Origin of the sequence: Streptomyces sp. NBC_00483 (genome assembly GCF_036013745.1) — a bacterium.
Lineage (GTDB): Bacteria > Actinomycetota > Actinomycetes > Streptomycetales > Streptomycetaceae > Streptomyces.
In genome coordinates, this window is sequence record NZ_CP107880.1 from 1,939,832 (window position 1) to 1,996,447 (window position 56,616).

A 56,616-nucleotide genomic window follows, 5' to 3' on the forward strand; every position below is an offset into this window, starting at 1 on the left:
GCCGTACTCGCGAGCGCCGCAGGACCGCCTTCGGGCAGTTGTCGATCTCCCAGATAGGCCACGTCTACGAAGGGCTCCTGGAGTACGAGGGACGCCGCGCGGCGGATGCGGTCGTCGGCCTGATCGGCAAGCCCGGCCGGGAGATCCAGGTGGAGCTTGCCGAGTTGGAACGCCTCGCCGCCGAAGCGGCACGGCAACCGGATGCGCCGGTCCGGCTGGCCGCGGCGCTCGCGGACCGGTACAGGAAGTCGGGTCTGGGTACCGCGAAGGTGGTCGAGCGCGCACTCCGCCCGCTAGGGACCACCGAACGCGAGGAGGGCGTAAGGAAGTTACTGGCCGCGACCAACGGAGATGCCGAACTCGCCGATCGCCTCCTTCCCTTCCACGGCATCATCCGCCGCGACCTGCGAGGGCTCCCCCTCGTCGTGCCGCCCGGCGGCCTGTACGTCGGCCGCTCGTCGACACGCAGGGCCACGGGCGCCCACTACACCCCCGAGCGGCTCGCCGCGAAGGTGGCACGGGGCGCGCTGGAGCCCTTGGTCCACTCCCCCGGGCCGCTGGAGACCGCGGACCGCAGAGCTTGGGTCGTCAAGCCCAGCAGCGAGATCCTCCGACTCAAGATCGCGGATATCGCCTGCGGGTCCGGGGCGTTCCTCGTCGCGTCGTGCCGGTACCTGGCGGAGAAGCTGGTGGAGTCCCGCGCGCGTGATCAGCGGAGCCGCCTCCTTCGGGAAGCGAAAGACACCGATGCCGATGCCGATGCCGATGCCGATGCCGATGCCGATGCCGACCGTACGATGCTCCGGGCACGCCGCGAGGTCGCCGAACGTTGCCTGTACGGGGTGGACATCAACCCGCTCGCCGTCGAACTCGCCAAGTTCGCGCTGTGGTTGGAGACCGTCGAGCCGGGCATGCCGTTCACGTTCCTCGACGACCGCCTGCTCGACGGCGACTCCCTCGTAGGACTCGCGTCGTACGCACAGCTTGAGGCCATGCACCTGCTTCCGGGGCGCCGCCGAGTGCACGACCGCTCCCCGGTCGACTTCACCGCGACCGTCCCCCAACTCACCGGATTCGGCGGCGATGTGGAGCGTGCCGCGAGGCTGCGCGCGAGCATCGTGGACATCCCGGGTACGTCCCTCGCCGCGCTGGAGGAGAAGCGGCGGGTCCTCAGCGAGGCCGAGGAAGCGGTGGCGCTCCAGGAACGCGTCGCCGGACTTCTGGTCACCTCCTCACTGGACCGGGCCGCGCGCGGCGAGTCCGGGTTCGACGATGCCGCCGTCTCGGCCGCCGACCATGTACGCCGGTGGGGCGAATCCGATCCGGCGGGACGCGCCAAGATCGAACGGCAGATGGACGAGGCCGCCCACCGCGGCACACGCAGTGCGCTCGGCACCGACGGCGACGCATGGAAGCCCTTCCATTGGCCCTACCGCTTCCCGGAGGTGTTTCAGCAGGGCGGCTTCGACGCCGTCGTCGGCAACCCGCCGTTCCTCGGCGGCCAGAAGCTGACCGGATCCCTGGGCAAGCCGTTCCGCGACTACTACGTCACCGGGATCGGACGATCCGCGCGCGGCAGCGCGGACCTGGTGGCGTACTTCCTGCTGCGGGCTCATGACCTGCTGAACGAGGGTGGCCAGACGGGGATAATCGCGACGAACACCCTGGCGCAGGGGGAAACCCGGGAGGTCGGGATCGATCGACTGGTGGCGGACGGGGTGGAGTTGCGGCAGGCGGTGAAGAGCGCGCCGTGGCCGTCGCGGAGCGCGGTGCTTGAGTACTGCGCGGTGTGGACCAGCCGGGCGGCGATGCGACCGGGAGGGCTACGTGTCGCGGACGGGGTGGAGGTCGCCGGCATCACGTCGTCGTTGGATGCGGTGTCGCGGGTGACGGGGGCGGCGCACCGGCTGGCGGAGAACCGGGGGATCGCCTTCCAGGGTTCCATCGTCCTCGGACTCGGTTTCACCATGGAGCCGGAGGCAGCACAGGCGCTGATCGCCCGTGACGAGCGGTACCGGCAGGTGCTGTTCCCTTACCTGAACGGACAGGACCTCAACTCGCGCCCGGACGGATCGGCAAGCCGGTGGGTGATCAACTTCCACGACTGGAGCGAGGAGCGCGCCAAGAGGTTCCCCGAGGCCTACGAGCAAGTCGTCCGCGACGTCAAACCGGATCGACTCAAGGTCAAGTTCAGCAAGAGAGCGCGCGAGCGATGGTGGCAGTACGAGCGGAGTCGCCCTGAGCTGTACGCCGCCCTCGAGAACACGGACCGGATGATCGTATTGACGCGGCATAGTAAGTCAGTGATGCCGCTGTCCGTTCGAACTGGTCAGGTTGCGAGCGAAGCGACGGTCGTGTTCGCCTCTGCTGACTCAGCGATGCTGGCGGTGCTGAGCAGCTCTCCGCACTACTGGTGGGCCATCAACCGGGCCTCGACGATGAAGGGCGACCTGCGCTACACGCCCTCGGACGTCTTCGAGACCCTCCCCCGCCCTCAACTCACCCTGCCTCTCCGCGAAGCGGGCACCCGCCTCGACACCCACCGCCGCACCATCATGCCCGCCCGCGGCGGCCTCACCGCCACCTACAACCTCGTCCACGACGAGAAGTGCACCGACCCCGACATCACCAAACTCCGCACCATCCACCGCACCATCGACGAAGAAGTCGCCCGCGCCTACGAATGGCACGACCTCCTCGACCAGCCCGGCGGCCTCGACCACGGCTTCCACGACACCCGCCAAGGCCCCCGCTACACCATCGGCCCGGCCATCCGGCAGGAGATCCTCGACCGCCTCCTCGAAGAGAACCAGCGGCGCCATGCGAGGGAGACCGGCTCACGAAACGTCGCGTCGGGCCAACTGTCCTTCGAAGAGGAACCACGGCCGACAGGGGCTCCGCGAGCGACTACGACAAGGCGTCCAATGTCTGTACCGTCGCAGTCATCCCCGGCCAACTCACCGAACGGCGCCGTGCGATGAGTTCGGCGCATCAGGTGAACGGGTCGTACGGCTCGGGCCAGCCGAAGATCTCACCGAATACCGTGCAGGCCGTGTCCATGCACTCCTGCGCGGTGGGCAGGTACCCGGTTTGGTGGGCGAGTTGATCCTCCCAGTCCATGACGGGCGGGGTCCGGAAATGATGGCGCCCGGGAGTGATTCCGGTGATGTCCCGCACCAGCCTCGGGACGTCGTCCGTCACCTTGTCCAGTCGGGCGAGGGCCGCCAGATCGAAGAGATCACGAGGTGCACGACGGTCGGCATAGGCCGCGATCTTCATGCCGGCGAAGGCATCGAGAGTGGGGACACGGAGTCGGACAGGCCCGGGGACATCGCCGTAACGCAGGTCGATCTCGCGGACTTCGGTCGGCCAACGGTTCCAGTCCGCGTGGGTGCTGCCGGTGTCGATCAGCTGGATACGCAGACGGAGTCCGTCCTCGGTGACCAACTGGGCGGCGTCGACGGATCCGACGTCGGCGAACGCGGGCTCCCAGCGACTGCGCGGGAACTCGCGACGGAGGCGGCGTGGCAGGGCCTTGTCCAGAACCCCGGCGACCATCCTACGATCACCGGTCAGGAGGTCGATGTCCTCGGAGAGGCGGCCGCCGGCCTCCGCCGTGGTCAGGTGGGTGCGGGCCAGCGCTGTGCCGCCGAAGAAGACGAGGGGAACGTCCAGTTCGGCCAGTGCGTGCAGGACATGACTGATGAGGTGGTCACGCCGGATCTGGTTCTCTGCCGCGCCGTAGTCGGCGGCTACGCGGGCCAGTTCGTGCCGGGAAAGCATGCCCGGTCAGCCTCCTTCGGCGTCGACGAGAGCGCGGGCACGACGCAGCGCGGCCGCCTTGCGCTGCCCCCGGCCCAACTCCTCAAGCAGTTCGGTGTCGGTGCGTGGCCACAGAGCGCGAAGGGCTTCGGTGACGGCGCCCTGTGACAGGCCGCCGAGAGTGGGCCGGGCCGCCAGGTCGAGGACGGTCTGCTCGGGGGTGGTGATCCATCCCTGTGTGAGTTCGGTGTCGGCACGTTCGAGGTCAAGGGTGTCCAGGGTGCGGCGCACGAAGAGGATGCGGCCGTAGTCGGTGTCGAGCGGCGGCCGCTGCTTGGGAATGGCTACGACCGTCACGGCGACGGCCCGGGGAATGGCACCGAGCACGCGGGCCGCGCCCACACCCATCAGCGCCGCACCGCCCTCCCCGTAGTCGCACTGGGCGATTCCGAGCGCGAGCGAATGGAGGTCAGGCCGCCAGGCCGGCGATCCGAGATGACGATCGGGCACCAGCGCGTAGTAACCCTGAGCGAGCTTGCGGGCGGCCCCATTGCGAACCAGCCGGGCGAATTCCGGTCGGGGCTGGGCGTAGATCCCGGCAGCGTCCTGGGGCCGGATCACGCGATTGTTCCGACGAGCGAGCTCGGCGGGAACGGCCACCGCACTGCGAGCCATCGCTATCACCTCCGTTGGGCTAGAGCCAACGCCCATAATACTCATGACACTGACGATACTGCCCGCTCGGCGATCCTTTGCGGAGTACGCACCCGACCCGGCACCCGCACACTCACGCAGCGCGCCCCGAGCTGCGCTCCGGCCCGCCCACTCCCCGGAGCAGCCCGAGCGCCTCGTCCACCTCGCGTTGCTTCCGCCCAGTCAGCCCCGCTGCCGCCACCGCCCCACCAGGCCCATCGGGCAGCTCTCCGGCCTCGGCCTCCACCCACGCGATCGCGACATCGAACCCGACAAACAGGTCTGCGACGTGAGCGGGGCCCTGGTCCTGGACAGCGAGGGCTTGGCCAAAGCCGTGCAACGCGACCGCGAGGTGCACGAATGGCTGACCGCCGCCCGCAATACGGACCTCCCGGTGATCACCTCGGCCGCGGTTCTGGTCGAGGTGATCCACCCGAGGATCAACACTCCCGCGCTGGAATGGACCCTGTCCCGGGTACGCGTCGAGCCGGTGACCCAAGCCATCGGCCGGTCCGCCGCCACCCTGCTGCGGACGGCAGGGCTCCACGGCCACAAGTACGCCATCGATGCCATGGTGTGCGCCACGGCTCTCGCACAGTCCGGCCGCATCACGATCCTGACCTCCGACGTCGAAGACATCACCCTGCTGACCGCCGAGCACCCTCGCGTAACCGCCCAGAAGGTCTGAGCCGCCCCCGCAACGGCTCAGGACGCGGCCTGCAGGTCTAGTTCCGCCCATACTGTCTTGCCGATCGGGTCACGGTCGGTGACGCCCCAACGCGCGGCGACGTGTTCGACGAGGAGGAGGTTGCGGCCGGAGGCGGCCTCGGGAGGCGCGACCGGGAGAGGGCGCGCAGGTCGCTTCTCGGCGCGGGCATCGGACAGCTCGATACGGAGTACGGGGGCGGAACCGTCACTGAGCGCGAGGGCGAGTTTGAAGTCTCGACCGGGGAGCGCGGCGTGCCGTACGGCGTTGGCCGCCAGCTCGGCGACGACGAGGGCGACCGCGTCCGAGACGTCGCCGTACGGGTGCCCCCACGCGTCGAGCTGCTGCGTCGCGAAAGGTCGGGCGAGGCGGGCGCCACGGCGGGTCGACGTGAAGGTGGCGGTGAAGTCGCGGGTGGGGATGGCCGGTTGGGGCTGGGCTGCCGGGTTGGCAATCTGCTGATTCATGTCACGCAGAGTGGCCAGTCGTCCGTACGGTGAACAGTAACCGGGTTGGTACAGCGTGTAGTTGTCGGCTGGTCGCCGTGTTTTGTACGGGCTGTCGGCCGCGACCCGGATGCGGGGCAGGGGCAGGGGCAGGGGCAGGGTACGTCCGGAGGTGGCGGTGACATGGCGGAGTCGGGTACGGAGGCGGAGACCGAGTCGGCGAGTCGGGACTGGGACGAGGGGATGTCCGGGGTCCTGGAGATGGTGGGGCGACAGGTACGGCGCTGGCGCGAGCGGGCGGCGCTGTCGCAGGCGGAGCTGGGGGCGGCGATCAGATACACCGAGCACCAGGTGTCGGCGGTCGAGCGGGGGCGGCGCATCCCGAAGGCGGCCTTCCCGGAGAAGGCGGACGAGGCGGTGGGTGCGGGCGGGATACTGGCGGCGCTCGCGGAGGAACTGGTCGAGGTCCGGTACCCGAAGAAGGTCCGGGACCTGAAGCGACTGGAGTCTGACGCCGCCGAGATGGGCACGTACGCGAACCACGTGATCCATGGCCTGCTCCAGACCGAGGACTACATCCGCGCGCTGCACCGGATGCGGCAGCCCCCGCTGGACGAGGAGATCATCGAGCAGTACGTGGCGACCGGCTGTCCTGACAGGATGTCTTCGAGCGGCGGCCCGCTCCGATCCTCACGTTCGTCCAGGAGGAGGTGACGCTGCGACACCCGCTCGGTGGCAGGATGGCGATGCGAGTGCAGCTCGAACGACTGTTGGAGGTCGGACAGTTGCGGAACGTCAAGATCCAGGTGATGCCGCCGGAGCACGAAGAACATCCGGGGCTGGGTGGCGGGTTCAAGCTGATCGACCCCCACCACGGGGCGAAGGTCGGCCACGTCGAGGCGCAGCAGTTCAGTCGCGTGATCTCGGAACGAGAAGAGGTGCGCCGCCTGGAAGCGCAATATGGCAGCATCCGGGCGCACGCTCTGACGCCACGGAAGTCGATGGCGTTCATCGAGAGGGTTCTGGGCGAGACATGAGGATCAAGCCCTCTACCGGCGAAGTCACCGATGGCCTTGCGTGGTTCAAGAGCAGCTACAGCAGCAACGAAGGCTCGGAATGCGTGGAGGTCGCGGACGACACCGGTACGGTCCATGTCCACGGCTCCAAGCGGAAGTTAGGGGCGCGACTGACGTTCGGGGCGAACGAGTGGGCGACGTTCGTTACGCATGTCAGGGGCCAGGAGGGACTGACGAGCACGGGACGTACAACGTGGGCGTGGCCTCTCACCGGGGCCGCGCCCACGTTGCCGTGTCAGAAGAGACTCGGAGGCTCTCCCTCAGGCGAAGCCGCCTTCTTCTTCGCCGCCCCACCCTTCCCCTTCTTGTCGTGCAGCCCGGCTTCGACCTCGACCTTGTAGCGCCGCTGGTTCTCTTCGAGGAGGCGGTCGAGGATCTCCTGCCGGACGACGGGGCCGACGGTGTAGCGGGGGCCCTGGCGGGTGTCGTGGAAGCCGTGGTCGAGGCCGCCGGGCTGGTCGAGGAGGTCGTGCCAGCCGTAGGCGCGGGCGACTTCCTCGTCGATGGTGCGGTGGATGGTGCGGAGTTCGATGATGTCGGGGTCGGTGCACTTCTCGTCGTGGACGAGGTTGTAGGTGGCGGTGAGGCCGCCGCGGGCCGGCATCACGCCGCGGCGATATCCATCCAACCGATCGCCCAGTTCACGCATGACAGCCGATCGCTTGGGCCGCGGGAAAGGAACAAACGCCGTCGAAGGAGTGAACCTGATGTCACCCTTCAAGGAGGCACTCCATTGCGCTGTCCATAGGTACTGCATGGCACTCGAGTGCAATGCGAGATCTGCCGAATCATCCGTCGCAAAGACAACGAGCATTTGCGAGATGACTTGCCCAGTCTTCACAAATAGAGGCATCTGGGTAGAACTATTCAGCGTGATCGCAAGCACGCGATCCATGCCGTCGATCTTGCGATACAGCTCCACTGCCGGCCGAGTGAACCGCCACCAGACCTCGCGCCGCTGCCGATCCTTATTCTGAGCCCGCTCCGGCTTCACGAGCCTAAGCACCTGCTCGTATGTTTCCGGATACCCCTTCGCTCGCTCTTCGGTCCAGTCGTGGAAATCGATCACCCACCGGCCAGCAGAACTATCCGGACGAGAGTTCAGGTCCTGCCCATTGATGTACGGGAACAGCACATCTTGATACCGAACATCTCGCGCGATCATCTCCTGGGCCTCCTCCGCCTCAAGATGAAACCCCGCACCGTGAACGTAGGAACCAATAAATGCAATCCCCTCGTTCTCTGCCAAGCGATTCGCTACCCCACTCGCGCGCGATTCCGCATCAAGCGACGAAGTAATCCCACTTGCCGGTACTCCATCAGCCAGGCGTACCGCACCTGCTTCGAGATTGGCTTCACTCGTCCATACAGCACAATATTCCAGCACAGCGCTTCGCGAGGGCCAGGGCGCACTCTTCACCGACCGCCTAACGGTCACCCCGTCCGCAACTAGCTGGTCGAGGCCAACTTCACGAGTATTCGCCTGCGCCAAGGTATTTGTCGCGACAATGCCAGCCTGACCTTGCTGATTCAGTAGCTGATGGGCCCGCAGCAGGAAGTACGCAACCAGATCAGCGCTTCCACGATGCCCTCTCCCCAACCGTTCTACCAAATACTCTCGATACGGTCCCCCCATCGCCCCCGTGAGCTTCTGGCCACCCAGGAACGGCGGATTCCCCACCACCGCGTCGAACCCGCCCCGCTCCTCCCACACCTCCGGGAAGACCAACGGCAAATGCACCGGCTCCCGGTCGAACGCACCCTCCGGCTGCCCCGTCGCCAGCCACTGCCCCGCCAGCCGCTCCGCCTTGCGCAGCTCGGCCGCCGCCAGCTCGGCCTCATCCCCCGCGTCGACCACCGCATGCGCAGCCGTAACCCCCGCGAACGACAGCTGGTCCTGCTCCCGCTCACCCCGCCCGGCCCCCGCAAGCGCCGCCCCCACCACAAGGTCCGCGAACACCCCCGCCTGTCGCGTCTTCTCGCGCACCGAGCCCAGAATGGTCCGCTTCCGCTCCAGTTCCGCGAGCCCTACACCCGGAATCCCGGCCAACTTCCGCCGCTCCTCGGCGACTTCACGCACCACTCTCCGCACACCGCCCGTGAAGTCGATGCCATCCCCGTGGATCCGCCGCCCCCGCGCCGGGTCCAGGTGCATGGCCTCGACCTGCTCCACGGACGTGATTCCGAGCAGCGCGTCCCCCGCCACCAAGCGGTCGTCCAGGAACGTGAACGGCCGCTGCGGGTCCATCGAGACCAGCCACAGCGACAGCTTGGCCATCTCGACGGCCATGGGGTTGATGTCGACGCCGTACAGGCAGTGTTCGATGATCTGCCGTCGTGCCTCGACCATCACCGGGTCCGCCTCCGCCTCGACCGCCGAGGCGGACAGGGAGCCGGCCGACTCCAGGTAGGTCTTCGCCCGTACGTCCCCCTCCCGGCTCCACGCCTCGACCAGCGCGCCCGCGAGATAGCGGCAGGCGGCGACAAGGAACGCCGCCGAGCCCATCGCGATGTCCGCGACCTTCAGTTTCAGCAGCTCTGACGACGGCTTCGGACACCACTGCTTACGTTCCGACGTCGTCAGCGGGCCGTGCTCCTGCTCGTACACCAGTGGTTCGAGCGCGCCGTCCGCGACTTCCTGCGCCAGGGACTTCGGGGTGTAGTGGGTGCCCGTGTTCTTCCGCAGGGCGGACTCGGTGACGTACAGGGCGCCCGCGCGGATGACGACCGGCAGGCCACGCAGGTCGGACCGGATGATGCCGTGAAAAGACAGCAGCCGCTCCGCGAGATCGAGGTCGCCGCCCGTCGCGGCGAGCAGCTTGCGGCGGGCCTCCCCTCGTACCGACTCGTCCATCGGCGCGAGCGCCTTCGCGAGCTTGCCCGCCGTGCCGATGCCGGTGGTCTTGTTGAACTCCTCCGCCAGCGCCCCGGCCAGTCCGGCCACGTCCGTACTCCTGGCCGCCTTCGCCTCCAGGTCCGTGAGCAGGACCTCGGCCTCCAGGCCCGGCTTGCCAATCAGGCCGACGACGGTGTCCTCGGCCCGTCGGCCCTGATAGGAGAGCAGGCCCTCGTAGACGTAACCGATCTGCTCGACGTCCAGCGTCCGGAACGTCAGACGCCTGCGCTCCCGCCGCTTGCCCGTGCCGATCCAGACGTGCTGCACGGACTGGAGCATGTGGAGCACCGTGCGGTCGTCGATGGGAAGCGGGTCCGTCGGGTCGCCCTCCCCACTCCCCCGCCCCTCCAGCCATGGGTACGTGTCGGGATCGAAGATCGAGCCGTCGTAGGCGTGCAAGGAGAGGGACGGGTGGTCCACTCCCCCGTACACAGCGTTGAAGAGGGCGATGAGGCGGTGCCAGCCGGAGCGGGTCTGCTCCAGGTCCTCCTCGGTGGTCTCGCGGGCGCGCTGTTCCAGGTCCGCGCAGAGGCGGCCGGCCGAATAGGCCTGTAGGTACAGCTCGTTGTCGCTGGGGAGCAGGCCGCGTTCCTCGGCGAAGAGGAGGAAGACGACGCGCATCATGATGGCGACCGCGCCCCGGTAGACGTCCTGCGCGGGCACGTCGGCGAGGCCGCGGCCGCCCTTGGCGCGCTCCGTGACATCCGCCCGGCCGATGGCCTCGACGAGGAGCTCCACTGCTTGGCGCACCTGTACGCCGAGGGCGTCGGTGACGTCCTCCTGGTTGTCCAGGGACTCGCGCAGGAGCGGCAGGAGCATCTCGTCGTCGGCGACGGCGAAGAAGCGGCGGCGGGAGAGGAGCGAGAGGAAAGCGCGGACGACGATGCGTTCGGCCTGCTCGGTCCAGGCCACGGTGTCGAAGACCGCGGAGGTGGTGACGCCGCCGCGCGGCGCCCAGACCAGGGCCCACCAGCGGCCGTCGGTGACCAGGCCGAGTTCCGTGCCGTGGTGGCGGCAGAGGTGGGCCATGCGGTCGATGGGCGTGGCCGACCAAGGCGAGTCGGGGACGCGGCGGGCGGGGTGCTGACCAGCCGGGACGGTGAGGCCGAGGATCGCGCAGTCGGCGGCCAGGACGGAGCCATCCTCACCGGCGCCTTCCAGCGCCACCGAGTCCGGGTCGAGCAGTGCGAACGTCGGCGCGACGCGGTCGTCGTGCTCGGGCACATCCACGGCGAGGGCGTCCGTCAGGGCCGCGCCCTCCGTCAACGCGTCACCCCAGCCGAGGAGTTCGTCGAGGACGAAGCGGATCCAGGACTGCTGTCCTGCGGCCGGGGCGGACTGCCACACGCCGTGCTCGTACCGCAGTCGGACGCGTACCGGCTTGTCGACGGAGTCCAGCTGCGGCCAGGTCTTCAGGAGGACCGGCAGGGTCAGGAAGGGGCCGGAGACGTCGACCAGACTGAGCCAGTCGAGGTGCTGCTGCCTGCCGTCGGGAGTCGGCGCCCCGCTGCGGGGACGGCCCCGGAACGTACGGGGCGTGGACTGGGTGGTGCTCACTGCACGGCCTCCCGGCGGGGAACGACGAAGACGACGGCGACGGGGAAGAGCAGGGGCTGCGGGGTGGCGTAGCGGGCGGCGATCGCCGCGGTCTCGCGCTGCTTCTCGCTCTCCAGGGCCTCCAGCCGCTGCTCCCAGTTCTCGCGGTCACGGCGCTGCTGCTCGGCCTCGTCGAAGGCCAGCTCCAACTGGCCGTCCCCTTGCGGAGCTTGACCGAGGGCGGCGCGCAGCGATGCGCGGAACCGGTCGATGTTGGCGGCGATCCGTTCGGATTCGGCGCGGCGGCGGTTTTCCAGGCGGCTCTCCAGGGCGGTCAGGCGGTTGCGGGCCCGCCATTCCAGAGAGGAGACCAGGCCTTCGCCGAGTTGCGGCCAGGCTTCGGCGAGACGTTCCTGGACGAGTGGGGAGGCCTGGGCGGAGTCGGCGAGCGCGCTGTCGAGGAGGTCGCGGACCGTGGTGGTGCGCTCCAGGCGGGCGAAGCGGGCCGCGCTGTCGTTCGCTTCGCGCCGGATCCAGCCGCCTGCCTGGAGGACCTCCTCGTGCAGGCGTACGCCGTCCGCGCCGACCAGGACGAAGCGGGCGAAGGCGCCGACGAAGGCGGTCTCCAGCTCGGGGTGGTCGCTGACCACGGCGGTGACGCGGGCCAGGCCGGTCTGGTCCTGGTTCCAGACGGCGGCGCGCAAGAGCCGCGTGGACATGGAGACCAAGGGGTGGCCGAGGTGGGCGAGGACGACGTCGTCGCGGCCCTTCACGTTCTGCGCGTCGAAGGTGACGGGCCGCTGGATCTCGGGGCGCAGCTTGTCGGCGAGACCGTGTGCGGCGCGCTCCCAAGAGCCGGTGAGGGTGGGCACGCGGTAGAAGCCCGGGGCGAATTCACGTTCGTCGACGGTCGGGGTGATGGCCTGCTGGCGGGCGAGCGGGAGGGCAGTGGAGACGACGCGGGCGATCTTGGGCGGGGTGATGCCGAGGGTGGAGACGGTCGCGTCGACCTGTTCTTTCAGCTTCATGGCCTGCGCCTGGACGTCGCGTTCGGCGGCGACGTTGCCGCCGCGGCGGGCCTTGCGGTCGGCGTACAGCTCGGCTCGTTCCACGTCGAAGTCGGCGGAGAGATCGCCGGTCATGCGGCGCTGGACGGCCTCGGCGAGGACGGCGTTGACCTTGCCGAGGTCCTCCTCCATGCGGGCGACCTTCTTGGCGACGCGGGCGAGGAACTCCAGGTCCGCGTCGTAGGTGTCGGCGGTCTTCTCGTAACCGCTGCCGATGAAATGGACGACTTCGGGGGCGGTGGTCTGGCCGTAACGGTCGATGCGGCCGATGCGCTGTTCCAGCTTGTTGGGGTTGAAAGGAATGTCGTAGTTGACCAGGCGGTGGCAGTGCCGCTGGAGGTCGATGCCCTCGCTGGCGGCGTCGGTGGCGAGCAGGATACGGACCGGGTTCTCGGAAGGTTCGGCCTGGAACGCGAGACGGAGGTGCTCGCGTTCCTCGGCCTTCAGGCCGCCGTGCAGGAGGGCGACGCGGTCGCCGCCGAGACCTTGGTCGCGCAGGAGGTTCTGGAGCCAGATCTGGGTGTCGCGGTACTCGGTGAAGATCACGACGCGTTCGTTGGTCCAGAGCTCGCCGTCTGGGATGCAGACGGCCTTGACGTAGGAGATCAGTTCGCCGGCTTTGGAGTCGGCCTGGGCCTGGTGGCGCAGCGCCCATTCCTGCATCTGCTCCAGGAGGGCCGCCTCGTCGCCGTCCGTGCCGGGCTGGAGGGTGGTGGCACGGGCGATCGCGTCGTCCTCGGCCTCCGTGAGGGGCTCGTCGTCGAAGTCCGCGTAGTCCTCGAAGAAGGTCTCCTGCCAGTCCTCGATCTCCTCGGCGGCCTGCTGCTTCTTCGTCCGCAGGGTGTCGAGGTAGACAGCGATGGTGCGGGCGAAGGCGTCCGGGGAGGAGAACAGGCGCTTCTTGAGGAGCAGGGTGACCAGGTCGGCCGCTTTCCTTCCGCCCTTGTGGCGGGTGGCGAGCTTGGCGCGGCGCAGGTGCGCGTACTCCTTGAGCAGGCCGTGGATGCGGCGCTCGTCCTCGGTGTAGTCGACGGGAAGGGCGAGGGTGCTGCGCTCCAGGAAGCGGCGGGTGCCGTCCGGTTCGCGGATGTCGGTCTTCAGGCGGCGGACGACGGTGTCCTTGACTGCCTCCGGGTCCGGTTCGACGCCGCGGGCGAACCGCTGGCTGTCGATGATCTCCAACAGGGCGGTGTACGACTCCTGGTAGCCGTTGTGCGGGGTGGCGGAGAGGAAGAGCCGGTGCTCGAAGTGCGGGGCGAGGCGGCGGATCAGCTTGGTCTGCTGGGAGTCGACGGGGTAGAGCTGCTTGGGCGCGGAGGGCGCCACATGGTGGGCCTCGTCGAGGATGAGCAGGTCGAAGGCGCGCTTGGCCGGGGTCGCGGCGGGCTCGGCCTCCTCCTGGGGCAGCACCTCGGCGAGCAGCCGCTGCGCCTTGGGGCCGCGCAGCCAGGGGAGGCTGACGATGGCCCGCGGATAGATGTTGAACGGGTTGGCGGCGCTGCCGTGACTGCGGCGGACCTCGGCACAGCGCTCGGAGTCGATCACGGTGAAGTCGAGACCGAACTTCTCCTCCATCTCGTCCCGCCACTTCACGGTGAGACCGGCGGGGCACACGATCATGATCTTGTGGGCGCGGTTGCGGAGGATCATTTCCAGGGCGACCAGACCGGCCTCGATGGTCTTGCCGAGGCCGACGTCGTCCGCGAGCAGCAGGTTCACACGAGGCGCGGCCACGGCTCGGGAGACCGGCTCCAGCTGGTACGGCTCGACGGCGACGCCGGAGCGGAACGGGGCCTGGAGGGTGCGTACGTCCGCCGAGGTCACAGCGGACCAGCGGACCGCGTCCAGGAACGCGGCGAGGCGCTCAGGCGGATCGAAACCGGTACGGGTGACATCGGGGAGCGATCCGGCAGGGAGCCTGCGACGCCCCGGCTCGACCTCCCAGATGACGGAGAGGGTGTCGTTGTAGCGGCCGTCCTCGACGCTGTTGAGCGTGACGAGGGTGACCGGTGCCCCCGAGCCCGGGTGCCGCGCCTCGCCCGGTTTGACGTTAGCGACCACCCAGCGCTGGCCGCGCACCTCCACGAGGTCGCTGATTCGCGGTACGGCCGTGGGGTCCTGGGCGTCCCCGCGGCGTCGCGCGGACCGCTGGGCCACTCCCGCCAGCTCGGTGTTCGGCGTTGTCGGCGTCGTCATCGGCCTGTCGCACTCCCTCGTAACCGCTGTGCCGTTCCGGCCCGGGCGAATCCCGTGAAACAGAGCAATTCAAACACGCACCGGATACGTGCCGAATATGGTGCACACACCTCCGGGCATTGCCTGCGCGGCCCGGCCGGATCATTGTTCAGAGCACATCGAAGAAGGTGAGTCCGCTCAGCTCGTGGTAGGTGCCACGCAGGGTGAGATCTCCCTCGATCCTGAGGTCGCGAACGTCCCGATGGGCGTCGGTGGCCCGGTTGTACTCGTGTTCCTCGAGGCGTACGTGGATCTGGCGCTGCTGACCCACCAGGTCCCCGTTCTCCTTCATCAGCCGGCCCACTACGGTGACGTCGCCGGGGCCGAAATCGGCCTCCCGCTTCAGCCTGGTCGGCCTGCCGACGATGACCACTCCGCGCTCCGGCTCGTTGCGGCGCAGGTCCTGGGCACCGGCCAGCAGGACCGGGGCCAGGTGCCGGGGAAAGTCCGTGCGGGCACTGTCAAAAGGCACCGGCCACCGCGGCGACCAGGCGAAACCGACGGAGAAGCCGTGGCCATGCGCCTGCGCGTCCCGGCCGTCGTGTCCGCCCAGGCCGGCCAGCGCCTCGCACAGGTCGGCGGAGACACCCCGGCCGACGCCCTCGGCGAAAGAGACCGAGTCGTCCGTCAGGTCCGCTTCCTCGGCCGCGTCGCGGGCAGCGGCGACCGCTTCGAACAGGGTCCGGGAGACCTTGCGGGCGAACGGTTCCGGCGCGACATCGAGCTCGGGACGGTCCTCGAAGAGCGAGCCGTCCGAGCCCGGCTCGGGCAGCGGAACCTGCACGCTGAGGATGTAGCTGCCGGGTGAGGTCGGCCCGAACCGCGCACCGGCCACGAAGTCCTTGGCGCGCTGCGGCTTGCGTCTCGGGTGCACGAGACGGCGCTCGTCAGCAACCGTGGTGCAGGCAGCGGCCATCAGCAGGTCCCTGGCGCTGGTCATCGCCAGGACACCGTCCTGGACCGGAATAGTGCCCGAGGGCGTCTTGGGCTGCGTCCGGATGTACTGCACGTCGAGCCCGGTCAACGCCAGGTCCTGGTGCACGGCGGTCTCTGGCCGTCCTTCCAGGGCGGCAAGCGCCCGGATCAGATCCGCCATCCGGTCGGTGTAGTCGGCCAGCTCGCGGTCGAGTGGAAGCAGCACCCGGCGACGCTGTCCGGACCACTCCAGCTCGTAACGGCGGCTGTAGCGGACCCGGCCGCCCGGGCTCCAACCCCTGCTTCGCAGATAGCCCGCCACATCGTCAGGCCGCAGCCGTGCAAGGTCGTGCTCCGGCACTCCCCCAGCAGTCATGACGCAGGCACCTCCTCGCACGCCCGGTCGAAGAACTCGTGCAGAACTTCGATGGTGAGGAGATTGTCGCGCGGCACAGTGACAGTCACGGTTTTCTGGCCCTGCTGGACCGGCAGCAGGTGGTTCTCGAGAGACAGCCAGTACGCGGAGTGATGCAGAGTCAGCGCCTGCTGGGCGACCTCGATGTATTCGCGCGGATGCTCCGGCACCATGACCATCACGAGATAGCAGGGGACCTGCCGGCGTCCGCGCAGCCGCTTGAACTGGTCGATCGGGAGAGCGATCGAGAAACCGGTGCCGCAGGTAGCGAATTCACCAACCCGCCGCGACTTGACCTGCAACGCGATCTGCACATCCAGCTCCGGGTCCTCGTGGTCCCGGCCGAGGATGAGGTCCTTGCCGATGTCCGGATACGGGACGGCCACCTGAAATCCGGCGGCCGCGGCGATCGCGGACACGAACGTCTCCCCGTACCAGCCCTGGTGGTTATTGAGCTCCATGCGCCCCCGCGCTCCGGTCGCAGGCCACTCTCCACGCGCCTATGCCCGGGGTGACGTACCGATCACTGTTCGCGCAGGCTACCCACGCCCTGATCGTTTCAAAAGACGGATTCCAGCCAGCGGTCACCCGCCCCCGTCAGAACATCGCGTGCCCGCTCCCGCCCCCGTCACCGTCGTCCAGCGGGCGCCTCGCCTCAGCCAGCGCGACGACGTGGACGAACCACTCCAGTACGGTGCGGATCTCCTCCCCATGGTCCGCGAAGACCTCCAGGGGGAAGGAGGGGCGCAGATCCAGTTTCGCCTCGGCGAGATCGATGCCGTCGATCTTGTTGAGGCGGGTCATCAGTTCGCGGCGCAGCGGTTCGTCGTCGAAGGGAGGACGGCGCTTCAGGTGCTGGAAGACCACCTCGACCACGCCGGTCACGGGGTAGAGCGTGACCGGCCACAGGACGCGCGGGCGCGGATCGTCGTCCACCTGGATCGCGGGATAGCAGCTGGTCTCGCTCGCCTTGCCGTAGTCGCGGTATCCGCCGAGTTCCTCCCAGGCGGACAGCGCGGCCCGTACGCCGTCGGCGGTCGACGGCGTCTGGTTGTCGCGCAGTTGAGCCTCGAAGCGGGCATCGGCCGACAGCTGTGCATGATCCGGGGAGGGGGTGGGAACGGCGAAGTCCTCGGGGTCCCTTCCGAGGAGGGCCGCCAGTTCCGTGGCGGTCAGCCGCTGGGATCGGCGGGCACGGCCGGCATCGTCGAAGGAGATGCCTTCAGCCTCCAGGAGAGCGCGCGGATCGCCCTGGTCGTGCCCGTCGGCCCAGCGGAATCCTTCGGCGACCCGACCGTCGGCGGTCAGCACCCGGTGGGCCCCGTACACCCCCGCTTTCGACACCAGGTAGTTGCCGACAGGCATGGCGTGCGTACCGACGAGGGCAGCGAGCTCTCCGTACGTCGTCCAGGTGCCAGTGGGCATGGCCCGCAGGGCCGCGCGCAGCTCCGTCCAGACCGGCGACTGGGCGTCGGCGGGGGCCAGGTCCTCGATCGGCCCGGGCCACAACTCCAGGGCGCGTTCCGTCAGTTCTTCGGCGCGGGTGAGGATCTCGGCCCGTCCCCAGCGGGCCTGCGCGGCGATCTGCTGGTTCATCCGCAGGGCACTGGCGTCGAGGATCTCCTGCTTGCGGCGGAAGGGGTGGTTGGACAGGCGGGCGTTGTCGGCCGACAGGGTGAGGTTGCCGAGAGTGTGAACGAGTCCGGCGTGCAGTTCGCCGGGGCTCTGCGCGTCATCGGTCTCCTCGGCGAGGAGGTCGAACCATTCCTGGGCGGGATTCTGCGGCAGGACGTGCTCCACGGTGAGCCGCGCCCTGGCGTAGTCGACCGGCTCGCTGGCCTCGTAGCTCTCCTCCAGCCTGCGAAGCACTTGGAAACGCTGACCGCCGCGGCCCGCCTTGTAGAAGGCGCGGGTACGGATCGCCTCGCGGACGGTCTCGTCCCGGGGCCAGAGGCGGGGCCCGGCCGGATGGCGCGACAGGTGCCGCCGTACGGCTTCGGCCGACGGAAGGTTGTTGTCCAGTTCCTTGGGGAGCTCCATGAAGACCCGGTTGTTGCCCGTCGTGGACAGGCCGGCGAACAGGCGGCGCACCAGATAACTCTCCGCGTACGCGAGGGCCTGGGCCGCGTCGGCGGCGGATGCCTGCCCGGAGTCCACGCGGTCCAGGAGGTGAAGGGCCAGCGGATAGTGGGTCAGGCCGCCCCACCGGTCGAGCCTCTCCAGCGCCAGCCGGAGGCCGGGGTCCTGCTCGCGTGCGGGTTCCAGGATCCGCATCAGCCGCTCTGCGCGCTCCGCCAGCGCGGCCACTTCCTGCTCCAGAGCGGCCTCGCCCCCTCGCAGGGCCTCCAAGCGCTTCTTCTGGTCGCGGTAGGTCTCACTCTGCTTGGCCCGGCTGTTGCCGCTGACCACCAGGTCCAGCCAGACAAGGAGTTCGAGATTGTCCGGCCCGAGCAGCTCCTGCATGGGCAACCAGCGGCTGCGGTAGACGGCCTCCCCACGGGTCGGCAGACACATGAAGATGTAATTGCGCAGGAGGTCGCTCTGACTGAGTCCGACGCCGGTGTTGTTGATCGACTCGAAGATCCGGTAGACATTGTCGCCCTCCGCCGCAGTGATCGCGACGATGGACAGCTGCCCGCCCAGTACGGTCTCCACCGCCGCGGTCCACTGCTCTCCACCGCTCTCGGCGCCCTCGGCCAGCGCACCGAGGAAGAAGCGGTAGGCGGCCCCGATATTGCCCGGGCCGCCCGCGCGCGGAGTGCTCTCGACGCAGGCGGTGAAGGCGTCCCGGTCGGCCTGGGTCGGCAGCAGCCGGTAGTGGTCGTCGCCCTCGCGGTAGGTGTTGACCAGCAGAAGGTCGTTGATACGGGCGGCCTTCCTGTCCGCGCCGAGCTCCCGGTAGTGGTCGCGCAGGGCGGTGAAGGCGAGCATCAGGGTGGTGAGCCGTTGCTGCCCGTCGACGACCAGCCAGCGCTGCATCGTCCCAGCGGCGACGCCGGTCGGGGCGAGCACCACCGAACCCAGGAAGTGCCCGGCCACCGGACGCTCCGCAAGGCGCTCCTCGACCAGCTCCAGGACGTCCTCCCAGAGCTGCCTCAGTTCTTCCTGCTGCCAGCTGTAAGTACGCTGGTACAGCGGCACCTGGAACTGCATCTCGCCCTGGACGAGCTTGCTGAACGTGGTCTCCTGAGCGTGCACGCGCGTACCCCTCCGACAAGGTGTGGCAAGACTGCCTCGTCATTCTCCCCCATCCGGGTACGGTGATCAGGAGAACCGACAGGCCGCACGTGCGGAGGCACTCATGGCGACGCTGGGCATCCACAAGGACTTCCTGATGGAGTTCGCCCGGCTGGAGAAACCCGTACAGAAGCGGGTCCAGGAGGTCTTCGACAAGTTCGAGGAGCACCGGCACGCGGGCCTGCACCTGGAGAAGCTGGAGAATCCGCGCGACCCTCGGATCCGGACCATCCGCGTCAACAAATTCATGCGCGGTGTCGTCCTCGCCCCCGAGTCCGGCGACAGCTTCCTCCTGCTCAAGGTCATGCCGCACGATGACGCGATCGCCTGGGCTCTCAAGCACCGGGCTACGGTCAACTCGGCGACCCAGGGCATCGAACTGCGCAACGACGTGGCCCTGGAGCGCGCGACCGCGGGGGTACGGCAACTCGCCGAGGAAGGCGACCGTCGCTTGTTCGGGAAGGTCGGCGACAAGGACCTCGTTCGGCTCGGCGTCGACGCCGACCTACTGCCGCTGGTCCGGCACCTCGCCGACGAGGCCCATCTCGACGCGCTACGGAAGATCCTCCCCGAGCAGCAGTACGACGTACTGGCCGGACTCGCCGCCGGGATGACTCCGGAGGACGTCTGGCGCGAGGTGGTGGCGGTCCAGTTGGAGCACGCCTCACCTTCGGCGTCCCAAGAGGCCAACGTCGTACCGGGCAGCGACCTGTCCCCGTCGCCCACCGACCCGGACGACCTGTCGGCCGCGATGGCCCGTTCCCGGGGCCGGATCGCTCTGGTCACCGGCCCCGACGAGTTGATGGACATCCTGGAGCGGCCGTTCGACGCCTGGCGCGTCTTCCTGCACCCCAGCCAGCACCGGGTCGCCTACCGTCCCTCGTACAAGGGTCCTGCGCGCGTCGTGGGCGGTCCCGGCACGGGCAAGACCGTCGTCGCCCTGCACCGTGCCCTGCACCTGGCACAGCGGCTGCCCGCCGATGCCCCGGACGAGTCCATCCTTCTGACCACGTACACCCGGGACCTCGCCACCGATCTCCGGCGCAGCCTCGAACTCCTCATCCCTGACCCCGCGTTGCGCGCGCGGATCAGAGTGGCGAACGTGGACGCATTGGCCCACCAGCTCGTGCGGGAAGACCGCAACGCCCCTCTCAACCTGGTCACCGACCAAAAAGAGATCATCGCGCGCTGGGCCCGGATCGCCCGCCGGACCGGTGTCGACTTCACCGATGTCTTCCTCGATCAGGAGTGGCGGCAGGTAGTACTGGCCCAGGACCTGCGGACGCCCGAGTCCTATCTGAAGGCGTCACGCACCGGCCGTGGGGCCGCACTCGGGCCGCTCAAGCGGGCCCAGACCTGGCGCGCGGTCGAGGCCTTCACGAAGGAACTGGTGCTGGCGCAGGAGTGGACGTTCCTTCAGGTCTGTTCGGAAGCCGCCCGGCTGCTCGACGCGCAGGGAGGCGAACGCCCGTATCGCCATGTGGTGATCGACGAGGCGCAGGATCTCCACCCGGCCCAATGGAGGCTGTTGCGGGCGCTGGTAGCCCCCGGACCGGACGACCTGTTCATCGCCGGTGACACGTACCAGCGGATCTACGGCAACAGAGTCTCGCTACGCAGTCTCGGCATCCCGGTGACCGGCCGTTCCACCCGGCTACGCATCAACTACCGCACCACGCAGGAGATCTTGGCCTGGTCGACGGCGTTGCTCAGCGGTGAATCGGTCGATGACATGGACGAGGGAACCGAGTCACTGAACGGCTACCGGTCCGCCTTTCACGGCGCAGCGCCCCGGACTTCAGGAGCCGAGGACAAACTGGAGGAGCTCGCCGGACTAGTGGACCAGGTCCGCGACTGGACGCACAGTGGTGTCGCCCCGCAGGAGATCGGCATCGCGGTGCGCTACACCCAGCTCGGCAAGGAGATCAGGCAGGCGCTCGAGCAATCGGGCATGCCAGCCGTGGTGCTCGGCGGCAGGTCGGCGACGGGTGACGGAATCCGGATCGGCACGATGCACCGCATGAAAGGGCTGGAGTTCCGCTGTGTCGCGGTAGCCGGGGTCAAGGACGGCACGGTTCCGCTGCGCAACGCCGTGACGGCCGAGGCAACCGACGCCCAGCAGCACCGCGAGGACCTGCTCGGCGAACTGAGCCTGTTGTTCGTGGCCTGCACCCGGGCTCGGGAGGCGCTGCGGGTGTCATGGCACGGGGCGCCGAGCCCATTCCTTGCCGCGGTGCGCGCGAAATAGTCGCCCCGGACAAACCAGACATCATCATCGGATGCCCGACGTGGCCCGGTCCCCCTCCACGTGCAGTCTTCTGCGCTTGCTCTTACTTGGGAAGCAGGAGCAACCGCAGTACCACCTGGCACCGCCTCCTGACGGAACGTCGGGCCACCTGCGGACCCGACGCGTTTGGCGTGGCCGGACTACATCCCGAGAGTCCCCCGGCCCCTCTCACCCAAGAAACGACAACCGCACCTGCCGCCGCGGATTATCCCTGTTGGTGTCCACCAAACACACCGACTGCCACGTCCCCAGCTCCAACCCACCCCCCACCACCGGCAACGTCGCATGCGGCGGCACGATCGCCGGGAGGACGTGGTCGCGGCCGTGGCCCGGGGAGCCGTGGCTGTGCTGCCAGCGGTCGTCCGCGGGGAGGAGGGTGTGGAGGGCGGCGAGGAGGTCGTCGTCGCTGCCGGCGCCCGTTTCGATGATGGCGATGCCTGCCGTGGCGTGCGGGACGAAGAGGTTGAGGAGGCCGTCGCGGCCGTGGGCGACCTCGCGCAAGAAGGACTCGCAGTCGCGGGTGAGGTCGGCGATGCGCTCGGTGGAGCCTGTGGTGATGTCCAGGACTCGGGTCGTGAAGACGTCTGACATAGGGACATTGTCGCCCGGATGAACTGCGGAGCGCCTGCTCGGGCGACCGGCTGCCGGTACGCATGGTCCACCCGCTGAGACGATATTGACCGTACGTCGACAGCTGGATACGTTCTGCCGCATGTTGCGTTCAGCCATGCTCACCACGCGCGGTCACATCGACCTGCTGCGGGTGGCCTCTGCCGCGTGTCGCCGCGGCTGCTGACGCCTTTTCTCGCTTCTTCTGCGCTTCTTCACTCTTCTGCGCTCACCCTCTTCTCGTTGCCGCTTCGGTGTTCGGCCGTGACGGCGCGCCGCTGACGCGCGCCCGCTGACGCCGAGGCGTGCCCTCGCCTGCCATGGAGTGCCATGAGCACCAGTCATGCCCCGCCCGTTTCGTCCGCCCGGTCGCCCGAGGAGGAACCCGGGCAGGCCGCCGACAAGGCGTCCGAAGGCCAAGCAGTTGGCCAGTCGCCCGAGCTCGTTCCCCTTGTCCCTTCCTCCACCCGACGCACCCGCGTTCCCCGTTGGCTGCGCCGTACCAGTGGGCCGTTGCTGCTTCTCGTACTGTGGCAAGTCCTCACGTCTGTAGGGGTGTTGACGCCCGAGGTGTTGGCGTCGCCGGGCACCATCGCGCGGGTCGGTGCGGGTCTCGTGTCCGACGGGTCACTGCCCGCGGCCATGGGTGTCTCGCTGCAGCGCGTCGCCGTCGGGCTGCTGTGTGGTGTCGTCGTCGGGACCGGGCTCGCGCTGGTGTCGGGCCTCTTCCGGGTCGGCGAGGATCTCGTCGACGCGAGTGTGCAGATGCTGCGGACCGTGCCGTTCGTCGGGCTGATTCCGCTGTTCATCATCTGGTTCGGCATCGGTGAGGCGCCGAAGGTAGCCATCATCACCCTTGGTGTGTCCTTTCCGCTGTACCTGAATGTGTACGCCGGGATTCGTGGTGTCGACTCCCAACTCATCGAGGCCGGGGAGTCGTTGGGGCTGAGCCGATGGAAGCTCGTGCGTCATGTCGTGCTGCCGGGCGCGCTGCCTGGCGCCATGACCGGGTTGCGGTACTCGCTCGGCATCTCGTGGCTGGCGCTCGTCTTCGCCGAGCAGATCAACGCCGACGCCGGCATCGGATTCCTGATGGTGCAGGCGCGGGACTTCCTGCGCACCGACGTCATCGTCGTCTGCCTGATCGTCTACGCGTTCCTCGGCCTGCTCGCCGACTTCGTCGTCCGTTCCCTCGAAAGGCTGCTGCTGCAATGGCGACCGACGTTCACCGGCCGGTGACCCCTTCCCCCAAGACCACCATCGGTGCCGGTTCCGCCGTGCGCGTCGAAGGTCTCTCCCGTTCCTTTGACGGGCGCGCCGTCATCGATGACCTTCAACTCGACGTAAAGCCAGGGGAGTTCGTCGCCCTGCTCGGGCGCAGCGGGTGCGGCAAGTCCACGCTGCTGCGCATCCTCGCCGGGCTCGACCGCGACATCGAAGGCACCGTACTCGTACCTCGGCGCAAGGCCGTCGCGTTCCAGGCGCCGCGGCTCATGCCGTGGAAGCGGGTGTGGCGCAACGTCCTGCTCGGCCTGCCGGGCAAGCCAGAACGCGGCGTCGCCGAGCGGGCGTTGGACGAGGTGGGGCTCGAGCACCGTACGGACGCCTGGCCCAAGACCCTCTCCGGTGGCGAGGCCCAGCGTGCCTCGCTCGCCCGTGCCCTCGTGCGCGAGCCCGATCTGCTGCTGCTCGACGAGCCGTTCGGCGCGCTCGACGCGCTGACCCGGATCAAGGCCCAGCGCCTGGTCGGCGAGTTGTGGCAACGGCGGGGCTGTGCCGTGCTGTTGGTGACCCACGATGTCGAGGAGGCGGTACTGCTCGCCGATCGGGTGCTGGTCATGGACGACGGTGTCATCGCCCACGAGACCCGCGTCGATCTGGAGCGGCCGCGCGATCTCACCGATCCGCGCTTCGCCGAACTGCGCGCCGAGCTGCTGAACCGGCTGGGTGTGGACGAGTCCTCCCACTGACCCGATCTCCGCGCCCCATCTTCACGCCCCATCTCCGCGCCCCATCTCCGCTCCCCTTCTCGCGCTTCTCTCATCGCCCCCCTATTTTTGAACGGACTTGTCATGCGACGCCCTCTCATAGCCGGCGCCCTCGTCACCCCCCTCGCCCTCCTGCTCGCCGCCTGCTCCGGTGCCACCACCGCCAGCACATCCACCGGCAGCGGTGGCAGTGGCGGCGTCGACGGGAAGGGGCCACTCACCCTCAACGTCGGCGACCAGAAGGGTGGTTCGGAGGCCGTACTCAGGGCCGCCGGTGAACTTGACGACCTGGACTACAAGATTCGCTGGTCCACGTTCACCTCGGGGCCGCCGCTCCTCGAAGCCATCAACGCCAAGGCCGTGGACATCGGCGGCGTCGGCAACACACCACCCGTCTTCGCGGCCGGTGCCGACTCGAAGATCAAGGTGGTGTCCGCCAGCCACGGGACCGCCAAGGGGGACACGATCCTTGTCCCGAAGGGCTCGAAACTGAAGAGTCCTGCGGGGCTCAAGGGCAAGTCGATCGCGGTGGCCCAGGGGTCATCGGCGCACTACCAGCTCGTCGCCTCGCTCAAGAAGGTCGGGCTCGCGCTGAAGGACGTGAAGGTCAAGTACCTTCAACCGGCCGACGCGCTGGCCGCGTTCACCGCGGGCAAGGTCGACGCGTGGGCCGTCTGGGATCCGTACACCTCGCAGGCGTTGCGCGCGAAGCTCGGTCGCGTACTCACCGACGGCGACGGGGTCACCAACGGGCTCGCCTTCCAGGTCGCCTCCCCCATCTCCCTCGCCGACAAGAAGAAGTCCGCCGCCATCAAGGACTATCTCGATCGGCTGCGGCGCGCCCAGAACTGGGTCTACAAGCACCCGCAGGCGTGGGCGAAGGTGTGGGCCAAGGACACCGGACTGCCGTACGGGGCGGCGTACGACGCCGTGAAGCGTACGAACGGCACACGCGTTACGGTCGCCGTCGACAAGAACGTGATCACCTCTGAGCAGCAAATCGCCGACTCCTTCACTGAGTTGAAGTTGATTCCGCGCAAGGTCGACTTCTCGAAGTACGTCGACACGCGCTTCAACGACAAGCTGCCGCCCTCCACCACCGCCCCGCGCACATACGGCAAGGAGTCCTGAACCCATGAACGTTCATCTGCACTGGTTCCTGCCGACCGGCGGCGACGGACGCACCCTCGTCGACCGGCACGCCTTCAGCGGCGGGGCACTTGAGCGTTCGCCAGGCGGTCCGATCTCCGGAGTGCGCGCGCCCGACCTCGACTATCTCGTTCAAATCGCCAAGGCGGCCGAGCAGTTGGGCTTCGAGGCCGTACTCACTCCGACCGGGACGTGGTGCGAGGACGCGTGGCTGACGACGGTCGCGCTCGCCCAGCACACCGAGCGCCTGAAGTTCCTCGTGGCATTCCGGCCCGGGGTGATCTCGCCGACGCTCGCCGCGCAGATGGCGTCGACGTATCAACGCCTCACGAACGGACGGCTCTTGCTCAATGTCGTCACCGGTGGTGACTCGGCCGAGCAGCGGCGCTTCGGCGACCATCTCGACCACGATCAGCGCTATGCACGCACCGACGAGTTCCTTTCGGTGGTGCGTGGCGTGTGGGGCGGCAGCTCGCAGGAGCCGTTCGACTTCGCCGGGGAGCACTACCGGGTCGACGGCGGCTACACGGCGCTTCCGCCGGATCCGCGGCCGGAGATCTTCTTCGGTGGCTCGTCGGCCGCCGCGGGGCCGGTCGCGGCGCGGCACTCCGATGTGTATCTGACGTGGGGCGAGCCACCGCAGCAGGTGAAGGAGAAGATCGACTGGATCCGTTCGCTCGCCGAGCACGAGGGGCGCACCGTGCGGTTCGGGATCCGGCTGCACTCGATCTCGCGCGACTCCGCGCGGGACGCGTGGGCCACGGCGGACCGGCTGCTCGACGACCTCTCCCCCGAGGCCGTCGCCGCCGCGCAGGCCGCGCTCGGGCGCAGCGAGTCGGTCGGGCAGCAGCGGATGCTGGCGCTGCACGGCGGTGAGCGTAAGAGCCTGGAGATCTCGCCCAATCTGTGGGCCGGGATCGGTCTCGTGCGCGGTGGCGCCGGGACGGCGCTCGTCGGCAGCCACGCCGATGTCGCCGACCGGATCGAGGAGTACCACACGCTCGGCATCGAGCACTTCGTGCTCTCCGGATATCCGCATCTGGAGGAGGCGTACTGGTTCGGGGAGGGTGTCATTCCCGAACTGGCCGCACGCGGGCTCGTGGAGCCGGTCGCGCGCCGGTCCGGTGTGCCGCTGGCGGTTGCGGGCGGGCGCTGATGGTCGCGGGCGAGCGCTGACGGGGGGCGCTCGTTTCCTGGTCGGCGCACGCGGGAAGATCTCGCGCTCCGATGGAGTTAGTAGAAACGTGAACGACATCGGGGTACGAGACGCCGCCTCCGCCGATGGTCCGCGCCGAGTCGACGTCGTCGTCATCGGCGCCGGCCAGGCAGGGCTTTCCGCCGCCTATCACCTGCGCCGCGTGGGCTTCGAGCCCGAGCGGGACTTCGTCGTCCTCGACCACGCGCCCCGCCCCGGCGGCGCCTGGCAGTTCCGGTGGCCCTCGCTCACCTACGGCAAGGTGCACGGCATGCACGCGCTGCCCGGCATGGAACTGACCGGCGCCGACCCCGCGCGACCCTCCTCGGAGGTCATCTCCGGGTACTTCACCTCGTACGAGGAGGCCTTCGATCTGCGCGTACGGCGCCCGGTCGACGTGCGGTCGGTGCGCGAGGAAAGCGAGGGGCGCGAAGGGCGCGAGGGGCGCGAAGGGCGCGAAGGGGAGGACGGTCGGCTGCTCGTCGAGACCTCCGACGGGGTGTGGTCGACGCGCGCCCTGATCAATGCGACGGGCACCTGGGACCGGCCGTTCTGGCCGCGTTATCCGGGGCAGGAGACCTTCCGCGGGCGGCAGTTGCACACCGCGCAGTACCAAGGACCCGAGGAGTTCGCAGGTCAGCGCGTCATGGTGGTGGGCGGCGGGGCCTCAGGGACGCAGCACCTGATGGAGATCGCTCCGGGCGCCGCCTCGACGACCTGGGTCACCCGCCGGCCGCCCGTCTTCCGCGAGGGCCCCTTCGGCGAGGAGGCGGGGCGGGCCGCCGTGGCGGCGGTCGAGGAGCGGGTACGTCAGGGGCTCGCGCCGCTGAGTGTGGTGTCGGTGACCGGGCTGCCGGTGAACGACGCGATCCGCGCGGCCCGCGCGAACGGTGTCCTCGACCGGCACCCCATGTTCGACCGGATCACGCCGACCGGTGTGGCCTGGGACGACGGGCGCGAGGCGGCGGCCGACGTGATCCTCTGGGCCACCGGGTTCCGTGCCTCCATCGAGCATCTGGCGCCGCTGAAGCTGCGCGAAGCGGGCGGCGGGATCCGGATGGAGGGCACGCGCGCGGCCCTCGATCCCCGCATCCACCTGGTCGGCTACGGCCCGTCGGCGAGCACGATCGGTGCGAACCGCGCGGGGCGGTCCGCGGTCCGGGACATTCAGCGGCTACTGGGGCGCAGGACGTCGGTCGCGGTGTGAGGCGACGCGGGTCGGCGCTCACCTGCCGGTTAAGCACCCAAGCCCCTCGGCACCGCGGTCCCCCGCCGGCACCCCGGTATCCCGGCACCAGGACGGGGCCCGTCAACCGTCCTTCTTGGCCTTCGCCTGGTTCTCGTTGAACTCCGCCACGTTCTTCTCCTGCTCGCCCAGGTCCGCGGTGAAGCGCGTGTCCCCCGGCTTGACCGTCACGAAGTACAGCCAGTCACCCGACGCCGGGCTGGTGGCCGCCTCCATCGCCTGCTCCCCCGGATTGCCGATCGGGGTGGGCGGCAGCCCCTTGCGCGCGTAGGTGTTGTACGGGTTGTTGATCTTCGTGTCGTCGTGGGTGGTGTCCAACGTGGAGCGGCCGAGCGCGTAGTTGATGGTGGAGTCCATCTGCAGCGGCATGTCGTGATCGAGCCGGTTGTATATGACGCGGGCGACCCTGTCCATGTCCTCCTTGTTGTCCGCCTCGGCCTGCACGATGCTCGCGATGATGACGCGCTGGTACGGGTTGACGGCGTTGCGCTCGGCGCCCGCGGTCGTTCCGCTACCGCTGCCGCTGCCGCCGCCGAACCTCTTGTTCGCCGTGTCGACCATGTACGCAAGGACCGACTGCGGGGTCGACTTGTCGTTCAAGGGATACGTCGCCGGGAAGAGGTAGCCCTCGGCGTTGCCACCCGCGTCGCCCGGAAGCTTGAGGTGGGCCTTGGGCGCGGCCTTCTTCGTGGTGCCGGCCGGGACGTCGAGCGCCTTGTCGACGGCCTCGTACACCTGGCCCGAACGCCAGCCCTCCGGGATGGTCAGAACCCGGTTCGACTCGTCCCCGCCCGCCAGGGCCAATGACACCGCGACGGCGGTTGCCGCCACGACGGCCCCGGTCACCGTCATGGCGACGCGTCCTCGGCGCGTGATTCGCGTCGTGCTCCGTCGCGGAGTCTCGGTCTGCATGCCGGAACGGTAACCCCTGCGTCAGAACATCCCTGACATATCTCTGCCCTCCTTGACTCCCTCACGGACTCTCTCCCCACTGTTCGCGCCGATGTCATGGCGGCCCGGGCACAACTCCCGTCACGCGGCCGCTTCCACGCGCGCGTCCCGCCGCACGAGCGCCGCGTAGCGGCCCTCCTGGCCGAGCAGTTCCTCGTGCGTGCCGCGCTCGGCTATTCGCCCGGAGTCCAGGACCACGATCTGCTCGGCGCCGCGGACCGTGGAGAGACGGTGCGCGATCGTGAGCGTCGTGCGGTTGGCCGAGAGCGCATCGATGGCTTCCTGTACGGCGTGCTCGGTGCGGGTGTCGAGCGCACTGGTCGCCTCGTCGAGGATGAGCACCGGCGGGTCCCGCAGAATGGTGCGGGCGATCGCCAGGCGCTGCTTCTCGCCTCCGGAGAAGCGGTGGCCGCGCTCGCCGACCACGGTGTCGTAGCCGTCCGGGAGAGCGGCTATGTGCTCGTGGATCTGGGCCGCGCGGGCCGCCGCATACAGCTCCTCGTCGGTCGCGTCGGGCTTGGCGAACCGCAGGTTCTCGGCCACCGAGGCATGAAACAGATACGTCTCCTGGGAGACCACGCCGATCGCGCGCGCGAGGGTGTCGAAGTCCAGGTCGCGGACGTCGACCCCGTCGAGCGTCACGCGCCCGCCCGTGACGTCGTAGAGCCGCGGCACCAGATAGCTGAGCGTGGACTTGCCGGAGCCGGTGGGGCCGACCACGGCGAGGCTGCCGCCTGCGGGGACGGTGAGGTCGATGCCGTCGAGGATCGCCTTCTGCCGCTCGTCGGCGGCATCGTCGGTGGCATAGCGGAACTCGACGTTCTCGAAGCGGACCTCGCCCTTGACGGTGTCGAGGCGGACCGGGTCCTCGCGCTCGGTGATGTCGACCGGCAGGTCCAGGTACTCGAAGATGCGCTGGAACAGGGCGAGCGAGGTCTGGATCTGGACGCCGGTCTGCAGCAGGCTCACGGTCGGCCGGAACAGGCCCTGCTGCAGCGAGACGAACGCGACGAGCGTGCCGATGGAGACGGTGGGGCCGCCGAAGTGCAGGGCGATGCCGGCCGCCCAGTAGATGACCGCGGGCATGGCGGCCATGACGATGCTGATGACGGCCATCCGCCAGCGCCCCGCCATGTTCGACCTGACCTCCAGGCCGACCAGTTCGTCCGACTCGTCGGCGAAGGACTTGGTGAGGGAGTCGGCTCGGCCCATGGTGCGGCCGAGCAGGATGCCGCTGACGGAGAGCGACTCGGTGACCGTGGCGGCCATCGCGGCCATCTGCTTCTGGCGCTGTGTGGCGATCTTCTTGCGCTCGCGGCCGACCCGGCGGCTGATCCACACGAAGATCGGCAGCAGGAGCAGGGAGACGATCGTCAGGCGCCAGTCCAGGGCGATCATCGCGATGACCGTGGCGACGACGCTCGTCAGGTTCGAGACGAGGGAGGTCGCGGTGGAGGTCACGGTCGCCTGCATGCCGCCGATGTCGTTGGCGATGCGGGACTGGACCTCGCCGGTGCGGGTCTTGGTGAAGAAGGCGAGGGACATGCTCTGCAGCCGGCCGTAGACGGCGGTGCGCAGATCGTGCATGACGCGCTGGCCGACCGTCGTCGAGATCAGCGTCTGCAGGACGCCGAAGACGCTCGTCACGACGGCGCTGACGATCATGCCGAGGGCGAGCAGGCTGAGCAGCCCGGTGCGACCCTGCGGGATGGCGACGTCGAGGATCTCCTTGAGCAGGAACGGTGTCGCGACCGTGACCAGCGAGGCGGCGCCGACGAGCAGCCCGACGAGGGCGAGGCGGCCGCGGTAGGGGCGGAACAGGGACAGGATGCGGCGGATCTGCCGCGGCTGCCCCGATGCGTCGGCATCGGGGGGCGGCGTCCAGCGGATTTCGTCGCGGGGCATGGGCCTCCTAGGCATAGAGGGAACTCGGCACGCGCCACTCATCGGGTACCGACGGGGCAGCAGTCGAGTTCGACTCGAGGAGCATAATGCATTGTTACCTCTATTCACAATGCACAAGGTCCTGCTAATGTTCCCGGCATGAAGACACCGGACGCCGACGGTTTCCTCGCCGAGCAGCTGCTGCGGCTGACCCGCCGCCTGCAGCGGATACAGCGGCGCCAGCTGGAGCCGGTCGGGATCACGCCCGCGCAGTCCCGGCTGCTGCGCACGCTGGTGCACTACGAGACGCCGCCGCGCATGGCCGATCTCGCGCAGCGCCTCGAGGTGGTCCCGCGCGCGGTGACGACGACGGTGGACGGCCTGGAGGCGGCCGATCTGGTGCGCCGTGCGCCGGATCCCACGAACCGCCGGGTGATCCGCATCGAGCTCACCGACAAGGGCCGGGCCGCCCTGCGGGAGCTGCGCAGCGCGCGCCGCGCGGCGGCAGAGGAGATCCTGGCACCGTTGGACAAAGAGCAGCGCGCGCAGCTGACGGTCTTGCTGAACGCGCTGTTCGAGCCCCCGCGCACACCGGAGTGCTGACCGCGCCGCAGCACTGACAGAGCCGGGGTACTGACATTGCCGGGGTACTGACAGCGCCGGAGTACTGATAGCGATCGAGGAGAGGCCATGCCGCTGCTGGAGCCGAAGCCGGAAGCCCTGCGCCCCGGAGCCCGTCCGTCGGGGCCTGCGCCCGACCGGGTCGCGGACCAGCAGTCCGGTGGCACGCCCGAGCCGTTGCGCTCGGAGCTGACGCGGCTGCTCGGCGCGGACAAGGTGCTCACCAAGATCTCGGACCTGGTGCGCTACGCGTCGGACGCCAGCCCGTACCGCTTCGTGCCGCAGGTCGTGGTGGTCGCCGAGGACATCGACGACGTGTCGGCGGTGCTCTCCTACGCGCACGGCAAGGGCCGCGAGGTCGTCTTCCGCGCGGCGGGCACGTCGCTGAACGGGCAGGCGCAGGGCGAGGACATCCTCGTGGACGTCCGCAGGTTCTGGGCGGGCATCGAGGTGCTCGGCGACGGTTCGCGCGCGCGGATCGGCCCCGGCACCACGATCGTGCGGGCGAACGCCACGCTTGCGCGGCACGGGCGCGTACTCGGCCCCGACCCGGCGAGCGCCATCGCCTGCACAGTGGGCGGCGTGGTGGCGAACAACGCGTCGGGGATGACGGCGGGCACGACCCGGAACTCGTACCGGATGGTCTCCTCCCTCACCTTTGTGCTGCCGTCCGGCACGGTCGTCGACACGGGCGACCCGCGCGCGGACGAGGACCTGGCACACGCCGAACCGGCGCTCTGTGAGGCCCTGTTGGCGATCAAGCGGGAGATCGAGGAGGACGCCGAGCTCACCCGCAGGATCCGCGCCAAGTACGAGATCAAGAATACGAACGGCTACCGGCTGGACGCCTTCCTGGACGGCGAGACCCCGGTGCAGATCATGCGCGGCCTCATGGTGGGCTCGGAGGGCACCTTCGGGTTCATCTCCGAAGTCGTCTTCGACACCCTGCCGTTGGACCGGAAGGTGTCGACGGCGCTGCTGTTCTTCCCCTCCCTGACCGCGGCCGCGGCGGCGGTGCCGGTGTTCAACGAGGCGGGGGCGCTGGCCGTGGAGCTGATGGACGGCAATACGTTGCGCGCCTCGGTCAGCGTGCAGGGTGTGCCGCAGGACTGGGCCGAGCTGCCCAAGGAGACGACGGCGCTGCTGGTGGAGTTCCGCGCCCCGGACGAGAAGACCCAGGCCACCTACGAGAAGGCGGCTGCGAAGGCCCTCGAAGGTCTCGAACTCGTCGCGCCCGTGACCTCGGTGACCAATGAGTTCACACGGGACGCGAAGACCATCGGGGGCTACTGGAAGGCGCGCAAGGCGTTCGTGACGGCGGTCGGCGGCTCGCGCCCTTCGGGCACCACGCTCATCACGGAGGACTTCGCGGTGCCGCCCTCGCGGCTCGCAGAGGCCTGCGAGGCGCTGCTCGAACTGCAGACGCGGCACGGCTTCGACGCGGCGGTGGCGGGGCACGCGGCGCACGGCAATCTGCACTTCCTGTTGGCTTTCGACGCGGCGAAGCCGGAGGACGTGGAGCGGTACGCGGCGTTCATGGACGAGTTCTGCCGCCTCACGGTCGACCGGTTCGACGGCTCCCTGAAGGCGGAGCACGCGACGGGCCGCAATATCGCCCCCTTCCTGGAGCTCGAATGGGGCGCCAAGGCCACGGAGTTGATGTGGCGCACCAAGCAGGTCATCGACCCGGACGGGGTGCTCGCGCCGCGCATCGTGCTGGACCGCGACCCGAAGGCCCATCTGCGGGGCCTCAAGACGATCCCAAAGGTGGATCTGATCGCCGACCCGTGCATCGAATGCGGCTTCTGCGAACCCACGTGTCCCAGCGAGGACTTGACGACAACGCCGCGCCAGCGGATCGTGCTGCGCCGCGAGATGATGCGCCAGCCGTCGGGCTCGCCGGTGGAGGACGAGCTGATCGACGCCTACGGGTACGACGCCGTGGACACCTGCGCCGGCGACTCCACGTGCAAGCTGGCCTGCCCGGTCGGCATCGACACGGGGGCGTTCATGAAGAGCTTCCGGCACGCCCGTCACTCGCCGCGCGAGGAGCGGACGGCCGCGCTCGTGGCGAAGAACTTCAAGGCCGTGGAGACCTCGGCCCGGCTCGCGGTGGCGGCCGCCGACAAGATCGGTGACCGCCTCCTGAGTGCCGTAACGGGCGCCGCACGCAAGGCGGTTCGGCCGGACCTGGTGCCGGAATGGCTGCCGGAGGTACCTGCCGCTGCGGCCAGGAAGCTACCGCGTACCGCGCGCGTGGGGGCCACGGCCGTCTACTACCCGGCGTGCGTGAACCGCATTTTCGGCACCCCCGGCGACGTATCGCTGCCTCAGGCCGTTGTCGCGGTCTCCGCGCGCGCGGGCAAGCCGGTGTGGATCCCGAACGATGTGGCCGGGACGTGCTGCGCCACGATCTGGCACTCCAAGGGCTACGACGAGGGCAACACGGTGATGGCGAACCGGATCGTCGAGGCGGCCTGGGCCTGGACCGGGGGCGGCAGGCTTCCCCTCGTGGTGGACGCCTCCTCGTGCACGCTGGGCATCGCGCACGAGGTGGTGCCGTATCTCACCGACGACAACAGGGAGTTGCACGCGGAGCTGACCATCGTGGACTCCCTGGTCTGGGCCGCGGAGGAACTGCTGCCGCGACTCACCATCGAGCGCACGATCGGCTCGGCCGTGCTGCATCCGACGTGCTCCATGGAACACCTGGGCGACGTCGGCCAGTTGAGAGCCCTGGCCGAGGCCTGCGCCGACGAGGTGGTGCTGCCGGACGACGCGGGTTGCTGCGGCTTCGCGGGCGACCGAGGCATGCTCCACAAGGAGCTGACCGAGTCCGCCACGGCGAAGGAGGCCGCGGAGGTCACGTCCCGCACATACGACGCCCATCTGTCGGCGAACCGGATGTGCGAGGTCGGCATGGACCATGCGACGGGCCGCTCGTACTACTCCGTACTGGTCGAGCTGGAGCGGGCGACGCGGCGCGGTGCAGCCCGCGTGTGAGGGCGCGTGAGGGCGCGTCACATGAGTCCAAAAGCCCGATGACATAAGTCCAACCACCCGTCCGATTCGACCTCTTGCGCCCCTGCTCTCACTCCCAGCAGGGTGGCTTGCGCTTGCCCCGGCACCGCACCCACCCTGTTGGAGGTCCGATGCACGACAACGAGCGCAGCCCCCTCGACAACCCCGAGCCCGATGGCCGGTCCCGCCGCGAGGTGCTGCGCACCGCGGGCGCCACCGGCGCCGGACTCGGGTTCATCGCACTGGGTTCGAGCTCGACTGCACAGGCCGCGGAGACTTCCGACGCCGGTGGCTCCGGGGCGGCCGAGGCCACCACTGCGGCGGCACCGGCCCGGCAGGGCGACACGATGATCGGCGTACCGTTCGAGCGGCGCTCCACGGTTCGGGTCGGCATCGTCGGCCTCGGCAACCGCGGCGGCAGCATGATCGACCTCTTCCTTGCGATCCAGGGCGTCCGGGTCGTCGCCCTGTGCGATCCGGTCAAGGAGAAGACCGCCAAGGCGGCGGCGAAGGTGACGGCAGCGGGTCAGCCCGCGCCCGCCATCTACGCCAAGGGCGACCACGACTTCGAGAACCTGTGCAAGCGCGGGGACATCGACTTCGTCTACGTGGCGACGCCGTGGGACTGGCACTTCGAGATGGCGAAGACGGCGATGCTGAACGGCAAGCACGTCGGCGTCGAGTGTCCCATCTCGCTCCAGCTGGACCAGCTGTGGGAGCTGGTGAACCTCTCCGAGCGCACCCGAAGACACTGTATGCAGCTGGAGAACTGCTGCTACGGACGCAATGAAATGCGCGTCCTGCGGATGGCCCACGCGGGCAAGTTCGGTGAGCTGCTGCACGGCGCCGGCGCGTACAACCACGACCTGCGCGGCCTCATGTTCGACCCGGACTACTACGAGGGACCGTGGCGCCGGCTGTGGCACACGCGGCTGCGCGGCGACCTGTACCCGAACCACGGCTTCGGTCCCGTCGCGAACTACATGGACGTCAATCGCGGCGACCGCGTCACCCACATCTCCAGCTTCGGCACACCCTCCCTGGGCCTCGCCGAGTACCGCGCGGCCAATATGCCCAAGGACGACCCGAGTTGGAAGGAGTCGTACATCGAGTCGGACCGCACGATCAGCCTGGTACAGACGGCGAAGGGCCGGGTGATCCGTCTGGAGCACGACGTCAGCACCCCGCACCCGTACTCGCGGATCAATCAACTCGGCGGAACGAAGGGCGTGTTCGAGGACTACCCGGAGCGGATCTATATCGAGCCCGACCACACGGACGACGCCTGGGGCGACTTCGCGAAGTACGCCGACTGGGACCACTGGCTGTGGAAGGAGCACTCGAACCCTCCAGGTGGGCACGGCGGGATGGACTACATCATGGTGTTCCGCCTGATGCAGACGATGCGCCTCGGGCTCGTCCCGGACTTCGACGTGTACGACGCCGCCACCTGGACCTCACCGGTTCCGCTGAGCCATCTCTCGATCAAGGCGAAGGGCGCGCCGCAGCAGATCCCCGACTTCACGCGCGGCGGCTGGCGCAAGGCGCGCGGCGGTGTCGACTCGGAGAAGCCGAGCGAGGCCTGACAGACCCGAGCACAGGGCGGGGGCCCGCGCGGCTCACGCCTTGAGCTCGGCCTTGTCGCCCATCACGACCACCGGGTGCTGCTTCGGGTCGAGCGTCTTGAGCAGGTACTCCATGTCGCCCTTCGACTGGCTCACGCACGCCGAGGTGCCGCTGCCGTGGTCCATGTGCAGCCAGATGCTGCCGCCCTTGGACTGGCCCTGCGGCCGGGTCGGGTCGTTGGGCGAGGTGCCCTTGGCGCGGTTGTAGTCGATGGCGATGACGTAGTCGAAGTCGTGCCAGTGCGACTTCGACCAGTAGTGCGGGGCCTGGAACGACGCGGACTGCGTGTACGGCAGCTTCGCGCCCGGGTCGGCCAGGACCCCGCCGGCGTCGCTGAGCGTGAAGACACCGACGGGGCTGCGGTTGTCGCCCTCGTGGTGGCTCGTCGTCCAGCCCTTCTTGCCGTTGTGCCCGGACCAGCCGCGCTGCTTCTTCCAGGTGTCGCCGGACTTGGTGTAGAGGGCAATGGTGGAGCCCGCCGCGTCCTTGCCGTCTCCGTACACGGCGACGACCTGCCGGGCGTTCGCCGGGAGCTGCTTCTGGTAGCGGTCGCCCACCCCCGGGATGCGCTTGAGATCCGCCGCGCGCGCCTCGGCGCCCCCGGACTCGCCGCCCGAGGAGTTCGCCCCCGCCGTGGCCTTCTTCCCGCTGTCGCCGCCGTCGGCGCCGCAGGCGGCCACCGTCGTCAGCAGGACACCGCACGCCGCCATCGCGACGCCCGCCCTGATCACACCCGCACTCCGCATGCGTTCCATGGTCGCACCACCGGTCAAAAACCGCGGGACCGACTCCGATCACGACCGTCGATCCGGCCCGATTCTTTGCCCGGCGCCGGAAAACCGTTTGCCTCGGCTCGCCATGGGACGCGAACCTTTCACGGTTTGCTGCCTTTGAGTCCGCTTCTTCGATCCACCCCGCTTCGAGCCCTGGGACGTCATGCAGATCTCCGACCTTCCGTATCCGGACCCCGGTGCGCCGGACGCCCGCTCGGGCCCCCGGTTCCTGCTCTGGCTCGGCCGGAACCAGCTCGGTGGGCAGGCCAAGTCCCTTGTCTGGGGCCTGATCCACTTCGTCTCCGTCGCCGGTCTCGCGTACGGCGTCGGCTACGCGGTGCAGGCGGTCGTCGACCGCTCCGGCACCGGTCTCGCCAAGGCCGGCGCGCTGATCGTGCTGCTCGGCATCGGCGTCGCGGTCGGCGACACGATGCTGCACCGCACGTCCGTCACGAACTGGATCACCGCCGCCGCCCGCGTCCAGCAGCTGCTGGCCCGCAAGACCGCGACGCTCGGCGCCGCCCTCACCCGGCGGGTCGCCGCGGGCGAGGTCGTCGCGGTGTCCACCGGCGACGTGGAGAAGATCGGCTGGTTCGTCGAGGCGCTCTCCCGCTTCACCGCCGCCGCGCTCACCATCGTCATCGCCGCCGTGGGACTTCTGATCTACCAGCCCGCGCTCGGTGTCGTCGTCGCGCTCGGCATGCCGGTCCTGGCGCTCGCCGTGCTGCCCCTGCTCCCCCGCGCCACCCGGCGGGCGGACCATCAGCGGGAGAAGGCGGGCCATGCCACCGAACTCGCCTCGGACACCGTCGCGGGCCTGCGCGTGCTGCGTGGCATCGGCGGTGAGGAGCTGTTCCTCGACCGCTACCGCCGCGCCTCGCAGGACGTGCGCCGGGCCGCCGTGCGCAGCGCGCGCATGTGGGCGCTGATCTCGGCGATCCAGGTCCTCCTTCCCGGCCTGCTGACGATCGTGCTCGTCTGGCACGGCGTCACCCTCGCGCGCGAGGGCCGGATCACCGTCGGTGAACTGGTCACCGTCTACAGCGGGGTGATGCTCCTCAATTACCCGCTGCGCCACTTCGAAGAGATCGCCATGGCGTACTCGTTCTCCCGGCCGTCCGCGCAGCGTGCGTCCAGGGTGCTGGCGCTGGAGCGCGTCACCGAACCGGAGGGCGGGCTGCGCGACGCCAAGGCACCGACCGGCGACCTGTACGACCCGGCGACCGGCGTGCTCGCGTCCGCGGGGCGGCTCACCGCCGTGGTCTGCGGCGACCCGGACCTGGCGGGGCGCCTCGCCGACCGGCTCGGCGGACACCCCGCTTCCGCCACCGACGACGACGCGGGCGAGGCGGCGCCATCCGCCCTGCTCGACGGTGTGCCGCTCGACGAACTGCCGCTGGATGTCGCGCGGACGGCCGTGCTCGTCCAGGACAAGGACCCGGTGCTGCTCTCCGGCACCCTCGCCGAACTCCTCGACGTACCGGCCTCCGGAGACATCGCACCCGACGACGCGCTGGCCGCGGCCCAGTGCTCCGACGTGCTGGACGCTCTCACCCAGGGCTCCCTGGACGAGAACCCGATGACCGCCCGCATCACCGAACGCGGCCGGTCCCTCTCCGGCGGCCAGCGCCAGCGCCTCGCGCTGGCCCGCTCGCTGGTCACCGACCCGGAGACGCTGGTGCTCGACGAGCCGACGTCCGCCGTCGACTCGCACACCGAGGTCCGGATCGCCCAGGGCGTGCGCGCGCTGCGGCGCGGCCGCACGACCGTGGTGCTGACCTCGTCACCGCTGGTCCTCGACCGCGCGGACCGCGTGGTGTTCGTCCACGAGGGCGTGGTCGCGGCGGTCGGCGAGCACCGTGAACTGGTGCGCACCGAGCCCCGGTACCGCGCGGTCGTCACCCGCGAGACCGACGAGGAGAAGTCCTCCCCCGGCGCCGAGCCACGGCCCGACGAGGACGGCACGGACACCGGATCCGGCGCGGAGGCGGGCGCGGGCGCAGGCGCAGGCGCAGGCGCAGGCGCAGGCGCAGGCGGCGCAGCCGTTGGCATCAACACCGATATCGAGATCGACATCGAGGAGACGGCATGATCGGCGTAGCGCCCCCGGCCTACGACCCGGCGGCCCCCACCACGGCGCACACCCTGCCGGTCGGCGCCCCGGCCACGGTCCGCGCCTATGTGCGGGAGCTGTACCAGCGTCACCGGCGCGAGTTCCTCCTGCTCATCGGCGTGAACACGGTCGCCGTCATCGCGTCGATGGCCGGCCCGTACCTGCTGGGTGGACTGATCCAGGACGTCTCCGAGAACCCGGGCGGCGTCGACTCCCTCGAAGGGCCCCAACTGGCCCGCACCATCGGCCTGTTCGCGCTCGCCCTGGTGGTCCAAGCCGTGTTCATCCGGCAGGTCCGGCTGCGCGGGGCGATGCTCGGCGAGCGGATGCTGGCGGACCTGCGGGAGGACTTCCTGGTGCGGTCCGTGGGCCTGCCGCCCGGCGTTCTGGAGCGGGCGGGAACGGGCGACCTGCTGTCCCGGATCACCACGGACATCGACCGGCTCGCGAACGCGATGCGGGAGGCCGTGCCCCAGCTGTCCATCGGTGTCGTGTGGGCGGCGCTGCTCATCGGCGGGCTCGCGGTGACCGCGCCGCCGCTGGCGCCCGCGCTGCTCATCGCGGTGCCGGTTCTGGTGCTCGGCTGCCGCTGGTACTTCAAGCGGGCGCCGTCCGCGTACCGCTCGGAGGCCGCCGGGTACGCGGCCGTCGCCGCGGCGCTCGCCGAGACCGTGGACGCCGGGCGCACCATCGAGGCGCACCGGCTCGGCGACCGCCGCATCGACCTGTCGGAGCGGCGCGTCAAGGAGTGGACCGCCTGGGAGCGGTACACCCTCTACCTGCGCTCCGTGCTCTTCCCGGTGATCAACACCGTGCACGTCCTCGTGCTGCTGTCGGTGCTGGTGGTCGGCGGTGTCTTCGTCCTCCAGGGCTGGATCGGCGTGGGGCAGCTGACCACGAGCGCCCTCATCGCGCAGATGCTGGTGGATCCGATCGGGATGATCCTGCGCTGGTACGACGAGCTTCAGGTCGCCCAGGTGTCGCTGGCCCGGCTCGTCGGTGTGCGGGACATCGAGCCGGACGCGGGCGATGCCTCCGTGCGGCCCGCCGGCCGTGATGTCCAGGCCGACGCGGTGCACTTCGGCTACCGCGAGGGCGTCGACGTACTGCGCAAGGTGTCCTTGGAGGTCGCCCCCGGCACGCGGCTCGCCCTGGTCGGCCCCTCGGGCGCGGGCAAGTCGACGCTCGGGCGGCTGCTCGCCGGGATCTATGCGCCGCGCACCGGGCAGGTCACGCTGGGCGGCGCGGAACTCTCCCGGATGGAGGCCGAGCGGGTCCGCTCCCATGTGGCCCTGGTCAACCAGGAGCACCACGTCTTCGTGGGCTCCCTGCGCGACAACCTCCGCCTGGCCCGCACGGGCGCAGAGGACGCGGAGCTGTGGGCCGCCCTCGGTGCGGTCGACGCCGAGGGGTGGGCCGGTGGCCTCGCCGACGGCCTCGACACGGAGGTCGGCTCGGGCGGGGTGGCCCTCACCCCGGCGCAGGCGCAGCAGATCGCGCTGGCCCGGCTGGTCCTGGCCGACCCGCACACGCTGGTCCTCGACGAGGCGACCTCTCTGCTCGACCCGCGCGCGGCCCGCAACCTGGAGCGCTCGCTCGGCCGGGTGCTCGACGGCCGCACGGTCGTTGCCATCGCGCACCGGCTGCACACCGCGCACGACGCGGACGTGATCGCCGTGGTCGAGGACGGCCGGATCCGCGAACTCGGCAGCCACGACGACCTGGTCGCGGCCGACGGCGCGTACGCGGCGCTGTGGCGGTCCTGGCACGGCTGATGTGCCGACGGCGGCGGTCGGGAGCCCGCTCTTCGGGATGGCTCCCGCCCGGCGTCGCCTCAGTAGCCGTAGCCACCACTGTCGTTGTCGCCGTCGTCCCCGCCGCCCGCGGGCGCGGCCTTCTTGATCGCATTGCCGTGGGAGTCGAGGACGTACCAGATCTGGTCGATGCCCTGCCCCTTCGTGTCCCCCGCCTTGTGGTCGTCGGCGTAGTAGTAGAGCGGGTGTCCGGCGTACGTCGCCTGCGCTGTGCCGCTCCCCTTCGTCGTGGCGATCAGGTTCGCCCGGACCCCGGCGCCCGCCTTCGGTTTGCCCTCCATGTGCGGCCATTCCTTGACGCACTTCGCATCGCACTTCATGGAGTTGCTGTTCTTGCCGTCGCTGGTGAACAGGTAGAGCGTGCGTCCCTTGCCGTCGACGAGGATCTTGCCCATCGGCGAATCGCTCGTGCTCAACGTGGAGGCGTCCTTGGCCGCGGTCGTGCCGCCGTCCGAACTGCCGCCACCACCTGAGCCGCCACCGCCCCCGCAGCCCGCCAGCCCGAAGGCCGCCACGAGCGCGAACCCGGCCACGCCGATCCTGAAGTTCTTCATGATCACTCCGTCCCTTCTCGCGGAGGTTGTACGAGCGGGGGACGCCGATGGATTGCGCCACCCGACGGAACACGGACACTGCGTGCAATCCCTTCACCTCTCTCGTACGTATAAGGGGGCGTGGAACTGTTCTCGCGGGCGGATCGCGCCGACGACGCCTCGCTCGTCGCCGGCTTCGCCCTGGGCGACGAGCAGGCGGCCGTCGCCTTCGTACGCCGCTTCCAGGACGCGGTGTACGGCCTCGCGCTGTCGGTCATCCGCGACTCCGCGCTGGCCGAGGACGTGAGCCAGGAGGTGTTCGTCCGGGCCTGGCGGGCCGCGGGCAGCTACGACGCCCGCCGCGCCTCGGCCCTCACCTGGCTGCTGACGATCACGCGCAATGCCGCCATCGACGCCGTACGCGCCCGCAGGCCCGTGCCGGTGCTGGCCGAGACCCTGGAGCGGCTGCTCGACGTAACCCTGCAGAGCGAGAGCCCGGAGCGCCTCGCCATGGTCTCCCTCGAAAGCGAACGTGCCGTCCGACGGTTGCGCGCCCTGCCGGTCGAGCAGGCCCGCGCGGTCGCGCTCGCGGTGCTCGGCGGGTGCACGGCGCAGGAGGTGGGCCGCCACGAGGACATCCCGCTCGGCACCGCCAAGACCCGGATCCGGACCGGCCTGCGGAGGTTGCGTGAGGCGTCGAAGGAGGAGAGCCGCGATGGCACACCACCCCGATGAGGACGAGCTGGTCGCCCTCGCGCTCGGCACGCTCCCCGGTGGGCAGGACGAGCTGCTGCGCCACCTCTCCCTGTGCTCGAACTGCCGCTCCGCCTACGACGACCTGTCCGCGGCCGTCGACAGTGTGCTGCCCGCGACGCCCGCGCTCGCCGCCCCGGCAGGGTTCGACGCACGGGTCCTTGAACGCCTCGACGTGCACCGCCCGACGCGGCGCCGCGCGCTGCGGCGGCCGGCTCTGCTCGTCGCGGCGGCCGTGCTCGCCGGCGTGTGTGCGGGAGGCGCCGGCGCCACGGTCCTCGGCCACCTCGGCGGGGGAAACCCGCCCACGGTCACCGCGAGCGACCAAGGGGCCGCGCTCGTCACCGGCTCCGGGACGGCGGTGGGCACGGTCGAGCCCAGCCGCGTCGGCGACCGGCGCGTGGTGGTCATGCAGCTCGCCGACAGCGGCGCCGGCGGCTACTACACGTGCCGGCTCCTGCTGAAGGACGGCTCCGTCCGCGACGCGGGCCACTGGTGGCTGCCGTCGTCCGGGCGGGCCACCTGGATCGCCGACGGAGCGGCGAGCTCGATCGACCGGGTCGACCTGGTGGACGCCAGCGGTCGGGTCTGGTCGTCCGCCGACCTGGACGGCTGACGCCCGCCCGTCGCGGAGCCGGCCCTCGGTCAGATGAAGTTGAGCGCGGCCGCGCACCCCACGCCGCCGGCCAGCATGAACACCGGCATGAGCACCTTCAGCTCGATCCAGCTGCCGGCCCGGAACCGCATCAGCTTCGGCGGCCCGATCGGGTACCAGCGCTTGCGGCCGATCGGGATGGGCCACAGGATCGGGCAGCCCGAGACGGTGAGCGCGTCCCCGATGTCGTGCATGAGCGCGCCGAGCACGATCGGCAGGCCCAGCCACAGGTACTCCTGGCCGGGGTCCGTGAACAGCCAGTCCGAGCCGTTGCCGGGCTGGTCCAGGATGCCCGCGAGAATCCATGCGCTGGTCGCCGCGAGCAGCCATACGAGGAGGTCGCTGCTGTGACCGCGGGCCGCCCGCCACAGCAGGCCCTCGATGGCGAGCACCATGTGCACGAAGAGGATCCCGAGGACGGCCCAGCGGCCGCCGAAGATCGCCAGGGCCGAGGCACCCGCCCCGATGAGGACCGCCCAGACCCACGTGTGGGTGAGCGTGCGGTGACCGCCCGAGCGCCGGGGGTCGCCCTGCATCCGGGTCCCCTTGTAGACGGAGTACGAGAGTTTGTCGACGATCTCGCAAAGGCCCCGGGAGATCGGGCCGAAGGCGCCCGAGATGGTCGCCGACTTGTGGTCGAGGTCCGGGGCGAGCGCGGCGCCCGCGCAGATCAGTGCTCCGACGAGGAGGACAGGCCACGGCATCGGGTACCCGGCCGCCGTTGTCGCCGCCCCCACCCCCAGCCAGGCCGCCGCTCCTGACAACGAGTGTGCCGGTCCCATCATGGCTGTGTTCCGCCCCTGTTTCTGTTGTGCCGGCCGCGCGCGATGTACCGACATGTCGCTTGTTGCTGCGCCGAGTTGCCCCGTGAGGGCCGCGCGCGTGCTGACGCCCCGTCGGCGACCCAGCGTAGCCTTCGTGATCTTCGCTCCGACATCCGATTGCCGGATCGAGCCGGATGGCAGGCAAGATGGTTCCGTGACCCTTATCGATCAGCTCCCGAAGACCGCCGACCCGGACGCCCTCTACGACGCCTTCGAGTCGTGGTCCGAGGAGCGCGGGCTCACCCTCTATCCCCACCAGGAGGAGGCGCTGATCGAGGTGGTGTCGGGCGCGAACGTGATCGTTTCGACGCCCACCGGGTCCGGCAAGTCCATGATCGCCGCCGGTGCGCACTTCGCCGCGCTGGCCCGGGACGAGGTCACCTTCTACACGGCGCCGATCAAGGCGCTGGTGTCCGAGAAGTTCTTCGAGCTGTGCAAGCTCTTCGGCACGGAGAACGTCGGCATGCTGACCGGCGACGCCTCCGTGAACTCGGACGCGCCCGTCATCTGCTGCACCGCCGAGGTCCTCGCCTCCATCGCGCTGCGCGACGGCGCGCAGGCCGACATCGGCCAGGTCGTGATGGACGAGTTCCACTTCTACGCGGAGGGGGACCGCGGCTGGGCCTGGCAGATTCCGCTGCTCGAACTGCCGCAGGCGCAGTTCATCCTGATGTCGGCGACGCTCGGCGACGTCTCCATGTTCGAGAAGGACCTCACGCGCCGCACCGGCAGGACCACGTCGGTGGTCCGCTCGGCGACGCGCCCCGTACCGCTCTCGTACGAGTACCGGCTCACGCCGCTCACGGAGACGCTGACGGAGCTCCTGGAGACGAAGCAGGCGCCCGTCTACATCGTGCACTTCACGCAGGCGCAGGCCGTCGAGCGCGCGCAGGCGCTGATGAGCATCAACATGTGCACGCGCGAGGAGAAAGACCAGATCGCCGAGCTGATCGGCAACTTCCGGTTCACCACCAAGTTCGGCCGCAACCTCTCCCGTTACGTACGCCATGGCATCGGTGTGCACCACGCCGGCATGCTGCCGAAGTACCGCCGCCTGGTGGAAAAGCTCGCCCAGGCTGGCCTGTTGAAGGTCATCTGCGGCACCGACACCCTCGGCGTCGGCGTCAACGTGCCCATCCGCACAGTGCTGTTCACCGCCCTCACCAAGTACGACGGCACACGCGTGCGGACGCTGCGCGCGCGAGAGTTCCACCAGATCGCGGGCCGTGCGGGTCGCGCCGGGTTCGACACGGCGGGCTTCGTCGTGGCGCAGGCACCCGAGCACGTCATCGAGAACGAGAAGGCGCTCAACAAGGCAGGCGACGACCCCAAGAAGCGCCGCAAGGTGGTCCGCAAGAAGGCCCCGGAGGGCTTCGTCGCCTGGACGGAGAGCACCTTCGAGAAGCTGATCGGCTCCGACCCGGAGCCGCTCACCTCGCGCTTCCGTGTCACGCACACGATGCTCCTGTCGGTCATCGCCCGCCCGGGCAACGCCTTCGACGCGATGCGGCACCTCCTCGAGGACAACCACGAGCCGCGCAAGGCGCAGCTGCGGCACATCCGCCGGGCCATCGCGATCTACCGCTCGCTCCTGGACGGCGGCATCGTCGAGAAGCTGGACACGCCGGATCCGACCGGCCGCATCGTGCGCCTGACCGTCGACCTGCAACAGGACTTCGCGCTCAACCAGCCGCTGTCGACGTTCGCCCTCGCCTCGTTCGACCTGCTCGACCAGGAGTCGCCCTCGTACGCCCTCGACATGGTCTCCGTCGTGGAGTCCACGCTCGACGACCCGCGGCAGATCCTGCACGCCCAGCAGAACAAGGCGCGCGGCGAGGCCGTCGGCCAGATGAAGGCGGACGGGGTCGAGTACGAGGACCGGATGGAGCGCCTCCAGGACATCTCGTACCCGAAGCCCCTGGAGGAGCTGCTCTTCCACGCCTACGACACCTACCGGCAGAGCCACCCGTGGGTCGGCGACCACCCGCTGTCCCCGAAGTCCGTGATCCGCGACATGTACGAACGCGCCATGACCTTCACGGAGTTCGTGTCCCACTACGAGCTCGCCCGCACCGAGGGCATCGTCCTGCGCTACCTGGCGAGCGCGTACAAGACGCTCGACCACACGGTGCCCGACGACCTGAAGTCGGAGGACCTGGAGGACCTGATCGCCTGGCTCGGCGAGATGGTGCGCCAGGTCGACTCCAGCCTCCTGGACGAGTGGGAGCAGCTCGCCAACCCGGGTGAGATGACCGCCGAGGAGGCCCAGGAGAAGGCCGACCAGGTCAAGCCGGTCACGGCGAACGCGCGCGCCTTCCGGGTCCTCGTCCGCAACGCCATGTTCCGCCGCATCGAACTCGCGGCGCTCGACAACGTCGAGGAACTCGGCGAGCTGGACGGCGACTCGGGCTGGAACGCGGACGCCTGGGGCGACGCGATGGACAAGTACTGGGACGAGTACGAGGACCTCGGCACCGGCCCCGACGCGCGCGGCCCCAAGCTGCTCATGATCGAGGAGGACCCGGAGCACGGGCTGTGGAAGGTCCGCCAGACCTTCGCGGACCCGAACGGCGACCACGACTGGGGCATCAGCGCCGAGGTCGACCTCGCGGCATCCGACACCGAGGGCCGTGCCGTCGTCCGGGTCACGGACGTCGGTCAGTTGTAATTCCAAGGACGGTCGGACGGTAGATTCCGGCCGCGCCCCTGCGCCGGTCCCCTCCGGCCGCACACACGAGAGAGATCCACCCATGACGAATCCTGCGGAGCGGCTCGTCGACCTGCTCGACCTGGAGCAGATCGAGGTCAACATCTTCCGCGGACTCAGCCCGGACGAGTCCCTCCAGCGCGTCTTCGGCGGACAGGTCGCGGGCCAGGCCCTGGTGGCGGCGGGACGCACCACCGAGGGCGACCGCCCCGTGCACTCGCTGCACGCGTACTTCATTCGCCCCGGCCGCCCCGGCGTGCCGATCGTGTACCAGGTCGAGCGGATGCGCGACGGGCGCTCGTTCACCACGCGGCGCGTCACCGCCGTGCAGCAGGGCCGCACGATCTTCAATCTCACCGCCTCCTTCCACAAGCCCGAAGAGGGTGCCTTCGAGCACCAGTTGCCGCCGGCCCGGCAGGTTCCGGATCCGGATTCGCTGCCGACGATCGCCGACGAGGTGCGGGGCCATCTGGGCGCGCTGCCCGACGCCCTGGAGCGGATGGCCCGCCGGCAGCCCTTCGACATCCGCTACGTCGACCGGCTGCGCTGGTCGCCCGAGGACATCGAGGCGGCCGAGCCGCGCAGCGCGGTGTGGATGCGTGCCGTGGGCCCCCTCGGCGACGATCCGCTCGTGCACACGTGCGCGCTCACCTACGCGAGCGATATGACGCTGCTCGACGCCGTGCGGCTGCCGGTCGAACCGCTGTGGGGTCCGCGCGGCTTCGATATGGCCTCGCTCGACCACGCCATGTGGTTCCACCGTCCTTTCCGTGCCGATGAGTGGTTCCTGTACGACCAGGAGTCGCCGATCGCGACGGGCGGCCGTGGCCTTGCCCGTGGCCGCATCTACGACACGGAGGGCCGCCTGCTGGTCTCCGTGGTCCAAGAGGGGCTGTTCCGCAAGCTCGAGGGCTGACCGGGCGCGGGGCCGGCGCTCCGCGCCGGGCGACCGAACAGGCGCGGGCCGTGCGGCGGTTCAGGCTCCTCTTCCGACGAGGCGGGCCCACAGGCTCCGCGGCCGCACCTCCGGAGGCTCGGCGACGGGCTCCGGCGGGGCCTGCGGCAGCGCCGCCGCGGGCTCCATGTGCCCGGCGGGCCGTGGTGCGGGGCTCCGCCTGCGGGCCTCCTCCAGGTTGAGCAGCAGGTTCCCGCGCAGCCAGCTGATCTCGTCCGGTTCGTCGGCGGTCAGGATGCGCTGGACGATCGCGGCGTTGGGCGACTCCGGTGCTCCGTACCAGAACTCGTCGGGCCGCAGTCGCTGCAGATGGGCCCGCTCGTAGGGGCTCACGACGAGTTCAGCGAGCTGCGTCGGGTCCAGGAGCGTGGCGACGGCCGCCGCCCGGTCCCATGGCCCGTCGGCCTGCCCGAGCAGATATCCGGCGTGCCTGGCCCGCCAGTTCTTCGGCCGCAGATCCGCACCGTCCTGCAGCCTGGCGCGCACCCTGTCGGGCGCCCGCCCCGTCAGGAGCGGCCCGTTGACCTCTGCCCCCGCGAACTCCCGTAGTTCCTGGGCGAGATACAGCCACACCACCGTGCGGTACCGGTTGACGTAGAACTTCGCGGGCGTCAGCATCCCGGCGCGAGCCAGCCTGGTGAACCGGCTCGACGGGATGTCCATGAGCCCGGCGCCCTCCGCCGTGCCCACGACCTTGACCTGCTCGAGCAGCGTGTTGGGGAACCCTTCGGCCTCACGGATGCGGACGATCTCCTCGCGCGGGACACGGCGTCGGCCGCCGCCCGGTGCCGGGACGGTACGGATGCGGCCCAGCCGGACGGCGAGGTCGAACTCGCCCCGTTTCAGCCCCAGTTCCCGCGCCGCGCTGCTCTGAGGCCTGGTCATGATGTCGCCTTGCACGATGGTTCTCCCCCGTCTGCGAATCAGACGCAGTCACTCTCCGTGACCACTCGAGAGAACCGTAGCTCGGATCGGCCAGGCCCGTGCGAGCCTGTGGATAACCCTTCCGACCCCCGCATCGCCGCAGGTCAGAGGTCTGCGAGCGGACCTCGCTCCGGATTGCGCGGGTCGACGGTGAGACGTTCGCCGACCCGGTGCACCAGCAGCGTCATCTCGTACGCGACCTGCCCGATGTCGGCCTCGGCCGCGCTGAGCACGCACAGGCAGCTGCCCTCGCCCGCCGCGGTGACGAACAGCACCGCGTCGTCGAACTCGACCATGGTCTGGCGCACTCCGCCGGTGCCGAAGTACCTTCCGGATCCCTTGGCCAGGCTGTGCAGTCCGGACGAGACCGCGGCGAGGTGCTCGGCGTCCTCGCGGCGCAGGCCCGTGCTCGCCCCCGTCACCAGGCCGTCGTTGGACAGGACCAGAGCGTGCCGCACATGTTCGACGCGCTGCGTCAGGTCGTCCAGCAGCCAACCGAGTCCTTCGTACTGCCCCATGGTCCCCTGTCCCCGCTTCCCTGTGGCTCCCCGCCCCGGAGGGGATCCGCTCCCCTGGCCGGAGGATTCACTCGCAAGCCTTCCCCACGGTGGGCATCCGGGCAAGGAGGATGGGCGCATGGCACACAAGATGACCGATGAGGAATGGAAGGCCTTCGTCTCCGAGGGCACTCACACCGCCAAGTTGTCCACCGTGCGGGCCGACGGCAGCCCGCACATCGCGCCCGTCTGGTTCGTCCTCGACGGCGACGACATCGTGTTCAACACCGGCAAGGACACGGTCAAGGGGCGCAACCTGGCCCGGGACGGGCGGGTCGCCCTCTGCGTCGACGACGAGCGGCCCCCGTTCTCGTTCGTGTCGATCCAGGGCCGCGCCGAGCTCAGCGAGGACGCGGACGAGCTGCTGGATTCGGCCACCAGGATCGGCGGCCGGTACATGGGCCAGGAGCGCGCCGAGGAGTTCGGCCGGCGCAACGCGGTGCCGGGTGAACTCGTCGTCCGCGTACGGGTCGAGAAGGTCGTGGCGCTGGGCGACATGGCCGGCTGAACCGGCCGGCCACCCGCGTCAGCCCACGGAGTCGAGCAGCCGGGCGGAGTGCATGCGCCCGGCGTACTCGACCAGTCTGATCAGCACCTCCTTCCCAGAGTCACGGTCGCGCGCGTCGCACAGCACCACGGGTGTCCCGCGGTCGAGGTCCAGGGCGCGGGCCACTTCGTGCGCCCCGAAGGCCTTGCTGTCCGCGAAGCAGTTCACCGCCACGACGAACGGAATGTGCCGGTGCTCGAAGTAGTCCACGGCGGGGAAGCAGTCCTCGAGCCGCCGGGTGTCCGCGAGGACCACGGCGCCGAGCGAGCCCTGCGAGAGCTCGTCCCACAGGAACCAGAAGCGGTCCTGGCCCGGCGTGCCGAACAGGTAGAGAGACAGGCCGGACCTGATGGTGATGCGGCCGAAGTCCATGGCGACGGTCGTGGTCGTCTTGCGTTCGACCGCCCCGGTGTCGTCCACGTGCTGGCCCACTTCGCTCAGGCGTTCCTCGGTGCGCAGCGGCCTGATCTCGCTGACCGAGCCGACCAGGGTGGTCTTGCCCACCCCGAATCCGCCCGCGACCAGTATCTTCAGGGCCAGGGCCGTGGTGGGGCCGTCGGCCGTGGTGTCAGAGTGCTCTGAGCCCATCGATGACTTCTCTCAGGATCTTCTCGTCAGGTAGCTGTGCGGGCGGCACCGGCCTGCTGACCTTCACGCAGGCCAGTTCGAGCAGGTCGCCGAGGAGCACACGGACCACGCCCACGGGTACGTCGGTGCCCGCGGCCAGTTCGGCGACCGTCTGGGTCTCCGTGCGGCACAGCTCGATGATCGACCGGTGCTCGGGACCGAGGGCGGTGTCGTCGTGGGTGCCGGGTGCCGCGGTGTCGAGCGACACCAGGGCGATCAGGTCGAAGTGCGCTCCCTGGGGCCCCGGCGCGGTCCGTCCACCGGTCATCGCGTAGGGGCGGACCAGGGGCCCGGCCTCTTGGTCGAACCACTGGCTGCCGGGGTCGTTGTCGTTCATGTCGCCGACCGTGCCCGTCAGCCCGCGGTGGGCGGCTGCCCGGCGGCTCTCGGGGCCGTGTAGAGGTGTTCGCCGACCCTTCTGACCAGGCGCGCCATCTCGTAGGCGACGAGCCCGATATCGGCGGTGCCGGTGCTCAGGACGGCGAGGCAGGAACCGTCGCCTGCGGCCGCCACGAAGAGGAAACCTTCATCCATCTCGACCATGGTCTGCCGCACTCCGCCCGTGCCGAAGTGCCGCCCTGTGCCCTTGGCGAGGGAGTTGAAGCCGGAGGCGACGGCCGAGAGGTGTTCGGCGTCCTCCCTGCGCAGGCCGCTGGAGGAGCCGACGGCAAGGCCGTCGTTGGAGAGGATCACGGCATGCCGCAGTTCGGGCACTCGCAGCACCAAGTCATCAAGGAGCCAGTCGAGTTCGCCGGCACCGTGGGCCGTCCCCGTGGCGCTCGGTTCCTTGATCATGCGCGATCTCCTTCATGGGTGTCGGGGCCGGGCGGTCGGCCACCGCCTCTGGCCCAGCCGTCCCGGAAGGAGGCCATCCGGGCCCGGACCTGTTCGGGGGTGCGCTCGTCCGGTGCGGGTACGCGCGCGGGGGACGTGGGTTCGGCCGGCCGCTCGCGCAGTTGGGGCGCGAGGCTGGCCTGGCGTACGCGGCGTGGGAGGCCGTCGGTGGGTGGGTCCGTGTCGTCCCCGGGGTGTTCGGGGAGCGCGGGCTCCGGTGAGGTGCGCAGGCGCAGTGCGGTGACGCCCGGTGGGTGCCGGGGCCTCTCGGGCTCCGTCGAGGGGGCGAGCGCCGGGCGGGGCGCCGGCGCGGGGACGGGGTGGCTGTCGTTCATCGGCCCCGCTTCGGGCTCGGGCACGCGCGCGTAGCGGCGCTCTTCCTGGGACAGTTGGGGCGCGTCATGGGCGCTCGGCCCGATCTCGCCGTCCTTGTGCAGTAGGGGGGTGGGCAGGAGGACGACGGCGGTGGTGCCTCCGTACGGGGACGTACGCAGGTTCACCTTGATGTCGTGGCGTTTGGCGAGCCTGCTGACCACGAAGAGGCCGAGCTGGTCGCTGTCGAACAGGTCGAGGGCCTCCGAGTGCCCGATGCGCTGGTTGGCCTCTTCGAGGCTCTCCTTGCCCATGCCGAGGCCGCGGTCCTCGATCTCGATCGCGTACCCGTTGCCGACGGGCTCGCCGCTGATGCGCACCTTGGTGTGCGGGGGCGAGAACTGCGCGGCGTTCTCGACGAGTTCGGCCACGAGGTGGGTGAGGTCGGCGACAGCGGCACCGGAGACCTGGGCGGCGGAGAGGTGGCGCACCTCCACGCGCGCGTAGTCCTCGATCTCGGAGACCGCGGCCCGCACGACGTTCGTCAGTGGGACGGGCTGTCGCCAGGCGCGGCCCGGCGCGGCTCCGGAGAGGATGATCAGGCTCTCCGCGTGGCGGCGCATCCGTGTGGTGAGGTGGTCGAGCCGGAACAGGTCGCTGAGTTCGCTCGGGTCGTCGGCGCGGCGCTCCATGCCGTCCAGGAGGCCGAGTTGACGGTGGACGAGGACCTGGCTGCGGCGGGCGAGGTTGACGAAGACCCCGGAGATGCCGCTGGCGAGTTCGGCGCGCTCCACGGCGGCGTACAGGGCCGCGCGGTGCACCGTGGTGAGCGCCTCGGAGACCTGGCCGGTCTCGTCCTCCGCGGGCGGGCCCTGAGGGGCTTCGGCCGCCACGTCGATCTCCTCGCCGGCCCGCAACCTGCGCATGGTGTCGGGCAGTTTGCGGCGGGCGATCTCCAACGCGGTGTTGCGCAGGCTGACCAGTTCGACGACGAGGCCGCGGCCGATGCGCACGGAGATCACCAGCGAGGCCGCCACGGCGAAGAGTCCGAGCAGGACGGCCCCTCCCGCCGGGGTGAGCAGTCCGCGGGTGAGCGGGTCCGCGCGGACAGCGGCGCCGCGTGCGGCGTCCGTCTCGATGGCGCGCATCTGGTCCTGCACGGTCACGTACGCCGTGTTCCAGGCGTCGGCGGACGCGGCGGCGAGCGCCTTCCCGCCCGGGTCCGCGATGAGGGTGCGGTCCTCGACGGCGCGTACGTCTCCGTAGGCGCGGCTTGCCTCCAGGCGCTTCCATGCGGCGCGTTCGGGCCCGCGCAGGTCGTTCGCGGCCGTGCCGATCAGGTTCCCGCGGGTCCCCACCGCCCCGGTGAACAGCCGCAGCCGCTCGCCGTCCAGGGAACCGGCGAGGCGTGCGCCGACGAGCACCGCGTTCTCCCGGGCGAGCATCTCGCCGGAGCGGCCGAACTCCAGGAGTACGCGCGCGTCGGAGCCGAGTTCGGAGTCCTGGATGCCGGTGAGCGAACCGCTGACCGCGAAGGCGCTGTCGACGGTCCTGGTGTACTGCCCGTATGCGTCGTCCCAGCCGATGCGCCGTTCCTGCACGGCCTTGCGCACACTTCGTAGGTGCTCGACGCCGCCGACGAACGAGTCCAGTCGGCCGGCCACCGCGCGCGGGAGGTCGGCTCCGTCGGCGACCGTGCCGTCCTTGCCGATACGCAGCGGGGAGACGGCGCGGTCGGTGGTGGCGGCACGGCGTGTGAGGGCGTCGGCGCGGCCGGCGGTGGGTTCGGTGGCGTAGGCGACGGCTGCGGTGCGTTCGGCCTGCAGGGCGGCGACGGCCGCGCCCACGGGTGCGCGCACCGTCTCGTCGACCCGCTGCAACTGCCGTAGCCGCGCGACGTCCTGGGCGGTGCTCACGGTGGCGAAGGCCCACAGGGCGAGCAGCGAGACGACGGGCACCATCAGGAGGCAGATGATCTTCGCCCGGACCGTACGCGGACGCAGATGCATGGCTCCCCCGCGCGCGGGGGACGCACTGCCGGGCTCCGGCTCCACCAGGACGTCCTCGTCGGCGGGCAGCCCGGCGTGCGCACGCCGTCCGCGCGCGGGGGCCGAAGTCTCGTGCGGAGGGCCGGAGCTGGGGGTTCTGCGGGGCGGGCGCATGGCCTCCTCGATCGGGGTCGGGGCACCTTCGCGCTCCTGGTGCCGGGCCGGTGGCGGTGCGGGGGCGGTCAGGGAGTCTGGTGCTCCAGCGGGCGCTGCGCCGACGTGGAGGCCTCCCTCTCGTCCGCGGTCGGGGACAGCGCGACGAACGCCGAGGTCAGGAAGAGGTAGGAACCGAGCCCCACGGCCAGCGGGAAGATGAACTGCATCGCCGTGGCCCCGGCGAGCTCCGCCGTGGAGGGGGTCACCCGCACGCTCACCGCCATCATCCCGGTGTAGTGCATGCTGCTCACGGCGCCGCCCATGACGAGGGAGGCGACCGCGACGGCGCCCGGTGACTTGATGTTGAGGGCGGCCCACAGCGCGGCGGTCGCCGCGACGACGGCGATCACCACGGAGAGGGCGACCAGCAGCGGGTCGTAACTGACCTTCCCGTGCAGGCGCAGGGCCGCCATCCCCAGGTAGTGCATGCTGGCCACGCCGATGCCCGTGGTGAGGCCGCCCAGGACCAGCGCGCGCCCGCGCTCGCTGTGGTGACCGACGGCGAAGACGCCGACACCGACGACGGTCACCGCGACGACCAGACTGAGGATGGTCAGCGGGACGTTGTAGCGGATCTCGGTGCCGGTGACGGTGAACCCGAGCATCGCCACGAAGTGCATGGTCCAGATGCCGGTGCCGATGGCGGAAGCGGCCGTGAGCAGCCAGTTGCGTCGTGCGCTCCCCGTGGTGTTCAGGGCGCGTACGGTGCAGCGCAGTCCGAGCGCGGCGCCGATGCAGGCCATCGCGTACGACAGCACGGGGGTAAGCCAGCCGAAGGCGGCGTGGTCCAGGTGTCCCATGAGTCAGGGACGGTAGGCCCGTGGGGGCGTACAACAGGGGCGCAGTTCGAAAGGTTTTGGAATACGAAGGAGATACGGTGCGGAACGGTCGCCGGAAAGTCGAACATGCGCACCGCACGTGCATGCGATGTCTTCGACGAAGAACGGGACCTTTCGATCCTTCGTCCCCCACTCGTGTCACGGGACGCGCCTGGGCGCCGCTGTCAGTGCGCTGCGCAATCATGGAGCGCATGAGCGATGACGCCACACGTGTGCAGGAGTTCTTCGCGGCCAGAGCCGCCGACTGGGACACCCGTTTCCCCGACGACGGCCCGGCCTACGCGTCCGCGGTGGCCGCGCTGGAACTGCGCCCCGGTGACCGTGTGCTCGACGCCGGGTGCGGCACGGGGCGGGCGCTGTCACCGCTGCGCGCGGCCGTGGGGCCTTCCGGGGTGGTCCTGGGCGCCGACCTGACAGCGGCCATGCTGGAGCGGGCCGTACGGGCGGGCAGGGACACCGAGGGGCGGCTGCTGCTCACGGACGTGGCCCGACTGCCGCTGCGCGCGGGCGTGCTGGACGCGGTGTTCGGGGCCGGGCTCATCTCGCACTTGCCGCAACCGTCCGAGAATCTGCGCGAGTTGGCGCGCGTGGTACGCCCCGGCGGGCTGCTCGCACTGTTCCACCCGATCGGCCGGGCCGCCCTCGCCGCCCGCCACGGCCGCGCCCTCACCCCGGACGACCTGCGCGCCGAGCCCAACCTGCGCCCACTCCTCGCCGCCGCCGGCTGGCGCATGACCTCGTACGCCGACGAGGACGACCGCTTCCTGGCACTCGCGGTGCGGGAGGAGGGCTGAGCCGCGGCACTACCCCTGGAGGGCGGCCGCGAAGGCCTCCGGGTTGTCGAACATGACGTTGTGCCCCGCGCCGGGGACGTCGACCACCTGGACGCCCGCGCTCACCAGCCCGTCCCTGCCAGGGAGTTCGCCGCTGAGCGCACCTTGGAGATAGACCCGGTCGATCGTGAGCGCTGTGAGCATCTCGCGCATGGTGGGTTCGGTGCCGCGCACGAGACCGGTCGCGCTGCGGTGCAGGGCGAGCGGGTCGGTGAGGCGCATGGTGGCGGCCCATGACGGCCCGACCTGCTCGAGCACCCGCGCGTGGCCGCCTCCCGACACGTACGCCTCTTCTTCGTAGGACGCGATGCGCCTGCTCCCGGCCCCGATGGGCGGTGACGGGTCGAGGTTGCCCTCGGTGACGACCAGGCGGGAGACGAGGTCGCCGCGCCGGTGCGCCAGGACGATCGCGACCGCGCCGCCCATGCTGTGGCCGACGATCTGCGCCCCGCTCACCCGTGCGGCGTCGAGCGTCGCCGCCAGCGCGTCGGCGTGCTCCTCCAACGTGTATCCGAAGTCGGCGGGGCGGTCACTGATGCCGTGTCCCGGCAGGTCCACGAACAGCGTGCGCCGGCCGACCAGTTCGGGCCGGGCCGCGATGTGCGCGTGGTAGACGGTCGACGCCGCCCCGAGCCCGTGGACGTACACGCGCGCCGGCCCCCCACCCGCCGTTTCGGTCCACCGGATCCGACTTCCCCGCTCGTCGAACGGCGCCTCCCGCATGACGTCCTCCTTGTTCGGCCTCCCCGGCGTCCTTCACCGACAATACATCGGCCACGTAGTACTACGTCAACGATGTACAGCGTGGGCGCAATCATGGGCGAGAATGGAGAGCATGCTGGAGCTCGCGATCCTCGGTTTCCTGTACGACGCCCCGCTGCACGGCTACGAGCTGCGCAAGCGCATCACGGCGCTCACCGGACACGTCCGCCCCGTCGCCGAGAGCACCCTGTATCCGGCGATCAAACGCCTGGAGAAGACCGGGCTGCTCGCGCGTGAGACACAACCGGGCACCGCGGCGGCGCCACGGCACGTCCTCAGCCTCACCGAGCAGGGCCGCCTGGAGCTGTGCGGCAGACTGCGCGAGCCGGCCCGGTCCGACATCACCGACGAGAACCGCTGGTTCACCGTGCTCGCCTTCCTGCGTCACCTGGAAGCCCCACAGGAGCAGACCGCCGTGTTGCGGCGCAGGCTCGACTTCCTGGAGGAGCCCGCGAGTTTCTTCTACGACGGCGACCGGGCACTGCGCGCGGAGGAGTTGGACGACCCGTTCCGGCGCGGCGTACTGACCATCGCCCGCGCGACGAGCCGCGCCGAACTCACCTGGCTGCGCGCAACGATCAAAGACCTGGAAACCGAGGCCCACTGACCCCCGCCGCACGGGATCCGTTGCGTGGGCGGGTCTGTCACGATGGCCGGAACTCCGTGACACACGTCGGGGGTTACGGGTAGGGGGACGGTGGCGTCCATGATCGATCGGGTCCGCAAGGCGTGGAGGACGTGGCGCGAGGACGGTGGTACGCCGAGCAAGAAGGAGCGGGCGCACAATCTGTTCGAGGCGGCTGCCACCTATGTGGTGGCGGGCGTCGAAGATGACCAGGAGCGGGCCGACGAGGCGGCGGGCTGGGTCGAGCCGAGTGCGCTGGCCTTCGGGGTCAATGAGCTCGCCTGCCGGGCCGTCATCGCCCTCGCGCGGGAACGCGACGAGCCGCCACGGACCGTCGCTCGCGCCCTTCTTGGGCTGCCGGCCGGCTGAGCAACGTGTGCGAGGCGCACATGGTGGGCACGGGATGTTGACAGTTTGCTCACGGGAGGGGTGCAGGGGCTGGATTGTTGTCGATTTTCCTGGTCATCGAGTGTGGACCCCCCTGTACGGCGGCATCGGGCACTGGCTAAGGTCTCGCCGGTGGAACGAAGTTCAGGGGAGGCCGGCGTGACCGGAGTGGACGAAGCGGCGGTCGATGGGGACGACGCGCTGTACGTGCTGACGGCGGTGTTGCTGACGCCTGCGAAGTTCCCGAGCGTGCTCGGTGACGACTACCCGGAGGCCTGCGGGGCCCTGGGGCTCGCGCCGTTGGCCGAGGGATACGGTCTGGTGCTCGGCCAGGACGGGCAGGGCGCTCGGTGGACCGTCGTGGTCGACGACGTGTCGCTGGTCGCCGTCGCCATCGCGTCGTGGGACTGCGGCATGGAGTACGAGCTCTCGCCCGACGAGGACAGCATGGTCGCCGCGCTGCCTGGCTGGCCGCTC

48 protein-coding genes (2 of these 48 only partly in view) are annotated in these 56,616 nt (G+C 69.9%); 26 read left to right on the top strand and 22 right to left on the bottom strand.

The genetic code is table 11. The annotated features are described in order from the left end of the window. Positions 1–2,981: the 3' portion of an Eco57I restriction-modification methylase domain-containing protein gene (locus tag OHA73_RS08330; protein WP_327654701.1), read on the top strand. Its footprint begins 1,048 nt before the window's first position; the window shows 2,981 of its 4,029 coding nt (coding positions 1,049–4,029); its start codon lies beyond the left edge, outside the window; the stop codon is at positions 2,979–2,981. Between the two features lie 10 nt (positions 2,982–2,991). Here OHA73_RS08330 and OHA73_RS08335 read toward each other — a convergent pair whose 3' ends face one another. Further along, positions 2,992–3,783 carry a nucleotidyl transferase AbiEii/AbiGii toxin family protein gene (locus OHA73_RS08335; RefSeq protein ID WP_327654702.1) on the bottom strand — a complete coding sequence of 264 codons (792 nt, stop codon included), beginning with the start codon at positions 3,781–3,783 and terminating at the stop codon, positions 2,992–2,994. A gap of 6 nt (positions 3,784–3,789) precedes the next feature. Continuing rightward, complete coding sequence (locus OHA73_RS08340; RefSeq protein ID WP_327654703.1) at positions 3,790–4,437, bottom strand: type IV toxin-antitoxin system AbiEi family antitoxin domain-containing protein; 648 nt, start codon at positions 4,435–4,437, stop codon at positions 3,790–3,792. A gap of 307 nt (positions 4,438–4,744) precedes the next feature. On the opposite strand from OHA73_RS08340, the gene OHA73_RS08345 reads away from it, so the two are divergent. Beyond that, positions 4,745–5,143 (top strand): PIN domain-containing protein, encoded by a 399-nt coding sequence (locus tag OHA73_RS08345; RefSeq protein WP_327658437.1) that lies wholly within the window; start codon positions 4,745–4,747, stop codon positions 5,141–5,143. Positions 5,144–5,160: 17 nt separating this feature from the next. Here the strand turns inward: OHA73_RS08345 and OHA73_RS08350 are convergent, their stop codons facing one another. Further along, positions 5,161–5,628: an ATP-binding protein gene (locus OHA73_RS08350; protein ID WP_327654704.1), complete on the bottom strand. Its 468-nt coding sequence runs from the start codon at positions 5,626–5,628 to the stop codon at positions 5,161–5,163. A 162-nt stretch (positions 5,629–5,790) separates the two neighbouring features. Here OHA73_RS08350 and OHA73_RS08355 point away from each other — a divergent pair, with 162 nt between their 5' ends. Genes OHA73_RS08355 through OHA73_RS08365 form a run of 3 tightly spaced genes read left to right on the top strand, consistent with a single transcriptional unit; the run spans position 5,791 to position 7,024 of the window. Beyond that, positions 5,791–6,321, top strand: coding sequence for a Scr1 family TA system antitoxin-like transcriptional regulator (locus OHA73_RS08355; RefSeq protein WP_327654705.1), 531 nt, complete (start codon positions 5,791–5,793; stop codon positions 6,319–6,321). Continuing rightward, positions 6,318–6,644, top strand: coding sequence for a Scr1 family TA system antitoxin-like transcriptional regulator (locus OHA73_RS08360; RefSeq protein WP_327654706.1), 327 nt, complete (start codon positions 6,318–6,320; stop codon positions 6,642–6,644). Before OHA73_RS08355 ends, OHA73_RS08360 begins: the two co-directional genes overlap by 4 nt. After that, the gene (locus OHA73_RS08365; RefSeq protein WP_327654707.1) at positions 6,641–7,024 is read left to right on the top strand and encodes a DUF397 domain-containing protein; all 384 of its coding nucleotides are present in this window, start codon (positions 6,641–6,643) and stop codon (positions 7,022–7,024) included. The genes OHA73_RS08360 and OHA73_RS08365 overlap by 4 nt, the downstream gene beginning before the upstream one ends. Here OHA73_RS08365 and OHA73_RS08370 read toward each other — a convergent pair. The 5 genes from OHA73_RS08370 to OHA73_RS08390 all read right to left on the bottom strand — a co-directional run bounded on the left by OHA73_RS08370 (position 6,919) and on the right by OHA73_RS08390 (position 18,945). Continuing rightward, on the bottom strand, positions 6,919–11,136 hold the full coding sequence (locus OHA73_RS08370; RefSeq protein WP_327654708.1) for an Eco57I restriction-modification methylase domain-containing protein: 4,218 nt from the start codon (positions 11,134–11,136) through the stop codon (positions 6,919–6,921). The two genes, OHA73_RS08365 and OHA73_RS08370, sit on opposite strands and share 106 nt — an antisense overlap. Further along, positions 11,133–14,378, bottom strand: a complete 3,246-nt coding sequence (gene drmD, locus OHA73_RS08375; RefSeq protein ID WP_327654709.1) for a DISARM system SNF2-like helicase DrmD — start codon at positions 14,376–14,378, stop codon at positions 11,133–11,135. Before drmD ends, OHA73_RS08370 begins: the two co-directional genes overlap by 4 nt. Before the next feature lie 148 nt (positions 14,379–14,526). Next, entirely contained in the window at positions 14,527–15,708 is a 1,182-nt protein-coding gene (locus OHA73_RS08380) for a hypothetical protein (protein WP_327654710.1), read from the bottom strand. Then, complete coding sequence (locus OHA73_RS08385) at positions 15,705–16,166, bottom strand: DUF4365 domain-containing protein (protein WP_327654711.1); 462 nt, start codon at positions 16,164–16,166, stop codon at positions 15,705–15,707. The genes OHA73_RS08380 and OHA73_RS08385 overlap by 4 nt, the downstream gene beginning before the upstream one ends. Before the next feature lie 178 nt (positions 16,167–16,344). Further along, positions 16,345–18,945, bottom strand: a complete 2,601-nt coding sequence (locus OHA73_RS08390) for a GmrSD restriction endonuclease domain-containing protein (protein ID WP_327654712.1) — start codon at positions 18,943–18,945, stop codon at positions 16,345–16,347. A 103-nt stretch (positions 18,946–19,048) separates the two neighbouring features. On the opposite strand from OHA73_RS08390, the gene OHA73_RS08395 reads away from it, so the two are divergent. Beyond that, entirely contained in the window at positions 19,049–21,232 is a 2,184-nt protein-coding gene (locus OHA73_RS08395) for a UvrD-helicase domain-containing protein (protein WP_327654713.1), read from the top strand. A 207-nt stretch (positions 21,233–21,439) separates the two neighbouring features. Here OHA73_RS08395 and OHA73_RS08400 read toward each other — a convergent pair whose 3' ends face one another. Next, positions 21,440–21,862, bottom strand: coding sequence for a YjbQ family protein (locus tag OHA73_RS08400; RefSeq protein WP_327654714.1), 423 nt, complete (start codon positions 21,860–21,862; stop codon positions 21,440–21,442). 136 nt (positions 21,863–21,998) lie between these two features. Between OHA73_RS08400 and OHA73_RS45730 the strand changes: the two genes are divergently transcribed. The 6 genes from OHA73_RS45730 to OHA73_RS08425 all read left to right on the top strand — a co-directional run bounded on the left by OHA73_RS45730 (position 21,999) and on the right by OHA73_RS08425 (position 27,419). Continuing rightward, positions 21,999–22,067 (top strand): putative leader peptide, encoded by a 69-nt coding sequence (locus OHA73_RS45730; RefSeq protein WP_351286961.1) that lies wholly within the window; start codon positions 21,999–22,001, stop codon positions 22,065–22,067. A 143-nt stretch (positions 22,068–22,210) separates the two neighbouring features. Next, positions 22,211–23,119 carry an ABC transporter permease gene (locus OHA73_RS08405; protein ID WP_327654715.1) on the top strand — a complete coding sequence of 303 codons (909 nt, stop codon included), beginning with the start codon at positions 22,211–22,213 and terminating at the stop codon, positions 23,117–23,119. Then, positions 23,092–23,850 (top strand): ABC transporter ATP-binding protein, encoded by a 759-nt coding sequence (locus OHA73_RS08410; protein ID WP_327654716.1) that lies wholly within the window; start codon positions 23,092–23,094, stop codon positions 23,848–23,850. The genes OHA73_RS08405 and OHA73_RS08410 overlap by 28 nt, the downstream gene beginning before the upstream one ends. A 102-nt stretch (positions 23,851–23,952) precedes the next feature. Continuing rightward, positions 23,953–24,999, top strand: coding sequence for an ABC transporter substrate-binding protein (locus OHA73_RS08415; RefSeq protein WP_327654717.1), 1,047 nt, complete (start codon positions 23,953–23,955; stop codon positions 24,997–24,999). A gap of 4 nt (positions 25,000–25,003) precedes the next feature. Continuing rightward, entirely contained in the window at positions 25,004–26,173 is a 1,170-nt protein-coding gene (locus tag OHA73_RS08420; protein WP_327654718.1) for an LLM class flavin-dependent oxidoreductase, read from the top strand. Positions 26,174–26,261: 88 nt separating this feature from the next. After that, positions 26,262–27,419, top strand: a complete 1,158-nt coding sequence (locus OHA73_RS08425; RefSeq protein WP_327654719.1) for an NAD(P)-binding domain-containing protein — start codon at positions 26,262–26,264, stop codon at positions 27,417–27,419. 102 nt (positions 27,420–27,521) lie between these two features. On the opposite strand, the gene mltG is transcribed toward OHA73_RS08425, so the two are convergent. Both mltG and OHA73_RS08435 read right to left on the bottom strand, forming a co-directional pair. Continuing rightward, complete coding sequence (gene mltG / locus OHA73_RS08430) at positions 27,522–28,370, bottom strand: endolytic transglycosylase MltG (RefSeq protein WP_327654720.1); 849 nt, start codon at positions 28,368–28,370, stop codon at positions 27,522–27,524. A 120-nt stretch (positions 28,371–28,490) separates the two neighbouring features. Next, on the bottom strand, positions 28,491–30,314 hold the full coding sequence (locus OHA73_RS08435) for an ABC transporter ATP-binding protein (protein ID WP_267071326.1): 1,824 nt from the start codon (positions 30,312–30,314) through the stop codon (positions 28,491–28,493). A gap of 138 nt (positions 30,315–30,452) precedes the next feature. Here OHA73_RS08435 and OHA73_RS08440 point away from each other — a divergent pair, with 138 nt between their 5' ends. The 3 genes from OHA73_RS08440 (at position 30,453) to OHA73_RS08450 (ending at position 35,521) form a co-directional block, all read left to right on the top strand. Continuing rightward, a complete protein-coding gene (locus OHA73_RS08440) occupies positions 30,453–30,896 on the top strand; it encodes a MarR family winged helix-turn-helix transcriptional regulator (protein WP_266722403.1) in 444 nt (147 codons plus the stop codon). A gap of 87 nt (positions 30,897–30,983) precedes the next feature. Next, positions 30,984–33,917 carry an FAD-binding and (Fe-S)-binding domain-containing protein gene (locus OHA73_RS08445; protein WP_327654721.1) on the top strand — a complete coding sequence of 978 codons (2,934 nt, stop codon included), beginning with the start codon at positions 30,984–30,986 and terminating at the stop codon, positions 33,915–33,917. 149 nt (positions 33,918–34,066) lie between these two features. Continuing rightward, a complete protein-coding gene (locus OHA73_RS08450; RefSeq protein WP_327654722.1) occupies positions 34,067–35,521 on the top strand; it encodes a Gfo/Idh/MocA family protein in 1,455 nt (484 codons plus the stop codon). Positions 35,522–35,554: 33 nt separating this feature from the next. Here the strand turns inward: OHA73_RS08450 and OHA73_RS08455 are convergent, their stop codons facing one another. Then, a complete protein-coding gene (locus tag OHA73_RS08455) occupies positions 35,555–36,307 on the bottom strand; it encodes a L,D-transpeptidase family protein (RefSeq protein WP_327654723.1) in 753 nt (250 codons plus the stop codon). Positions 36,308–36,497: 190 nt separating this feature from the next. On the opposite strand from OHA73_RS08455, the gene OHA73_RS08460 reads away from it, so the two are divergent. Together OHA73_RS08460 and OHA73_RS08465 are read left to right on the top strand one after the other, a co-directional pair. Further along, on the top strand, positions 36,498–38,426 hold the full coding sequence (locus tag OHA73_RS08460; RefSeq protein ID WP_327654724.1) for an ABC transporter ATP-binding protein: 1,929 nt from the start codon (positions 36,498–36,500) through the stop codon (positions 38,424–38,426). Further along, positions 38,423–40,222, top strand: coding sequence for an ABC transporter ATP-binding protein (locus OHA73_RS08465; RefSeq protein ID WP_327654725.1), 1,800 nt, complete (start codon positions 38,423–38,425; stop codon positions 40,220–40,222). The genes OHA73_RS08460 and OHA73_RS08465 overlap by 4 nt, the downstream gene beginning before the upstream one ends. A 59-nt stretch (positions 40,223–40,281) precedes the next feature. Here OHA73_RS08465 and OHA73_RS08470 read toward each other — a convergent pair whose 3' ends face one another. Next, a complete protein-coding gene (locus OHA73_RS08470; RefSeq protein ID WP_327654726.1) occupies positions 40,282–40,815 on the bottom strand; it encodes a COG4315 family predicted lipoprotein in 534 nt (177 codons plus the stop codon). Positions 40,816–40,935: 120 nt separating this feature from the next. On the opposite strand from OHA73_RS08470, the gene OHA73_RS08475 reads away from it, so the two are divergent. Next, positions 40,936–41,529, top strand: coding sequence for an RNA polymerase sigma factor (locus tag OHA73_RS08475; protein WP_267071319.1), 594 nt, complete (start codon positions 40,936–40,938; stop codon positions 41,527–41,529). After that, positions 41,510–42,163 carry a hypothetical protein gene (locus tag OHA73_RS08480; RefSeq protein WP_327654727.1) on the top strand — a complete coding sequence of 218 codons (654 nt, stop codon included), beginning with the start codon at positions 41,510–41,512 and terminating at the stop codon, positions 42,161–42,163. The genes OHA73_RS08475 and OHA73_RS08480 overlap by 20 nt, the downstream gene beginning before the upstream one ends. A gap of 29 nt (positions 42,164–42,192) precedes the next feature. On the opposite strand, the gene OHA73_RS08485 is transcribed toward OHA73_RS08480, so the two are convergent. Further along, positions 42,193–42,987, bottom strand: coding sequence for a metal-dependent hydrolase (locus tag OHA73_RS08485; protein ID WP_266722385.1), 795 nt, complete (start codon positions 42,985–42,987; stop codon positions 42,193–42,195). A 52-nt stretch (positions 42,988–43,039) separates the two neighbouring features. Here OHA73_RS08485 and OHA73_RS08490 point away from each other — a divergent pair, with 52 nt between their 5' ends. Continuing rightward, the gene (locus tag OHA73_RS08490; RefSeq protein WP_327654728.1) at positions 43,040–45,694 is read left to right on the top strand and encodes a DEAD/DEAH box helicase; all 2,655 of its coding nucleotides are present in this window, start codon (positions 43,040–43,042) and stop codon (positions 45,692–45,694) included. A gap of 82 nt (positions 45,695–45,776) precedes the next feature. Next, a complete protein-coding gene (locus tag OHA73_RS08495; protein WP_266722381.1) occupies positions 45,777–46,649 on the top strand; it encodes an acyl-CoA thioesterase in 873 nt (290 codons plus the stop codon). A gap of 60 nt (positions 46,650–46,709) precedes the next feature. Here the strand turns inward: OHA73_RS08495 and OHA73_RS08500 are convergent, their stop codons facing one another. Continuing rightward, positions 46,710–47,573 (bottom strand): DUF6397 family protein, encoded by an 864-nt coding sequence (locus OHA73_RS08500; RefSeq protein WP_267071316.1) that lies wholly within the window; start codon positions 47,571–47,573, stop codon positions 46,710–46,712. A 143-nt stretch (positions 47,574–47,716) separates the two neighbouring features. After that, positions 47,717–48,130, bottom strand: a complete 414-nt coding sequence (locus tag OHA73_RS08505; protein WP_266722377.1) for a roadblock/LC7 domain-containing protein — start codon at positions 48,128–48,130, stop codon at positions 47,717–47,719. Positions 48,131–48,248: 118 nt separating this feature from the next. Here OHA73_RS08505 and OHA73_RS08510 point away from each other — a divergent pair, with 118 nt between their 5' ends. Beyond that, complete coding sequence (locus OHA73_RS08510) at positions 48,249–48,677, top strand: PPOX class F420-dependent oxidoreductase (protein WP_327654729.1); 429 nt, start codon at positions 48,249–48,251, stop codon at positions 48,675–48,677. 18 nt (positions 48,678–48,695) lie between these two features. On the opposite strand, the gene OHA73_RS08515 is transcribed toward OHA73_RS08510, so the two are convergent. The 5 genes from OHA73_RS08515 to OHA73_RS08535 all read right to left on the bottom strand — a co-directional run bounded on the left by OHA73_RS08515 (position 48,696) and on the right by OHA73_RS08535 (position 53,493). Beyond that, on the bottom strand, positions 48,696–49,304 hold the full coding sequence (locus OHA73_RS08515) for a GTP-binding protein (protein ID WP_266722372.1): 609 nt from the start codon (positions 49,302–49,304) through the stop codon (positions 48,696–48,698). Then, positions 49,285–49,680 carry a DUF742 domain-containing protein gene (locus OHA73_RS08520; RefSeq protein WP_266722370.1) on the bottom strand — a complete coding sequence of 132 codons (396 nt, stop codon included), beginning with the start codon at positions 49,678–49,680 and terminating at the stop codon, positions 49,285–49,287. Before OHA73_RS08520 ends, OHA73_RS08515 begins: the two co-directional genes overlap by 20 nt. A gap of 17 nt (positions 49,681–49,697) precedes the next feature. Continuing rightward, complete coding sequence (locus OHA73_RS08525; RefSeq protein WP_327654730.1) at positions 49,698–50,138, bottom strand: roadblock/LC7 domain-containing protein; 441 nt, start codon at positions 50,136–50,138, stop codon at positions 49,698–49,700. After that, positions 50,135–52,651, bottom strand: coding sequence for a sensor histidine kinase (locus OHA73_RS08530; RefSeq protein ID WP_327654731.1), 2,517 nt, complete (start codon positions 52,649–52,651; stop codon positions 50,135–50,137). Before OHA73_RS08530 ends, OHA73_RS08525 begins: the two co-directional genes overlap by 4 nt. Positions 52,652–52,719: 68 nt before the next feature. After that, positions 52,720–53,493, bottom strand: a complete 774-nt coding sequence (locus OHA73_RS08535; RefSeq protein ID WP_266722364.1) for an MHYT domain-containing protein — start codon at positions 53,491–53,493, stop codon at positions 52,720–52,722. A gap of 230 nt (positions 53,494–53,723) precedes the next feature. Here OHA73_RS08535 and OHA73_RS08540 point away from each other — a divergent pair, with 230 nt between their 5' ends. Continuing rightward, positions 53,724–54,326, top strand: coding sequence for a class I SAM-dependent methyltransferase (locus OHA73_RS08540; RefSeq protein ID WP_266722362.1), 603 nt, complete (start codon positions 53,724–53,726; stop codon positions 54,324–54,326). Between the two features lie 9 nt (positions 54,327–54,335). Here the strand turns inward: OHA73_RS08540 and OHA73_RS08545 are convergent, their stop codons facing one another. Continuing rightward, complete coding sequence (locus OHA73_RS08545; RefSeq protein ID WP_327654732.1) at positions 54,336–55,088, bottom strand: alpha/beta fold hydrolase; 753 nt, start codon at positions 55,086–55,088, stop codon at positions 54,336–54,338. A gap of 112 nt (positions 55,089–55,200) precedes the next feature. Here OHA73_RS08545 and OHA73_RS08550 point away from each other — a divergent pair, with 112 nt between their 5' ends. The 3 genes from OHA73_RS08550 to OHA73_RS08560 all read left to right on the top strand — a co-directional run. Then, positions 55,201–55,734, top strand: coding sequence for a PadR family transcriptional regulator (locus OHA73_RS08550; protein WP_267072960.1), 534 nt, complete (start codon positions 55,201–55,203; stop codon positions 55,732–55,734). Between the two features lie 99 nt (positions 55,735–55,833). Beyond that, positions 55,834–56,121 (top strand): hypothetical protein, encoded by a 288-nt coding sequence (locus OHA73_RS08555; RefSeq protein WP_266722360.1) that lies wholly within the window; start codon positions 55,834–55,836, stop codon positions 56,119–56,121. Positions 56,122–56,298: 177 nt separating this feature from the next. Beyond that, positions 56,299–56,616: the 5' end (the start) of a hypothetical protein gene (locus tag OHA73_RS08560; RefSeq protein WP_266722359.1), read on the top strand. It continues 507 nt past the right edge of the window; 318 of the gene's 825 nt are visible here — the first part of the coding sequence; it begins with the start codon at positions 56,299–56,301; the stop codon falls past the right edge of the window.

Excerpts from the sequence above, each read along its gene's own strand:
- OHA73_RS08520 (WP_266722370.1), bottom strand. The coding sequence starts at position 49,680 with ATGAACGACAACGACCCCGGCAGCCAGTGGTTCGACCAAGAGGCCGGG.
- OHA73_RS08545 (WP_327654732.1), bottom strand. The coding sequence starts at position 55,088 with ATGCGGGAGGCGCCGTTCGACGAGCGGGGAAGTCGGATCCGGTGGACC.
- OHA73_RS08555 (WP_266722360.1), top strand. The coding sequence starts at position 55,834 with ATGATCGATCGGGTCCGCAAGGCGTGGAGGACGTGGCGCGAGGACGGT.
- OHA73_RS08470 (WP_327654726.1), bottom strand. The coding sequence starts at position 40,815 with ATGAAGAACTTCAGGATCGGCGTGGCCGGGTTCGCGCTCGTGGCGGCC.
- OHA73_RS08510 (WP_327654729.1), top strand. The coding sequence starts at position 48,249 with ATGGCACACAAGATGACCGATGAGGAATGGAAGGCCTTCGTCTCCGAG.
- mltG (WP_327654720.1), bottom strand. The coding sequence starts at position 28,370 with ATGCAGACCGAGACTCCGCGACGGAGCACGACGCGAATCACGCGCCGA.
- OHA73_RS08550 (WP_267072960.1), top strand. The coding sequence starts at position 55,201 with ATGCTGGAGCTCGCGATCCTCGGTTTCCTGTACGACGCCCCGCTGCAC.
- OHA73_RS08500 (WP_267071316.1), bottom strand. The coding sequence starts at position 47,573 with ATGACCAGGCCTCAGAGCAGCGCGGCGCGGGAACTGGGGCTGAAACGG.
- OHA73_RS08465 (WP_327654725.1), top strand. The coding sequence starts at position 38,423 with ATGATCGGCGTAGCGCCCCCGGCCTACGACCCGGCGGCCCCCACCACG.
- OHA73_RS08460 (WP_327654724.1), top strand. The coding sequence starts at position 36,498 with ATGCAGATCTCCGACCTTCCGTATCCGGACCCCGGTGCGCCGGACGCC.
- OHA73_RS08340 (WP_327654703.1), bottom strand. The coding sequence starts at position 4,437 with ATGGCTCGCAGTGCGGTGGCCGTTCCCGCCGAGCTCGCTCGTCGGAAC.
- OHA73_RS08355 (WP_327654705.1), top strand. The coding sequence starts at position 5,791 with ATGGCGGAGTCGGGTACGGAGGCGGAGACCGAGTCGGCGAGTCGGGAC.
- OHA73_RS08350 (WP_327654704.1), bottom strand. The coding sequence starts at position 5,628 with ATGAATCAGCAGATTGCCAACCCGGCAGCCCAGCCCCAACCGGCCATC.
- OHA73_RS08445 (WP_327654721.1), top strand. The coding sequence starts at position 30,984 with ATGCCGCTGCTGGAGCCGAAGCCGGAAGCCCTGCGCCCCGGAGCCCGT.
- OHA73_RS08410 (WP_327654716.1), top strand. The coding sequence starts at position 23,092 with ATGGCGACCGACGTTCACCGGCCGGTGACCCCTTCCCCCAAGACCACC.
- OHA73_RS08490 (WP_327654728.1), top strand. The coding sequence starts at position 43,040 with ATGTCGCTTGTTGCTGCGCCGAGTTGCCCCGTGAGGGCCGCGCGCGTG.
- OHA73_RS08335 (WP_327654702.1), bottom strand. The coding sequence starts at position 3,783 with ATGCTTTCCCGGCACGAACTGGCCCGCGTAGCCGCCGACTACGGCGCG.
- OHA73_RS08540 (WP_266722362.1), top strand. The coding sequence starts at position 53,724 with ATGAGCGATGACGCCACACGTGTGCAGGAGTTCTTCGCGGCCAGAGCC.
- OHA73_RS08400 (WP_327654714.1), bottom strand. The coding sequence starts at position 21,862 with ATGTCAGACGTCTTCACGACCCGAGTCCTGGACATCACCACAGGCTCC.
- OHA73_RS08455 (WP_327654723.1), bottom strand. The coding sequence starts at position 36,307 with ATGCGGAGTGCGGGTGTGATCAGGGCGGGCGTCGCGATGGCGGCGTGC.
- OHA73_RS08440 (WP_266722403.1), top strand. The coding sequence starts at position 30,453 with ATGAAGACACCGGACGCCGACGGTTTCCTCGCCGAGCAGCTGCTGCGG.
- OHA73_RS08450 (WP_327654722.1), top strand. The coding sequence starts at position 34,067 with ATGCACGACAACGAGCGCAGCCCCCTCGACAACCCCGAGCCCGATGGC.
- OHA73_RS08525 (WP_327654730.1), bottom strand. The coding sequence starts at position 50,138 with ATGATCAAGGAACCGAGCGCCACGGGGACGGCCCACGGTGCCGGCGAA.
- OHA73_RS08420 (WP_327654718.1), top strand. The coding sequence starts at position 25,004 with ATGAACGTTCATCTGCACTGGTTCCTGCCGACCGGCGGCGACGGACGC.
- OHA73_RS08365 (WP_327654707.1), top strand. The coding sequence starts at position 6,641 with ATGAGGATCAAGCCCTCTACCGGCGAAGTCACCGATGGCCTTGCGTGG.
- OHA73_RS08415 (WP_327654717.1), top strand. The coding sequence starts at position 23,953 with ATGCGACGCCCTCTCATAGCCGGCGCCCTCGTCACCCCCCTCGCCCTC.
- OHA73_RS08515 (WP_266722372.1), bottom strand. The coding sequence starts at position 49,304 with ATGGGCTCAGAGCACTCTGACACCACGGCCGACGGCCCCACCACGGCC.
- drmD (WP_327654709.1), bottom strand. The coding sequence starts at position 14,378 with ATGACGACGCCGACAACGCCGAACACCGAGCTGGCGGGAGTGGCCCAG.
- OHA73_RS08395 (WP_327654713.1), top strand. The coding sequence starts at position 19,049 with ATGGCGACGCTGGGCATCCACAAGGACTTCCTGATGGAGTTCGCCCGG.
- OHA73_RS08530 (WP_327654731.1), bottom strand. The coding sequence starts at position 52,651 with ATGCGCCCGCCCCGCAGAACCCCCAGCTCCGGCCCTCCGCACGAGACT.
- OHA73_RS08495 (WP_266722381.1), top strand. The coding sequence starts at position 45,777 with ATGACGAATCCTGCGGAGCGGCTCGTCGACCTGCTCGACCTGGAGCAG.
- OHA73_RS08480 (WP_327654727.1), top strand. The coding sequence starts at position 41,510 with ATGGCACACCACCCCGATGAGGACGAGCTGGTCGCCCTCGCGCTCGGC.
- OHA73_RS08505 (WP_266722377.1), bottom strand. The coding sequence starts at position 48,130 with ATGGGGCAGTACGAAGGACTCGGTTGGCTGCTGGACGACCTGACGCAG.
- OHA73_RS08380 (WP_327654710.1), bottom strand. The coding sequence starts at position 15,708 with ATGACTGCTGGGGGAGTGCCGGAGCACGACCTTGCACGGCTGCGGCCT.
- OHA73_RS08435 (WP_267071326.1), bottom strand. The coding sequence starts at position 30,314 with ATGCCCCGCGACGAAATCCGCTGGACGCCGCCCCCCGATGCCGACGCA.
- OHA73_RS08405 (WP_327654715.1), top strand. The coding sequence starts at position 22,211 with ATGAGCACCAGTCATGCCCCGCCCGTTTCGTCCGCCCGGTCGCCCGAG.
- OHA73_RS08535 (WP_266722364.1), bottom strand. The coding sequence starts at position 53,493 with ATGGGACACCTGGACCACGCCGCCTTCGGCTGGCTTACCCCCGTGCTG.
- OHA73_RS08485 (WP_266722385.1), bottom strand. The coding sequence starts at position 42,987 with ATGATGGGACCGGCACACTCGTTGTCAGGAGCGGCGGCCTGGCTGGGG.